The 47752-nt window shown below is 43.4% G+C and carries 36 protein-coding genes, 1 pseudogene and 3 CRISPR repeat arrays; of the genes and pseudogenes, 8 read left to right on the plus strand and 29 right to left on the minus strand.

What is annotated here, in order from left to right:
• Positions 1-1359: 1359 nt before the first annotated feature.
• Positions 1360-1639: a CRISPR direct-repeat array (repeat unit 21 nt; unit sequence GTTTCAATTCCCAACGGGATG).
• 425 nt (positions 1640-2064) lie between these two features.
• Together Q0600_RS06980 and Q0600_RS06985 are read left to right on the plus strand one after the other, a co-directional pair.
• Entirely contained in the window at positions 2065-2310 is a 246-nt protein-coding gene (locus Q0600_RS06980; RefSeq protein WP_040303199.1) for a helix-turn-helix transcriptional regulator, read from the plus strand.
• Position 2311: 1 nt separating this feature from the next.
• Entirely contained in the window at positions 2312-2446 is a 135-nt protein-coding gene (locus Q0600_RS06985; protein WP_298758515.1) for a hypothetical protein, read from the plus strand.
• A gap of 636 nt (positions 2447-3082) precedes the next feature.
• Positions 3083-7692: a CRISPR direct-repeat array (repeat unit 30 nt; unit sequence GTTTCAATTCCCAACGGGATGGAATTCTAC).
• A gap of 389 nt (positions 7693-8081) precedes the next feature.
• Here the strand turns inward: Q0600_RS06985 and cas1 are convergent.
• The 19 genes and pseudogenes from cas1 to Q0600_RS07080 form a co-directional block, all read right to left on the minus strand.
• Positions 8082-9079, minus strand: a pseudogene (gene cas1 / locus Q0600_RS06990) (CRISPR-associated endonuclease Cas1).
• A gap of 16 nt (positions 9080-9095) precedes the next feature.
• Positions 9096-9374 (minus strand): CRISPR-associated endonuclease Cas2, encoded by a 279-nt coding sequence (gene cas2, locus Q0600_RS06995; protein ID WP_298758518.1) that lies wholly within the window; start codon positions 9372-9374, stop codon positions 9096-9098.
• Between the two features lie 8 nt (positions 9375-9382).
• The gene (locus Q0600_RS07000) at positions 9383-9880 is read right to left on the minus strand and encodes a Dna2/Cas4 domain-containing protein (protein WP_298758520.1); all 498 of its coding nucleotides are present in this window, start codon (positions 9878-9880) and stop codon (positions 9383-9385) included.
• Positions 9880-12141 (minus strand): CRISPR-associated helicase Cas3', encoded by a 2262-nt coding sequence (cas3, locus tag Q0600_RS07005; protein ID WP_298758522.1) that lies wholly within the window; start codon positions 12139-12141, stop codon positions 9880-9882. The genes Q0600_RS07000 and cas3 overlap by 1 nt, the downstream gene beginning before the upstream one ends.
• Entirely contained in the window at positions 12141-12881 is a 741-nt protein-coding gene (locus Q0600_RS07010; protein ID WP_298758525.1) for a CRISPR-associated protein Cas5, read from the minus strand. Before Q0600_RS07010 ends, cas3 begins: the two co-directional genes overlap by 1 nt.
• Positions 12881-13756 (minus strand): type I-B CRISPR-associated protein Cas7/Csh2, encoded by an 876-nt coding sequence (gene cas7b / locus Q0600_RS07015; RefSeq protein ID WP_298758527.1) that lies wholly within the window; start codon positions 13754-13756, stop codon positions 12881-12883. Before cas7b ends, Q0600_RS07010 begins: the two co-directional genes overlap by 1 nt.
• Positions 13749-14171, minus strand: coding sequence for a hypothetical protein (locus tag Q0600_RS07020; RefSeq protein ID WP_298758530.1), 423 nt, complete (start codon positions 14169-14171; stop codon positions 13749-13751). The genes cas7b and Q0600_RS07020 overlap by 8 nt, the downstream gene beginning before the upstream one ends.
• A gap of 1 nt (position 14172) precedes the next feature.
• A complete protein-coding gene (locus tag Q0600_RS07025; protein WP_298758533.1) occupies positions 14173-15567 on the minus strand; it encodes a TM1802 family CRISPR-associated protein in 1395 nt (464 codons plus the stop codon).
• A gap of 440 nt (positions 15568-16007) precedes the next feature.
• Complete coding sequence (locus Q0600_RS07030) at positions 16008-16694, minus strand: CRISPR-associated endoribonuclease Cas6 (RefSeq protein ID WP_298758536.1); 687 nt, start codon at positions 16692-16694, stop codon at positions 16008-16010.
• Positions 16695-16766: 72 nt separating this feature from the next.
• Positions 16767-18794, minus strand: a complete 2028-nt coding sequence (gene glyS, locus Q0600_RS07035) for a glycine--tRNA ligase subunit beta (RefSeq protein WP_298758539.1) — start codon at positions 18792-18794, stop codon at positions 16767-16769.
• Positions 18778-18912 (minus strand): hypothetical protein, encoded by a 135-nt coding sequence (locus Q0600_RS07040; protein ID WP_298758542.1) that lies wholly within the window; start codon positions 18910-18912, stop codon positions 18778-18780. The genes glyS and Q0600_RS07040 overlap by 17 nt, the downstream gene beginning before the upstream one ends.
• Positions 18909-20270 (minus strand): endonuclease/exonuclease/phosphatase family protein, encoded by a 1362-nt coding sequence (locus Q0600_RS07045; RefSeq protein ID WP_298758543.1) that lies wholly within the window; start codon positions 20268-20270, stop codon positions 18909-18911. The genes Q0600_RS07040 and Q0600_RS07045 overlap by 4 nt, the downstream gene beginning before the upstream one ends.
• Positions 20258-20746 carry a tRNA (cytidine(34)-2'-O)-methyltransferase gene (locus Q0600_RS07050; RefSeq protein WP_298758600.1) on the minus strand — a complete coding sequence of 163 codons (489 nt, stop codon included), beginning with the start codon at positions 20744-20746 and terminating at the stop codon, positions 20258-20260. Before Q0600_RS07050 ends, Q0600_RS07045 begins: the two co-directional genes overlap by 13 nt.
• On the minus strand, positions 20739-21497 hold the full coding sequence (locus Q0600_RS07055; RefSeq protein ID WP_298758546.1) for a hypothetical protein: 759 nt from the start codon (positions 21495-21497) through the stop codon (positions 20739-20741). Before Q0600_RS07055 ends, Q0600_RS07050 begins: the two co-directional genes overlap by 8 nt.
• Before the next feature lie 49 nt (positions 21498-21546).
• Positions 21547-22668 carry a CCA tRNA nucleotidyltransferase gene (locus tag Q0600_RS07060; RefSeq protein ID WP_298758549.1) on the minus strand — a complete coding sequence of 374 codons (1122 nt, stop codon included), beginning with the start codon at positions 22666-22668 and terminating at the stop codon, positions 21547-21549.
• Entirely contained in the window at positions 22628-23983 is a 1356-nt protein-coding gene (locus tag Q0600_RS07065; protein WP_298758552.1) for a hypothetical protein, read from the minus strand. Before Q0600_RS07065 ends, Q0600_RS07060 begins: the two co-directional genes overlap by 41 nt.
• On the minus strand, positions 23976-24218 hold the full coding sequence (locus tag Q0600_RS07070; RefSeq protein ID WP_298758555.1) for a hypothetical protein: 243 nt from the start codon (positions 24216-24218) through the stop codon (positions 23976-23978). The genes Q0600_RS07065 and Q0600_RS07070 overlap by 8 nt, the downstream gene beginning before the upstream one ends.
• A 9-nt stretch (positions 24219-24227) precedes the next feature.
• Positions 24228-25298, minus strand: a complete 1071-nt coding sequence (gene leuB, locus Q0600_RS07075; protein ID WP_298099870.1) for a 3-isopropylmalate dehydrogenase — start codon at positions 25296-25298, stop codon at positions 24228-24230.
• A gap of 9 nt (positions 25299-25307) precedes the next feature.
• Positions 25308-25790 (minus strand): 3-isopropylmalate dehydratase small subunit, encoded by a 483-nt coding sequence (locus tag Q0600_RS07080; RefSeq protein WP_298758559.1) that lies wholly within the window; start codon positions 25788-25790, stop codon positions 25308-25310.
• Positions 25791-26194: 404 nt separating this feature from the next.
• Here Q0600_RS07080 and rpoD point away from each other — a divergent pair, with 404 nt between their 5' ends.
• Positions 26195-28075 (plus strand): RNA polymerase sigma factor RpoD, encoded by a 1881-nt coding sequence (gene rpoD, locus Q0600_RS07085; protein ID WP_298758561.1) that lies wholly within the window; start codon positions 26195-26197, stop codon positions 28073-28075.
• Positions 28076-28333: 258 nt separating this feature from the next.
• A CRISPR array of direct repeats spans positions 28334-29143; the repeat unit is 30 nt; unit sequence GTTTCAATTCCCAACGGGATGGAATTCTAC.
• Positions 29144-29595: 452 nt separating this feature from the next.
• On the opposite strand, the gene Q0600_RS07090 is transcribed toward rpoD, so the two are convergent.
• The 7 genes from Q0600_RS07090 to Q0600_RS07120 all read right to left on the minus strand — a co-directional run bounded on the left by Q0600_RS07090 (position 29596) and on the right by Q0600_RS07120 (position 37586).
• On the minus strand, positions 29596-31044 hold the full coding sequence (locus Q0600_RS07090; RefSeq protein ID WP_298758564.1) for a DKNYY domain-containing protein: 1449 nt from the start codon (positions 31042-31044) through the stop codon (positions 29596-29598).
• A gap of 181 nt (positions 31045-31225) precedes the next feature.
• Positions 31226-32467, minus strand: a complete 1242-nt coding sequence (locus Q0600_RS07095; RefSeq protein ID WP_298758569.1) for a uracil-xanthine permease family protein — start codon at positions 32465-32467, stop codon at positions 31226-31228.
• A gap of 818 nt (positions 32468-33285) precedes the next feature.
• Positions 33286-34179 carry an NAD(P)H-dependent glycerol-3-phosphate dehydrogenase gene (locus tag Q0600_RS07100; protein WP_298758603.1) on the minus strand — a complete coding sequence of 298 codons (894 nt, stop codon included), beginning with the start codon at positions 34177-34179 and terminating at the stop codon, positions 33286-33288.
• Between the two features lie 709 nt (positions 34180-34888).
• Positions 34889-35128: a hypothetical protein gene (locus tag Q0600_RS07105; RefSeq protein ID WP_298758572.1), complete on the minus strand. Its 240-nt coding sequence runs from the start codon at positions 35126-35128 to the stop codon at positions 34889-34891.
• Positions 35129-35156: 28 nt separating this feature from the next.
• Positions 35157-36578: an Asp-tRNA(Asn)/Glu-tRNA(Gln) amidotransferase subunit GatB gene (gene gatB, locus Q0600_RS07110; RefSeq protein ID WP_298758574.1), complete on the minus strand. Its 1422-nt coding sequence runs from the start codon at positions 36576-36578 to the stop codon at positions 35157-35159.
• Between the two features lie 113 nt (positions 36579-36691).
• A complete protein-coding gene (locus Q0600_RS07115) occupies positions 36692-36916 on the minus strand; it encodes a hypothetical protein (RefSeq protein ID WP_297896069.1) in 225 nt (74 codons plus the stop codon).
• Complete coding sequence (locus Q0600_RS07120) at positions 36906-37586, minus strand: F0F1 ATP synthase subunit A (protein WP_291937725.1); 681 nt, start codon at positions 37584-37586, stop codon at positions 36906-36908. Before Q0600_RS07120 ends, Q0600_RS07115 begins: the two co-directional genes overlap by 11 nt.
• Positions 37587-38125: 539 nt before the next feature.
• Between Q0600_RS07120 and Q0600_RS07125 the strand changes: the two genes are divergently transcribed.
• Genes Q0600_RS07125 through dnaK form a run of 3 tightly spaced genes read left to right on the plus strand, consistent with a single transcriptional unit; the run spans position 38126 to position 41417 of the window.
• Positions 38126-38914 (plus strand): HrcA family transcriptional regulator, encoded by a 789-nt coding sequence (locus Q0600_RS07125; protein WP_298758577.1) that lies wholly within the window; start codon positions 38126-38128, stop codon positions 38912-38914.
• Positions 38911-39486: a nucleotide exchange factor GrpE gene (grpE, locus tag Q0600_RS07130; RefSeq protein WP_298758580.1), complete on the plus strand. Its 576-nt coding sequence runs from the start codon at positions 38911-38913 to the stop codon at positions 39484-39486. Before Q0600_RS07125 ends, grpE begins: the two co-directional genes overlap by 4 nt.
• A 44-nt stretch (positions 39487-39530) precedes the next feature.
• Positions 39531-41417, plus strand: a complete 1887-nt coding sequence (gene dnaK / locus Q0600_RS07135; protein ID WP_298758583.1) for a molecular chaperone DnaK — start codon at positions 39531-39533, stop codon at positions 41415-41417.
• Between the two features lie 526 nt (positions 41418-41943).
• Here the strand turns inward: dnaK and tupA are convergent.
• Positions 41944-42762: a tungstate ABC transporter substrate-binding protein TupA gene (tupA, locus tag Q0600_RS07140; RefSeq protein ID WP_298758585.1), complete on the minus strand. Its 819-nt coding sequence runs from the start codon at positions 42760-42762 to the stop codon at positions 41944-41946.
• Positions 42763-42832: 70 nt separating this feature from the next.
• Here tupA and tupB point away from each other — a divergent pair, with 70 nt between their 5' ends.
• Together tupB and tupC are read left to right on the plus strand one after the other, a co-directional pair.
• Positions 42833-43525, plus strand: coding sequence for a tungstate ABC transporter permease TupB (gene tupB, locus Q0600_RS07145; RefSeq protein WP_298758588.1), 693 nt, complete (start codon positions 42833-42835; stop codon positions 43523-43525).
• Positions 43522-44802, plus strand: a complete 1281-nt coding sequence (gene tupC / locus Q0600_RS07150) for a tungstate ABC transporter ATP-binding protein TupC (protein ID WP_298758591.1) — start codon at positions 43522-43524, stop codon at positions 44800-44802. Before tupB ends, tupC begins: the two co-directional genes overlap by 4 nt.
• 479 nt (positions 44803-45281) lie before the next feature.
• Here the strand turns inward: tupC and Q0600_RS07155 are convergent, their stop codons facing one another.
• Together Q0600_RS07155 and Q0600_RS07160 are read right to left on the minus strand one after the other, a co-directional pair.
• Positions 45282-46607 carry an aminotransferase class V-fold PLP-dependent enzyme gene (locus tag Q0600_RS07155; RefSeq protein ID WP_298758594.1) on the minus strand — a complete coding sequence of 442 codons (1326 nt, stop codon included), beginning with the start codon at positions 46605-46607 and terminating at the stop codon, positions 45282-45284.
• 156 nt (positions 46608-46763) lie between these two features.
• Positions 46764-47752: hypothetical protein (locus Q0600_RS07160; protein WP_298758597.1), on the minus strand; the 989-nt coding region annotated here is incomplete at its 5' end.

Raw genomic sequence — 47752 nt, forward strand, 5'->3', positions numbered from 1 at the left:
ATATTTCGATAGACGAGCTTTATAAAATTTTAAATGAAGCCTTGTCTGAGTATGGTAGTGGCGGCATTGAAAATAGGGAATATGTTCCAAAAGAACACGAAGTCGTAACTTTTCTGCACGATTAAATATAAAGGATAAAAAATGACGCGAGAACAATAAGCAAGGTGAAAATTATAAAGTCACGTTGATAGATGCAAGAAAAGGATAAATAGTTTTTTATCCGATCAGAATTCAGCTCGGTAAATTTTAAAATTTAGCGCAGCGAAAGGCTAAAATTTGATGAGAAATTACGATAAAATGTCTTTAAAAGCGCCGAAATGAAACGCGATATAAAAGCCAAATTGATCTTAAAAGCTATATGAATTGGGGGGCAGGGTGATAATAGAGTTCATTAAAAAATGTTTTGAGCTAAAAGGGGTGAGGATTTTATTCTGGATCGCCTTGCTCATTTTTACTATAGATTGCTTGGGCGTTATATTTGCCAGCATAGATGCGGTTTTTTTGGCGGAGTATAGCGGTTACGATATCGCGAATCCGCTTTCTATCGTTATGAAAGCTTTTAAACTAACGTAGCACGAAGAAGCGAGCGATAGCGAAAGCGATATTTTCGGCGCTATGATATTGTATCTATTTTGCGCGACGGTGATTTTGCCTCTAATCATCTGCTGCTTTGTATTTTCTAAAATAAAGACTTTTATTCTGCTGGATAAAATATCCGGCGCATCTACATTTTTTATAAGTCTATTTTATACCTATTCGCTAGCTGTGATAATCCTAACAAGAGCCGATTTGACCTTGTTGGGTCATCTGTTTGATCGCTCAAATTTTAATTTTAGCATAATGATGATAAGCGCTTTATCATCGCTAATAATTGCGTCCGTGGCGGTTTTCATTCTAAAAAGAAGAGATAAAATTTAATGCGGATAAGTTTATGAGATCATCTTTTTTGACCAAATTTTGCGTAAATTAATACGTAAAATTTTATGAATAGAGCTTGAGATATGTAAATTTAAAAGGGGTAAATTTTGAAATTATTTTAAAATTTGATTCCGCTTCGGATTTAAAATTTTAGGTTTCGAAGTCTGAAATTTCGGTTATCGACTTCGAATTTTAAAATTCTAATCCTACCTGCCTTCTTAAATTTTATAATCTAAATCCTCGCTTTTTGAACCACGCAGCTTGAAGTCACTGTTTCTTAAATTTGAAATTCTAAGCTCTGAGATGCGGAGCCTTGCTCGATAAATTTTAAAATCTAAGCCGGAATTTAATTTGGTAAAAATTTTATCAGGCAGAATTCGGCTCGGTAAATTCTACAGAATGCTACTATGTAAGAGGAACAAATGAAGCTTTAAATAGAGCATTTTAATTCCCAAGAGGATGAAATTCTACCCCGCAAGGAACGAAAGTCGTAGGCTCTTATTCCAGGTTTCAATTCCCAACGGGATGGAATTCTATCGTTCGCTTAGCGCAGCAAAAGAGGCGCTCAATAAGTTTCAATTCCCAACGGGATGGAATTCTACCGAGAGTGCAAAACGCGTGCTCGTTTTTGGAAAAGTTTCAATTCCCAACGGGATGGAATTCTACGCAAAATCGACAACAGCCGCTTAAATGCCATCTAGTTTCAATTCCCAACGGGAATTGAAATGCGAAACTCACATATCCCGCATTCATCGCCTTTCCGTAGAATTCTATTCCACTAGGAATTGAAACGCTCTTTGTACCGGCAGATATGGCTCGGCATAGGGTAAAATTCCATCTTGTTCGTAATTGCTACCAGAACCGATCAAAAAAATCAAATCCCAAAAGCTTCGATATTAAAATTTCATCTATCCCGGTTAAAATTTAATGTGCCGATCGATAAGACACCTATTTGCGCAAGTCGGTTCGTCTTTACGGCATAATATGCAAAATTTTATAAAATTTTATGTTTATTTTATGCAGTATTCTGTATAATTCACACGGATAAACGAAGTGTTTTGATATTTTTACTTATGAATAACACGATTTTTATTCATTTTATACGATTTTATGTATAATTAACGAATAAATTTGTATAATTTTCATATGTTAGAAACGAGCGATATATTCAACATTTTGCACAATGCCGTCGAAGCCAAAAACAACGGCAAAAAAATCTCGCACGCCGCGATGGCGCAGAGGTTAGGCGTGTCGATGCGGACGTATCAGGACTGGCGCTTGGGCACGACCAAGCCGCAAGCCGCGACCGCGATATGTCAGATGTTGTGCGAGCTCGATAGCGACGACGCTGCGTTTGTGCTGCATAAGATAAAAAAACTTATAGGAGAGTAGAGTGCAAAACATTACTTTGCAAGAAAAGCTGGATCTACAGGGCATCTTTCGCGTGATTTATGAGAAAAAAGAGTCGAAATTAGCGATCTTTTACAAGGCACTTTTGAAGAAATTTTTTAAAAATTTTAAAAAATAACTGGCGGAGGCATTTATTTATTATACTTTATGTGGCAAAGGCGGTAACATCCATTAAATTTAGATGATTTTTCCTTTTTATGACGACCACGCCGATATTCTTTGTTTTGCAGTTTCAGAGGATGCTACCAAATTCTGCTTTATAAAATTTTTTCCATCTTTCTGCCTCTTTGACATCATCTAATTTAATTTTAAATTCTAACTTTGACACATGATCTTAAATTTGTAGCGTATTTAATTAAAATTAATGCAGAATTCCTTCTTTAACCTAGCTTTTAAGATCCCTGGCGTGCATTTTTACAAATATTTTGAATTGCTATTAAATGAGTTGCATTTAAATCTATTTATATTGCGGCAAATATATAGTTCGTTAAAATTTTAATTTGTGAGTAACTCCAAAATTTCATTCGTAACCCATAAATTTAACATATTTAGTAGGTGAATTAAAACCGAATGAATTTCATATAAGTACCCCATGTTGTATCCTATCCCAGCCATAACTAATCTTTTTAAATTTTATAGCGAGATGAGAATTCTATCCATTCCCGCCGCAAAAGGCGTATCGCGTAAATCCGATTTGATTTCAACAAGATAAATTCTACCTCCTACGCGAATCGTGCAATAAGCCCATTTAGGCGTTTCAATTCCCAAAGGATAGAATTATTCCACATCCCTGCGGGACGCTATAAAATGCAGTGGCAGAAGTTTCAATTCCCAACGAGATGGAATTCTACAATGCGGATGAAACTCGCCCGTATCGGCATTACGCGGTTTCAATTCCCAACGGGATGGAATTCTACTCTAAAATAGGCAATATGTAAATTTTAGTTATACAATGTTTCAATTCCCAACGGGATGGAATTCTACGCTGAATAGTTTTTATAAGGCAGTAGAGGATGGATAGTTTCAATTCCCAACGGGATGGAATTCTACCTTGTTCTTTTATGATTTTGATCGCTATTTCGTCGTGTTTCAATTCCCAACGGGATGGAATTCTACTATATTCGTCTAGTTTGTCCTTTACGGCTTCATCGCCGTTTCAATTCCCAACGGGATGGAATTCTACTATAGATCGCCGTATTTGGCATTTAGGCTGATGAGCTGTTTCAATTCCCAACGGGATGGAATTCTACCTACTCTCATTTGATGCACCGTGAGCCCCGCCGCAGTTTCAATTCCCAACGGGATGGAATTCTACGCCTTTTCGACCTTTTCGGTTTGCCCTTTCTCGTGAGTTTCAATTCCCAACGGGATGGAATTCTACCTGGAGGCGGACGGCATTTTAATCAGCGGAAATTTGTTTCAATTCCCAACGGGATGGAATTCTACGCGACACCTCACGGGCACGCCCGAAATCTCCGCAAAGGTTTCAATTCCCAACGGGATGGAATTCTACGCTGCCTTAACTACGTTTTGGCTTAGCGTTTTTGCAGTTTCAATTCCCAACGGGATGGAATTCTACAAAAGCAAGAAAAGCAAGAAAAAACGCAACTTGAGTTTCAATTCCCAACGGGATGGAATTCTACGTTTTAGGGGCTTTACGATGCTACTCAATGAGCTTTTGTTTCAATTCCCAACGGGATGGAATTCTACTCGATCTCGGTTCCGATATTGATGAGCTTATTGCGTTTCAATTCCCAACGGGATGGAATTCTACCGAAATTCCCGTCGAGGATAGATGTTATATTACTACGTTTCAATTCCCAACGGGATGGAATTCTACAAAACGTCGTGCAGATGTTTTACCCGAGCGAGGCGTTTCAATTCCCAACGGGATGGAATTCTACGAGATGCGAATAAACTCGCATTGGCGAATCACACTACGTTTCAATTCCCAACGGGATGGAATTCTACTGAAAGGATTCTTAAAATTAATAAATTAATGCATAGTTTCAATTCCCAACGGGATGGAATTCTACCCACAAAAGCAGGGGGAGTACCGCGAGCATTCGCGTTTCAATTCCCAACGGGATGGAATTCTACTTTGCATTCAAATTTATTTAAATGCAACGTCTTGAGTTTCAATTCCCAACGGGATGGAATTCTACAATTCGGATTTGCATATCGAAACTGAATTCTCGCTGTTTCAATTCCCAATGGGATGGAATTCTACTCTGCAAGGCATAGGTGATGATTTTAAAATTGTAGGTTTCAATTCCCAACGGGATGGAATTCTACTCTGCAAGGCATAGGTGATGATTTTAAAATTATAGGTTTCAATTCCCAACGGGATGGAATTCTACATGACCGCAGACCTTGCTTTCGCCATCGGCGGGAGTTTCAATTCCCAACGGGATGGAATTCTACGTTGAATTTTCATAATTTAATGTTAGTTCCATATTCAGTTTCAATTCCCAACGGGATGGAATTCTACTCTACTGCTTTTTTAGTATTTTCATTAGAAGTTAGTTTCAATTCCCAACGGGATGGAATTCTACTGGGGTCGGTATCGTGAATTTTATAACTCACATTAGTTTCAATTCCCAACGGGATGGAATTCTACTTTATCCGCTCTTACGATCGGCGAATAGATTACCGGTTTCAATTCCCAACGGGATGGAATTCTACGCGATAAGCTTTGCAGTCTGCGTAGCTTTTATAGCTGGTTTCAATTCCCAACGGGATGGAATTCTACGCGAACATATTAGCGCATAGTGCTGCCGAGACAAGTTTCAATTCCCAACGGGATGGAATTCTACGCGATGTTTTGGATGGGAAATTACCAGGAGGAGCCGCGTTTCAATTCCCAACGGGATGGAATTCTACGCTTACTCAAAACTAAAAAAATGAATAGACCGAGGTTTCAATTCCCAACGGGATGGAATTCTACCTAGATATGAAAGCTTTTTAAATGAAATCGAAAAGTTTCAATTCCCAACGGGATGGAATTCTACTGAGTTTTCCAAAGTCTTATTTGATGTATATACTTTTGTTTCAATTCCCAACGGGATGGAATTCTACTTACTTGTATTTCTTTAGCCGGGTTGAAAATTTTCATGTTTCAATTCCCAACGGGATGGAATTCTACATGGTGACGGCACTGAATTCGGTGTTAGTTATGACAGTTTCAATTCCCAACGGGATGGAATTCTACGCGTCCAAATCAATCTGAGTGAAATCATCAAGATTGTTTCAATTCCCAACGGGATGGAATTCTACACTTCTTTATCAGTTGTGAGACTGAATTATATCAGTTTCAATTCCCAACGGGATGGAATTCTACATGCGGCTAGTGCCTTGATCTACGCGTTCGTTTAGGTTTCAATTCCCAACGGGATGGAATTCTACACAATACTCGACAACACCATCAACTATACCATCGGTTTCAATTCCCAACGGGATGGAATTCTACTTGGTTTATTTTGCTTTGAGCCAAGTAAATTCACTTTGTTTCAATTCCCAACGGGATGGAATTCTACTTAGACACTCAAAACACCCTCACTCCGCGCACGAGGTTTCAATTCCCAACGGGATGGAATTCTACCTTATTACTATGCCTTATAGTGCTGAAACGAATGTCGGTTTCAATTCCCAACGGGATGGAATTCTACGATATACCCAAAGCGGAATTGGGTTTTGCGAGGAGTTTCAATTCCCAACGGGATGGAATTCTACTCAAGCCCCGAAATATACGTTTATGTTTCTTACGCGTTTCAATTCCCAACGGGATGGAATTCTACAATATGTTAAAAATATCAATCCAGTTCAAAGCATCGGGTTTCAATTCCCAACGGGATGGAATTCTACGGGGGCGGTAGGAGATTTTGATTTAAGAGATCTGCGGTTTCAATTCCCAACGGGATGGAATTCTACTCAAGGCGAGAGTGAGCCGCAGCCCGGAGCGAAGAGTTTCAATTCCCAACGGGATGGAATTCTACGGATTATTATCGTAGGCGCTAATGCGGAAAAATAGTTTCAATTCCCAACGGGATGGAATTCTACACAGAGAGGGATTTGAACCCTGATTTTAGGGTTATTAGGTTTCAATTCCCAACGGGATGGAATTCTACTGAATTGCCCCATTACGTCTAAGACTATTGATTTGTTTCAATTCCCAACGGGATGGAATTCTACAAAACGGCACCGCCACCCAAAACAGCTACGAATAGTTTCAATTCCCAACGGGATGGAATTCTACTTTAGCTTTATCTCTTCACTAAAAGCGCTACTTAGAAGTTTCAATTCCCAACGGGATGGAATTCTACATATTTACCTGCTATAAAAATGTAAATGTTACATAGTTTCAATTCCCAACGGGATGGAATTCTACTCAAGGTTGCAGATCGTATCGTCGTCTATCTCGATGTTTCAATTCCCAACGGGATGGAATTCTACCACGAGCTGGTGCCCGTGTTTCTTACTATTACGCTGTTTCAATTCCCAACGGGATGGAATTCTACGTTGAGATTTTTTTATATTTTTTTAATCTTTTTTCGTTTCAATTCCCAACGGGATGGAATTCTACTTAACCGGTTTGAGCTTAGAGCGATACAGCTCTTGTTTCAATTCCCAACGGGATGGAATTCTACGCTATGCCTCAAATCAATACTTCGCGGAGAAATTGTTTCAATTCCCAACGGGATGGAATTCTACGGAAAACGGCTGCCATACATTCCTTTTACGTTTTTGTTTCAATTCCCAACGGGATGGAATTCTACTATACGGCAAAAACCCGCTACCGCGTGCTTGATCGTTTCAATTCCCAACGGGATGGAATTCTACCTTGCCGTCTATGCGGCAGTTGAGGCATTTTTAGCATGTTTCAATTCCCAACGGGATGGAATTCTACCCAAATGGCGAGCTTTTGAATGTTGCTTTCGCAGTTTGTTTCAATTCCCAACGGGATGGAATTCTACAAAGTTAGTTCGATTTCTACTTCCCCTGTTGTTGTGTTTCAATTCCCAACGGGATGGAATTCTACCTTGCCGTTGTCGTCGTTTTATTTTAGCTCTTGGCGTTTCAATTCCCAACGGGATGGAATTCTACAGAGGTATTAAAATTGCTGCCCTCAGGACAAGATTGTTTCAATTCCCAACGGGATGGAATTCTACACTATAAGAAAATTACCCCTTTGACCCGCAGAAAGTTTCAATTCCCAACGGGATGGAATTCTACCAAAAGTTTCCTCTAGAAATAGTGAGAAATTTTTTGGTTTCAATTCCCAACGGGATGGAATTCTACCTACGCTTCGCGACACACGCTTTGGAGGCGTGAGATGTTTCAATTCCCAACGGGATGGAATTCTACAGCACGAATTTTGCCATTTTTCTAGGTAGAAAGTGTTAGAAGTATATATTTTTATGCCTTAAAATGGACTAAATTTAAAAAAGCTCCCGATTGCTCAATGCCCAAAATTAGGCATTTCAGAATCTTAAAAGCAACTTTATCACTATCTATATGTATCGTGAGTGCAAATGTTAAAATCTAAATATAAGATATTCAAAAATCGAAGTGTGAATAATAAAAAGCTGAAATTTTAAAAACATATGTGTTTTTAAAGCCAATTCGTTCGCCGTTCCGTGCTTCAGATCAAATTTATTTCAAAAGCACATGCATTTTAAGAGGGCGTAATCTATAGGCGTAAGTGATTCTAGTTAAGATTAAAAAAGCATAAATTAAGCTCGAAGCCCTGAGACCTACCGCCATACCAGCCCCTCGTAAGGCACGCTTTCACAGACGTATTTTTTAATCTGATTGGCCTCGCGACGGATAATTTGACGCCAGGTTAAGCTCTGTCCCGCTACGTTCGCGCAAGATGATAGTTTCTCAATCATTTTTAGCTCGATTTTTTGCACCGCTTCTTTACCGAATCGAATACGCCCCGCATCCGTTTCAAAATCTTTTGCCACAATCTCGCGTTTATTTAACATTCCAAAAATTAATCTATCGCCTAAAATAGGCTTAAAAATCTCTGCAAGATCTAGATGCAGACTTAGCGCACGGTAGTTTGGCTCGTGTAAAAAGCCGATGCGCGGATCAAGCTCGGTTTTGTAAATTTCGCTGAGGCAGACGTTATAAATACGCGTATTTACATAGCTAATGAGGGCATTAATTTTATCTGCCGGCGGGCGTTTGGAGCGCGTCGTAAATTTAAAACTGCGTTGATCCTCGATGATTTCGTTCCAGGCCGCGAAATACTGCTTGGCAAAGCCGCCTTCCACTGCATTGCCGCTGCTATGTCGCAGACGCGCGCTAGGGCATCCAGATGCGGCGTAGTATCGAGCGAGACGCCATAAGCCTTGCAATTAATGGCTGCATTTAAGATGCGAACGCGAGTAATCTCGCGAGCGATAAAAAGGCGCTTAGAAAGATCGTCAAAGGCCCGCAGCTGCGCCAAAAGTACAAAGCCGCTTTTGTTTACAGAATTTGAAGTATTCGGGAAAAAACTGCCGCGAAAGCTCTGATAGGCGCTAAAAATATGCAGCAAAATGTTATTATCAGCCAAAAACGCCATAGCATAAGTGTCAAGCTCTACCCGCGCCAAAATATAAATTTCATCAATTGCGTTAATCGGCAAAATTTTACTAGTTAAAATTCCGCCCTCGTCGTTAAATTTATCGAAATATAGATTATTATCTTTGCGGCGCAATCGGCCTGGGCTCAAAATAAAATGCGTGCGATCCGATTTTTGCATACTTTATCCTTAAATTTTAGCTGAAAATCGCTTCGTTTTTATCGCGTCCGATGACTAGGCGCTGTGAATATTTGAGCGAATTAAAAGTATAAATTACTACCGAATCAAGCTTGCTGGCGCATTCTTTTTGCAAAATCGCCAGTAATTTTTTAAGATCGCTCGATCTGATTTCACCCTCGAAAACGCTGAATTGCACGCGAGGCAGAAACTTCTCAACCGCCTTTCGGATGCGCGCGGCGTTATTTTTCTCCTTTTCGTCGCTGCTTGAAATATCGTAAAATAAAATGGCGTACATTCTATCTCCTAAATGCAATAATCACGATAAGCGCAACTCTCGCAAATCTTTTGCGGGCTAAATTTAGGCGGCTTTGGCTCGTTTACAAGGGCGGCGATGCTGTTTAGAATTGTTTCGATTTTAGTAAAATTTTCGGCGTTATCCTCAATGGCTATGACGGTTTTGCCGCTAATTAGCTTGCCTTTCACCTCTTTTAAATTTAAGCCTGTTTTTAAAAGATAGATATAAAAAAGTAGCTGCATCTTGCCTGCTTCTGGATTTTTTAGGCTCTTTTTATATTCGGTGATGAGATAATGTCCGCGCTGCTTGGAAAGCTTATCAAATTTCAAATTTGAAAATGCGAATTCCTGCAAACCGTTCTCTTTAATATCCGCTAGCGCCTTGCCCATCAGCATGTTTTCATCTTCCTGATTGGCGTGAATATTGTGTCCGTAAAGCCACGCCTCACGCTTACAGGTGATGTAATAATTCACAAGCGTGCCGGTGATTTGGTCCTTGCAAAACATTAGTCGAATACCTCTTCGGCAATCGTAAGTTTAGGAAGAAAACCATCAAATTTATTATAGAAATTGCCTGGCGGTAAGATATATCTGCCAAAATAATCTTTTAAAGTGGTTTTATAATCTTTTTTAAGTTCTTCTAGTAAATTTTTACCAACGGATATAGTATATAATCCCAAATCTTTTTCCGAATCTTTAATTTCTGCAATAATTTTAAATTTATCGTCATTTGATTGTAACAATTTATCCCGATTATCTAAAAACTTGTCGAAATGCCCACTATACTGCTCTACAAAAAGCGAAACCTTCCACTCCTGCTTTGGCATAAAATTTTCATTAAATTTTTTAAATAATGTTTGAAATTCCAGGTTTTTAGCGTATTGCAATAAATCTACGCTAGTCGTTTCATTTTTTGTACTTTCAAAATAGCTCTCTAGGACATTATAAATTTCGCTCTCTTTTATATTTTGCGATAGAATTTCCTTTATCTTATCCTCTTGCAGATCCGTATCGTGATATGGGAATGATTTACCTTCTAAATAATCAAAAACTATAACTTTTGCAGGCCTATCTGACAAGCCTTCACGATTTACTCTACCCGCAGCTTGAATAATAGAGCCAAAGGGAGCGAACTCTCGAAAACCTATATCAAAGCTAAGATCGACCCCCGCCTCGATCAGCTGCGTTGCAATCAAAATAATCTTTTTACCACTACTTAATTTAACTTTTATCTCGTCAATAATCTCAACTCTGTGAAGTGGAATTTGGTGCGTAGTCAAAAGATAGACGCTATCTTTATTCTCGCTTTTGTTTTTTATAACTTCATATAGCTTTTTAGCTTTTGAGATGGTATTTACGACACAAAGCACACTTTTATCTTTATGGGATAAAATTTCATCTTTTAGGATGTCAAAATCGTTTAAATTTGGCTTATAAACGAGCTCATATCTATCCCTATCTCGCTCGTATAAAACAGGGCTTGAAAGCTCGGTAAAATTTTCAAGCTCTGCTGCAATATGAGGCATAGTCGCAGACATAAGTATAAAGTGGATATTGTATCTTTTTGTAAATTCATTAAAAGCGGCAGAAATCGGCTTCAATAAAACTCTTGGGATATTTTGTATCTCGTCTATTATGATAACACTATCTCGCAAAGTTTCTAGTTTTAAATTATCTCTATTGTGATTTGAAAAAAATACGTAAAATAGCTGATTGAAAGTCGTAACGATAAAATTCTCATGCCAAATATCAGCCAAAAATACTTTTTGCATAAACTGCTCTTGCTCATCTTCATTATCTTTTTCTTTATCTCTTTTACTACTTTTATAGCTTGTTAGGTGATGATATTTTAGTACGTTTTGATACGATATTATCTTTTGATATTCGTTATGTGTTTGATCTATGATAGAGGTAAATGGTATAGCTGTTATAACACGTCTTTTATCGCCTTTTATTTTAGCTATTTGCAATGCCAAATTTAGAGCCAAAAACGTTTTTCCTATACCGGTGGGCGCTTTAATCAAAAACTTATCTTTTTGCGTATTATGATTAAAATTTTGAAAAATAAGTTCCTTCGCTTTTGTTCTGTATTTGTTTTTACTGCCAGTTTGCTTTGAGGTTATAATATCTTCTATCTTATTAAGATAAAGATCTATTTTTTCTTCACTTAAAATTTCTACATTTTTATAGGATTTAGAAAAAATAGCTTCAAATTTATCTGCCAAAATAAGCCTCGAATAGCGCTTCTTAAAAATAAAGTAGTTATCTAAAATTTGGTATTTTTCCAGCTCGGCCTCTAAATCCAAAAAACAGTCAATAAAATCATTAACATCGGGCTTTATCTCTAAATTCGATCTACAAATCACTTCATCTATCTTTTTAAATTTATCTTTTATTTTTGCTTTTATATTGCCTAGCTCGCTAAAGAAAGATTTAAGATCGGGCAAATCGGAATGATGTTTTAGAATAGTAAAAAAATTAGCTAAAAAATTTATATCTTTATCGACTCTAATAAAAAAATATATAAAAGCACTCTCTAGAGTATGCGTTGTTTTTAGCTTTTGTTGGGCTTTTTCAAAGTCCTCTTTTGAGGCAAAATTTTCTACTTCTAAATTTATATAATCTTGAAATCTCTGTGCAATCTTAGCAATATCGTGAAAGGATGCCGTCTCTTTATGATCACTTTCATCAAAACTATCGCTTATATTTTTTACATGAAAATTGTATGATTTTTTAGGATGCGAGTTAAAAGAGTTTGAAATTTGCATTATACAAATCTACAATGATAAATTTCATCGACGCAAACTATCTCGTAAATCTTAATATCTCTAGCTTTTATTTGCTTGTTAGATAATATTAAATTTACGCCCGAAGCAGGAGACCTCTCTGGCGTTAAAGTACTCGCAAAACTAATTGGAGAATATAAAATACCTTCTTCAAAATCTATATTTTTTACGTCATCTTGAAGCACGAACGAATCTATATTAATTTCATCAAATTTTTTCTCTTCATATTTTGTTATTTCTATGAATTCAAAATTGCCTGCAAATTCGCTATTGCCAAGATAAAATGAAAATTTACAAATTCTATTTTTTATATTATGAATCGCTTCGTCTTCAAGCTTAAATTTATCAATAAAAATTATATACTTCGGATAAATCAAGAGTTCTCTATTTATCGGTTTTTGAGGAGCTTTATTGTCACGCAAACCAAGCGAGATTTTTTGCATATCAAATTTAAGCAAACTATTTAGATGAGACTTTGTAAATTTCGTATAGTCGTTTATATAATTTTGCGAAAAACTCTTTTTCAAAATAGGAGCACATGAGATTACGCTATATTTAAAGTCGTCAAATCTATCATCATTTAAATAGTTATCTATGCCAAGTACAGCTGCCAACATACCACAAACCGTAGTTTTTGGAGGGATGGGTAAAGTGATATTTTGACTAATCCCCAAAGGATCTCTAAAACAAGCAAATTTACCCCAAATTTTAAATGCAAACATTACAGTTCTTTGGCCTCTAAATTTATATTTAAATTTTTAAAATTGTCCAGATACTTTTTAGCCGAATCATCATAAAAAACTACTACTTTTTCTATTTTTTGACTCATATTTTTTAACGACCTTACAAGAGCCGAGAAATTTAATTCACATTCGCTAAAAGTACGAAGCTGTTGAGAGTTCTCATTATCTATACTTACAAGCTCGTCAAGTAGCCCTATCATATAAGTATCTTTGTAGATAATCCTTATAAGCATTCTTGGTTTTTGTCCGACTTTACTCCTAGTGTTGAGCAACTTGGTGCCTTGCCACATAGAATCAAGCATATCGGCAACATCTTCTTCGCTCGCGTTTGTTTTATCGGCACTTAGAGAATTTATAGTACCGTACATTGCAAACAGCCCATAAGGTATATAATTATCGGTTCTAAATGTCTTATTTAAGCTATTGTCTTTACCGAAAGCGCCGGTTCCTTGTGATAAAATGGTCTCTGTTTCATTTAGTGATTTAGCCCAAGAAAATTGCACTGTACCTATAATTTGAAGATTGCTTTTTGGTGCTACTCCGCCAAAAAGTCTATTGTCAATGCAGCTTAAAAAAACTTTCTTATCATCTTTTTCATTTAAAGTACTCTTCAACTCAGTAAATCTGGTTTCTGCCGATTGTACCTGCTCTGCGTTATTTACAAATACGGTTTTACCTTTTCTATATTGCAGATCATCTCTGATCGTCCTTTTTACTCTAACATCGCTAACGACGGCTTTTCTATCGCTTTCATCGTATCTTGGTGCATTATCGTTTAGCATGTCGCCGTTAGGATTAGTCATTTTTGCATCCCATAAAAATAAAATTTCACTATGTTTTGCCAACTCACTCATTGTCTTCTCCTTGTTTTTGATTTTCTTTTTTAAATTTTGCATAATCATTAAACCCTTTAATGAAAGCGAAAGAAATCTCCTGTTGGGCTACTCTTATATTTTTTGGGTATATAAAATAAGTGGTAACTAATTGTGATAAATCATTGTTCTTGGGAGTATTTAGACTAAATAGCTTCTCAAAATAGGTTGCTTTATTAAAAATAGCTTTTAAATTTGATTCCGTTATTCTTTTGGTCGATAACCATTTTTTAAACGTCTCGTTCTTTTTTACAACTTTCCCGTTAGGATTATACGAACTATCGATAATACCTTTTGAATAAGCGCCTATTAAATAAGCTCCTTTTATTAAGCCATTCTCAAAATAATCGGGTTGCTCAAGCAATATTTTTTCAAAATATTCAGAAAAAAGTTCCATTCTACATCCTTATTGCATTTATATCTTTTAAAAATTTTAAAACCTTGTTTTCGCTTTCTACAAAAACATTCGGATACATTATCCACTCTTTTATGCCATCTTTCAATTTACTTTTATTTTCACCGTCAAACTCTCTAAAGTGCTCAAAACGCTTTAAAACTTCTAGATAACTTATTTTTAAATATCCTAAAAGCAATTTTGCTAAATATATTTTTTCTTGTAAAATTTTATTTTTCAAATTTGCAATGCTATTTGTAGATATAGCAAACTGTTCCGTAATCCTAAAATAATCCTTTAAATATACAAATCTGATATCATCATCCTCGTCTTGAACTCGTTTCATAGCATCCGTAATATGATCTTCTTGCATCAAATTCACTACCTCTCTTATCCTGCTTGGCAAAACATCTTCAAGAGTAGCAAATATTTTAACAGATAAATTGGTAACATTCACCTCCGTAAAGAATATATCGAGCGTAAAACTATTAATATATTTGAAATTTTCTATTTGCTTATTCAATTTTCCAATAAAGCTCTCTTCCCTAGCAGCTTCATCACTTAAAGTATTTGATTTTTCAAGAAAATTTATCATTTTCTTAAAAATATCTTCGTTAAAATTTACCATAGATGGAATTATTATATATTCTAATCCTTTGTAATAAAATTTAAGATTGTTTATCGCATACATCCAGCCTTTTTTGACTGATTGTGCTGTATTTTTTGACATAGGAAGACGGATTATGAATTGCTCTTTAAATTTATCATCATAGTTATCCATAGTAAAAAACTTGACATTCGGATCATACCCGCAAGGTTCTTTTTCTTGGGTAACAATATCTATCTGCTCCTTTAAAAAAGCGTTCCCTTTTTTGTCCTCTATATGAGGCTTTACAAATTCATTAAGATAATTTTGCAAAACTTCCGGCATGAGCTCATAAAAACTTTTGCCATTTATAAGTAAAATCAGAAAATAATCGCCTTGCTTAAAGTCTTTCAATCCAAGTTCATCATTTTTGTAGTTATCTATATAATCAAAAACAATCTTTGCTAAACTATGATTTTGTGGATTTGAATAGATTAAAATGGAATTTTGTAAGGTATGCGAAATAGCTTGGAATTTTTTATATAAATCTTTCTCGTTTTGATACTCGTAGTTTGGGTATAAATAATATGAATTACTAGTTCCACCTATCTTTTTTGTAAAAAATGTTTTTATGGTGTCTAATGAAGTTCGTGATAGTTTTGGAGTACTAAGAAGCCTCCCGTTCTCAATTTTAAAATCAATAGCCAAAGTTATATGGTCACTATCCTTAAAATTGGAATTTTTAATCATAGCCTTAACATCGTCGTCATTTAGCAGGCTGCCAATTTTATAGAGTTTATGAGCTAATCCCATATTTTATTTTTACCTTAAGTATTTTAGTTAATTTTACGACCATTTTACTTAAATATTTCTAAAATTATTCTAGATTTGAAATCAGAATAAGATTAAGGCATTAAGAGGCATATTTTATTGTGATTCAAAAACTAATTGCAATAAATACTGAACTCTATCTGCCCAAAATTTATGTCAAATATTTTAACATCTACGATAGGGCTAAAAAATATACACAAAATGCACAATATGTATTTTCCCATGCGATTAAGAACTTTTTTAGTTTTCAAATGTAACTCCTTATTGTTTTACCTTATTATAGCACAAAACCAAATAGATTTCAAGTTATATTGATTTAAAGGTTAACTTCCTTTTATTTTGGTAAAAATTGTACTATAATGCAGATCAAAGAATAAGGTTTCCCGCTGGGATTTAAAATTATTGTTTTAAAGGTTGTGACCTTATTCTTTTTGCTTTACAACCCCCAAAACCCCTACTCCGTAGTTCATGCACCCACTTCCAGTACCCGTGCCAAGGATCAAATTTATTAGTTCTGCATTAGCTACAATTTTCCATCTTGCCTGCCACGCATATACCGGCTCGCGATTGTTGCCGTAATAGAATTTCACAGACTCACCCAGCTTTTGCCACAATAAATTTAATTCCATTTCGCCATCATATTTTTGCCCCATAATCGTCTCAAATCGCTGTAAAATATTCGTCTTCATCATCTCTAAATGCCTGCTATCTTGCGGCTGCAAATAGACTTTATGCCCCAAAAGCCCGCTTACTGCGCATGCCACGTAGCCTTGCACAATAGCTTCGTTCTCGCAAATTTTATGATTTTTTGCTTCGACGGTAGTTTGCGTAAATAGAATTTCACCCAAGCTTAGCCCGTCTTTTAGCACTGCTAGCGCGATTTTACGTTCAAACTCCGGCTCGCATGAAGCAAATCGCACGCGCAAGTCCTCTCCTCGCAAGATAAAATCAAACACCGTGCGTTTAAAAATTTTACCGCTTGATTCGTGCCTATATCCTACGTGCTCTGAAGCCGGCAAGTAGCGATAAAGAAAGCCCTGAATCAGCTGCGAGAGAGATTTTGTAATTTTTAGATTTTTAGTTGGTAATTTTGCGTTGATGATTAGCATTTGCGCTCCTTTACGCGGTAAAATTCTACCCAAGGTTCGTGCAAACCTTGGGCAAATGAGCTCTAAGTGAAATTAAAATCCTATCTCTTTGATATCGGCAAACTGCAAAAACGCGCGATAAATTTGTCCGATATTTGCGATACGATTTGCACGTATCGCGGTATCCTGGACGTTTATCATTACGTTACCAAAAAAATCATCAATCACGCCTTTAAGCCCAAATAGTGAGCGCAGATACCCACTCACATCGTTTTCGTTGAGCTTAATAGTCCTGAACGCCGCATTTAGCGCGCGCTCAGCGTCGTGTTCGAATAGGTTTTCGTCCACCGCGCCTATTTTTTCGTCCTTGATGATATTGGCTAGGCGCTTAAAAGTCGCGAAATTTTCCCCGAAATCCGCTGCTGCTGCGATCTCGCCCAGCGCCTTTATGGCCTTGCTTAGTCGTAATAGATCGTTTTCGCCGCTTGCGATGCACGCCTTGATCACGGACGGATTTATCTCATCAAAAATTCCGTATAATCTATCTTTCATAAAATCCAGCAGCTTAGAAATGTCAAATTTCTTATAATTTGGCGCCAGCTTTTGCGCCAGCGCATTCGCATCAAAGCTCAATCCTTGATTTAGTAAAATTTTAATTAGCCCCGTAGCTGCGCGGCGAAGCGCATACGGATCTTTGTTGCCGCTTGGAACTTTATTGATGCTAAAAAGCCCCAGGAGCGTTTCAAATTTCATCGCCACAGCGATTACGCTACTAAATGCGCCGCTTGGCAGCTCACTATCTTCGCCACTAGGCAGATATTGCTCGCGTATCGCGCGGCATACATGATCTGCCAGTCCAGCGTGTGCGGCATAGTAGCTGCCCATAATACCTTGAAGCTCGCTAAATTCGCCCACCATCGTGCTGCTAAGGTCTGCTTTACTAAACATTACGGCATTTTCCACATCCAGCGCGAAATCCTTTTTGCCGATCTCCGCTTCAATCTGCGTAGCATAATCCGCGCTCAGTGCCCTTGCTACAGCTAGCTCGCGCACCTGCTTATCATAAACCGAGCCAAGAGCTTGCATATAGGAAATTTGCTTAAGTTTTTCAGGACTAAATTCCGCTTGCAAATCGCTTTTCCAAAAAAACATAGCATCGCTTAGGCGCGCGCGTAAAACTTTTTCATTACCGCGTATCACCAGCTCGTCATCATCGGTGATCGCATTACTAACGACAACGAAATGATTGCTTAAGTTTTTACCCTCGAAAACGGGAAAATAGCGCTGATTCTCCTTCATCGAAGTGATGATTACCTCTTTTGGCACGCTTAAAAAATCTCGCTCAAAGCTGCCTAGCAGCGCCGTCGGATACTCAGTGATAGCCGTTACTTCATCCAGCAACGCAGGATCGACCTCAATTTTAAAGCCATGCTTTTTCTCGAGCTTTGCAAACTCGCTTAGAATTTTATCTTTTCTTTTTTGCTCGCTTAAAATTACGCCGTTACGCTCCAGTAGTGCGAAATAATCTGCGGCGTCTTTAAATTTAATCGCTTCGTAGCCAAATTTTCGGTGCGGAAAAAATGCAGCTGCGCTTCGCACGCCATAAATTTCAAAATCTACGTTCTCTCCGCCCAAAACGCAGGCTATACTTCTTATCGGACGGATAAACTCAAACTCGCCGCTACCCCAGCGCATTGCACGTCCAAAATTTAGCGATCGTAAAAACTCTTTTATCATTTCGCCCAAAATTTCACGACTATCGCGCCCCTTTTGCACCGCAGCGTGGTAGAGTACCTCTTTGCCACCTATCTGCCGAAATTTCAGCTCGCTTTCGCTTATGCCGCATTTTTTAGCAAAACTTAGTGCTGCAGGGCTCCACGCGCCGTCTTTTAGGGCGACGGACTTAGGTGCGCCCGTGCTTACGATCTGCGCATCATTGCCACGTTGCGGAAAATCCTCGTGAAATAGCACGAATCTACGCGGGCTAAATTCGAAGCGAAAGTCGCTATTTATGCGGTTAGCCTCAAGCACCGCGCGCCATTTTGGCGCGATATTCGCACGCTCTTTTAAAAACGGGATCGCAGGCAGCTCCTCGACCCCAATCTCAATAAGTAGTTCCATCTTTATCCTTTTTTCGTTGATTTCGTTTTTCGTTTTTCTCCATCATTTCGCGGTTAAATCCTACGATCATAAATATCATAAAAAGCACGAAAAGTGCGGTTATAACGGCGTGTATCATTCTACTATAAATTCCTTTTGCCCTTTATAAATCGTAAAATAGGCATTTTTAAATTCTAAATTTTTGCCGTTTTGTACAGGAGCGCTTTTGCGAAAAATTCTAAACTCTCCCGCGCTTTTGAGATTAATTATGCCGTCTTCAACGTCGCCTTTGATAGTGCTTATCACATCTCCTGCGCGCAGCTGCCGCACCGATGCGCTAGGCAAAACGTATGGCGCGATAGAGCCTACGTTGCCGTTTCTAGCTACGATCTCAAAATCGTCGATTTCAAAGCTTTGCTTATAAAATTTCGTCTTTTTTACTAGCAGATCGAGTTTATCGCCTAGCTGTAGCCCGCTGCCGCCATAGACAAAAACTCCACTTCCATCTTGAGAAATCGCAAAGCCGTGGCGGTTTGTAAAACTCACGACTACGCCTTTTATCAGCACAGGCTCGCTTATAATGCGCCCGTAAAGCTTTTCTATCGTGACGACCTTTGCGGAGCTAGCGGTATTTTTAGCTAAAAATTCTTGCTTTTTCGGCATAGATTTTAAAGCGCCTTCGTCCGTCAGAATGAAGCTAATCGGGAAATGATCGGAAGCGGTAAAGGATTTAGCAACAGCGAAGCTGTCCTTTTTATATCCCGGCTCGCTACTAAAAAAATCGTCGCTAAGTAAGATATGATCGAGCACCGCGCCACTTTCATGAGACTCACAAGAGCTAAAATGCTTTAACTGCGAGCAGGGATGTAGCGCCCATAAATCACTAAATCCGTCGCGCTCGATAAGCTCGTTTAGCAAAGAATTTCGCCCGAAATTCGTATTAAAATCTCCTGCTACGATAGCGCGTTGGTGTCCTTGCAAAACCTCGCGTAAAAAGGCGAAATTTCGCCTGCGCTCGCTAAGCGGATTGCGTGCAGAGAGCATATGTACGACATAAAAGCTAAAATCAGTGCCGCCAAGCGCAAAATCAACGCGCAAAATATCTCGTGTTTTAAGCTCTGTCGGGCGGTAAGTTTTTTGAAATTTTATCGGTATGCGCGACATCACTGCCACACCCGCAGGTGCAGTCTGTGCGCGCGAAAAAGCGTAGAATTTATAGCCCGCCTTCTGCGCAAGTGCTTTTAGCACAGCTTCGTTTTCGATCTCTTGCAGCCCCAAAATATCGGCATTAAGCGCGCTTATCTCATCCGCTACCGCTTGCAGTTTGCGCTCGTATTTTTGCTCGCTCCAGCCTCCGCGCCCGATCTCAAAGTCCGCGTACTCCGTGCCGTCGTTTACGCCGTCGAATAAATTTTGCACGTTAAACGATGCGATTTTCAGCTCCGCCGCACTCGCGCCGCAGAAAAACATCGCAAAAAGTAGCGCTAAAACTCGCAAACCGCGCTCCTAAAGTCAAATTTATCGATGTTTTGGCGGATCGCTTCATAGGTTACGATACCCACGCTGGTGGCTAAATTTAAACTGCGCCCCGCCCCGCTCATCGGGATCGTGATGCAGTTTTCGCGGTTTGTGCGCATGATCTCAAGCGGCAGCCCGTGACCCTCCGAGCCGAAAATCAAAAAATCGCCCGGCTGAAATTTCGCTTCGTAGTAGAGCTTGTTCGTCTTCGTCGTCGCAAAAAAGAAGCGCTGCTTAAATTTCTCGTTCGCCGCCATAAACTCGTCCCAATTTTCCCAAATTTTAAGATCTAAATTTGCCCAGTAATCGAGCCCAGCTCGGCGCAGATGCTTATCGTCGATGACAAATCCCAGAGGCTTGATCAGATGCAAGCGGCACCCCGCATTGACGCACATACGCCCGATGGAGCCCGTGTTTGTGTGGATCTGCGGATATACTAACACGATATTAAACATCAAAAATCACCGATTTTGCATGAGCAGAATTTTGCGATTTAAAATTCCGCGAGGCAAAGTTTTGAGATTTAGAATTTCGAAAAGCTAAATTACGCGGCTTGGGATTTCGCGCAGTAAAGCCTTGCAAATTTAAATGGGCAAAATTCCATAATTTGAAATTCTGTGAAATAAAATTTAGGTTCATGATTTTGCGACGCTGCAGTACGTCAGATTTTTTCTCACAGCAATACGGCTCTTGCATTTTTTTGTGGCGCGGCGAGGCAACTACTCCCATAGAACAGGACGCGCGATACGGCTCGCTAAATTTTGCTTTAATGCGTTTAATATAACGCAGGCTGTGAGATTTTGTACCAAGATGTCCTAATCTGCAAAATTTCATCTCGCTGTAATGCGAGCCGTAAAATTCCGCCTCACTGCTACACAGTTCGTATAATTTCTCGCCACAGCGATGCGATCTGCGAAATTCGCGCGATCCATAAAGCTTCGCCTCGTGGGCTTTTTTGGTATGGCGGCACGACGGATGAAATTTTAATAGGCCAAATTCCGCGTCGTGAAATCCTACCGAGCTAAGCTTTGCACTATGAAATCTTACGCCGCAAAAATTTAAATTTCGCTCGCCATAAAAGATAAAATTTCGCGCAGCAAAAATCACGGGATTTCGCCTGCGATCAAAGCAAAAAGCGCATTTTTGCAAAGACGCAGCATTCTTGCAAAACGCGTAAATTTCGTCGCGACGATAGAATTTTTTCATAAAACTAGCTCCTAAATAAAACGGCGATTTTACAGAAATCTCTCTAAATTTACGCTTTTAAAGCCGCTACAAACGCCCTAATCTCCGCTTCTTGCAGCCTCTCAATCTCCTTGCCAATCGCAGCGCCGCGCAGATTGCGAGCGACATCCGCGGCGCAAACCAAGCTTTTAAATTTCTTATCCCAAATCCCAAGCCGCTTCGCCGCTTTCACCCTACCTTTACAATACAGCCCGAGCCACTGCTTAAGCGGCATTTTTAGAGCGATTTTACATAGTCGCTCGTCGCTTACCCGCTTAAAAAACGGCTCGCTAAGTAGCCTTTTATAAAGAGAATTTAGCCCTAAATTCTTTAAAATTTTATCTTTATCTAATCCTAAAAAATTCAAAAACGCGTATAAAAAAAACATTTCATTTCTCACGAAAGATTCGCCGTGCTCTATGAATTGCATCAGCCGCTCGTGCGTACGCGTATCAATCCGCAATCCAAAAACCCGCTCGTAAAGCCCTAGCTCTTGCATTAGCATCATCCCATATCGGTGCATGGGTGCACGGAAAAATTTAATCAGCTCTGCTTTAACGCGCTCGCAACTAAGATCGCTAACGTCGATACTACGCATGAGCTCTAAGGTGTGATGCTCGGTGCGAAGCTCAAATCTTGCGGCAAACTGTACCGCGCGATACACGCGCAAGCTATCCTCCACGAAAGTGCGTGGATCAACCACTCGCAAAATACGCGCGCGCAGATCCGCAAGCCCGCCGTAAAAATCGAGAACTTTACCGCTTATAGCGTTTATCATCATCGCATTGATTGTAAAATCACGCCGCCTACTAGCCTCATGTTCGTCCGTAGCCAAAGCGACACTGAAGCCCTTGTGTCCGATGCCTGTCTTACTCTCGGTGCGCGGCAGCGAAACATCGAAATTTTTATATTTATAGACAAAGTAACTCTTGCCGACGCCCTGTGCGCCGAAGTCTTGCATAATTTGCTCAAAGCGGTGCGGACTCACATCGTAAAGCTCCACATCCACATCAGCGCTCGCCCGCCCCAAAAAATGATCGCGCACGCAGCCGCCTACTAGATATATGCGTGAGCTAAATTTTTTAAGATAATCTAAAAGCGCGATGAAATCGTCATTTTGATAGATTTTCAAGTCGGTTTTCGATACTTGCAAGCAAAAATTCCATAAATTTTAAATTTAGCTCCACACGCGCGTTCAAATCGCCCTTCTCAAAAGCGTTCAGCCCCTCAAAAAGCACTAAAATTCGCTCTTTTATCGCGCTCAAAAACTCCGCTTCGCTTGAAATTTTAAAATCTGCATTTGCGAGATATTTTGATTTGTCACCCGCTTGAGGTTGTCTCGCGGCCCCAAGGTGTCGCGCTTCCTCGGGCTGGTGCAGGGCGGAATTTTGAGCACCATAAGAGGCAAAACTTTCCGCTTGCATATCCTGTGCGGCAGAATTGCGAAGCTGCGGCGTGGCGAGCTCATCGTCTCGCACCCCAGGGATCGTAAAATTCTGCGGCTGCGAAACGAAATTTTGCTGGCGCGTGGCAGCATTTCGGATCTCTAGCGCGGCGGAATTTTGAGCTTGAAGCGACGCTAAATCCTGCTTTTTAGAATGCGCCGTACCGAAATAATCGTCAGCTTCGTTTTCTTTGAAATCAGAGCCAGGCCCAAAATCGTCATTGCGAAGTTCCTTAAAATGCGCGCCTAAAATACGAGGTTTCAAATCTTGCTCACTTTGGGAGTCGTCATCCGTAGAATTTAGCACTAATTCAAAATCTTTACTTTCGGCAGAGTTTTGCACCATGTTTGCGTCCCTGCTTTGCGGCGAAACAAACCCATTCATATCGCTGCCTAAACTATCGTAAATTTCGCCTGCGATGCCCGATAAATCACGAAAGCTTTCGTCAAATTTTGCGGTGGAGCTTTTTAAAATTTCATCGCTTGCAAAGGTTGAATTTGCGGAATCTTTGCCGCTTGCAGAAGCGGAATTTATAAAATTTTCTCCATTTAAAGAGACGGAAACCACGGAATTTTCACTGCTTGCAAGATCAGAGTTTTTAAAATTCTCCTCGCTGGAAAAAGTAAAATTTCCATCTTTTGCGGCAGATTTTTTTAAAGTAGCGTTCGCTGCAAATTCCACGCTGCTAGGCGCAGAGCTCTTACTCGCCATGGGATTTGAATGATCGAAGGCGGAATTTAAAGCGTCCGATGAAACAAAGCGCGAAGTGGAATTTTTGGTATCCAAGGAAGTGAAATTTTGCGCGTTTGATGAAGCGATATCCGGTGCAGATGTGGAATTTAAGGCGCTAGATGCAATAGGATCTGGCGTAAAAGAAGCGGGGCTTAAAGCATCCTGCGCTTCTACTTCAGCGCCGTTTGCATTCACAGCCCCCTCTTGCTGCACCGCCAAATCTTGCGCGCGCTTTTGTGCTTTCATCTCATTTACTGCTTCGATGATATCTTCCAGTTCATTTTCATACATCAATTAGCCACCTCTTAAATTCCGCTTGTTTGTGCGCATCGACGCTAAAAAAGCGCTCCAGCATCGCCATATTGACGCCAGAGCTTACTCGATGATTCAAATTTAGCCGCGCAAAAAGCACCGCCGCATCGCCATCTTGCGGATTATCACGTAAAATACCGCGACAAATCCGCATTGCGCCGTAGATATCGCCTTTTTTCTCAAGCTCCATAGCGTATGCTAGCGCGCCATTCAAAGCTAGCTCCTAAGCCTTAGCCGCGTAATCTGCGATGATCGAGCCGATCTCTGCGGTCGAGCAAATTTCTTTGGCGTCGTACTGCGCGATATCCTTGGTGCGGTATCCGTCGCGAAGCACGGCGCGCACGGCGCTTTCGATCGCGGCTGCGGCCTCATTTTCGCCAAATGCGTATTTTAGCATCATCGCAGCGCTTAAAATCGTAGCGATCGGGTTTGCGATACCCTGCCCCGCGATATCGGGCGCGCTGCCGTGGATCGGCTCGTAAATTCCTACCTTACCGCCGATACTCGCACTCGGAAGCAATCCGATCGAGCCGCAGATCATGCTCGCCTCATCGCTTAAAATATCGCCGAACAAATTCTCCGTCAAAATCACGTCGAACTGCGCAGGCGCCCGCACGAGCTGCATCGCGGCGTTATCTACGTACATAAACTCCAAATTTATCCCCGCATAATTTTTCGCTAGCTCGCTTACGACCTCGCGCCACAGCTGGCTTGTTTCAAGCACGTTGGCCTTATCCACGAGCGTTATCTTTTTATTTCGCAAAAGCGCAGCCTCAAAGGCAACTTTTGCGACGCGCTCGATCTCAGAGACGTTGTAGCACATCGTATTTAGCGCGTCCTTTTCGTTTTTAACGCGCGGCTGCCCGAAATAAATCCCGCCCGTAAGCTCGCGCACCACCATTATATCGACGCCTTTGATGATCTCCGGCTTTAGCGTCGAAGCATTTATCAGCTCATCAAAAATCATCGCAGGACGCAAATTTGCAAACGCTCCAAGCTCCTTGCGAATCTTTAACAGTCCGCTTTCTGGGCGCAGTTCGCGCGGCAAGCCATCCCATTTAGCGCCGCCGATCGCGCCGAAAAGCACCGCATCGCTTGATTTAGCGGTATTTAGCGTCTCATCTGGAAGCGGAACGCCCATAATGTCGATTGCCGCGCCGCCCATCAAGCGGTAGTCAAAATTTAGTTCAAAATTAAATTTATGGCTTACGGCATCGAGCACTTTGATCGCTTCTTCGATGATCTCAGGGCCGATTCCGTCGCCTTTTATCACGCATACGTCGTATTTTTTCATCCAAATTCCTTACAAATTTATCTTTGTTTTTGCATAATTTATCGCTCCGCCCGCGTCGAGGAGCTTTTGCATAAACTCCGGTATCACGCCGAATTTATACTGCGTTTTTTGAGTTAAATTTTTAATTACGCCGCCCTTTAGATCGATGCTAAGCTCGTCGCCCTGCGCGATCTTGTCCGTCTCATCGCATTCGAGGATCAAAAAGCCGGTGTTGAAGCTGTTTCGGTAAAAAATCCTAGCGAAATTCTTTGCGATCACGCATGAAATTCCGGCGGCCTTAAGCGCCATTGGTGCGTGCTCGCGCGAGCTGCCGCAGCCGAAATTTTTCCCCGCTACGATGATGTCGCCGCGAGCTATTTTGGACGAAAAATCCTTGTCCGCATCCTCCATGATATGCGTCGCAAGCACCGCCGCGTCGGATGTATTTAGGTAGCGTGCCGCGATAATAATATCGGTGTCGATATCATCGCCGAATTTCCATACTTTTGCCATATTTCCGCCTTAAATTTTAAAATAGATGCGCGATTTTACCGACAAATTTATTAAAATCCGCTCAATCGCTCCGATACGAGGGCGGAATTCCTCGTTTGAAATTTAGGGCTAAATTTAAACGCGAGAGCGCAGAGATAGAAAGTACGTAGGCGTTAAATTTTAAATCGGCGGCGTAAAGGGCGGAATTTCGGCGCGCTAATTTTCGTCTTGCAAACGCGGAATTTTAGAGAGTAATCTTAAATTTAGCTAAAAATATAACCTAAATTTTAAAATTTAGCCTAATTTTTATGATTTAGAAAATTATTAAATTTAGATGATTCGCGCCGTATATAAGCAAAAATAAAGAGCGTTTCGGTATAATCCGATTTTCCAAAACCAAATACACAACGACACAAGGAGATTTTATGGCGAGCCCAAAAGACGCCTTAAGCCCCATCGAGCAATTTTTCGACGACAATCAAAAAAGCTACATCACCTACGAAAGACTGATAAAATTTTTCGACAAAGCTCCCACCGCGACGGCCGTTAAGAAAGTCGAAGCGCTTACGAGAAAATTTGACGTCGAGCTGATCTCCGCCGCAGAAATCTCCAAAATCAAAAATTTAGAGGACGCGAAACTCAAAGAAGCCACGCAAAAAAAGCTGCTAGACGAGGGCTGGGACGAGGAATTTGATCTATCCAGCGACGTCGAGCTTTTGGAGTGGAGCCGTTCGGACAGCCCGGTGCGGATGTATCTGCGCGAAATGGGACAGATCCCGCTGTTAACGAAAGAAGAAGAGATCGAGATCAGCAAAAAAATCGAGCTCGGCGAGGACATCATCATCGACGCGTTTTGCTCGGTGCCATATCTGATAGATTTCATTTTAGATTATAAAGAGCCGCTAATCAACCGCGAGCGCCGCGTCAAGGAGCTTTTCAAGAGCTTTGACGACAGCGACGAAGAGGGTGAAGAGGAAGACGAAGAGGAACTATCGGAGGAGGATTATGACGACGAGGAGGATGAGGAAAGTGCGGACGAGGCGAAGCAAAGGCGATCCAAAAAGAACGATAAGCGCGCTCTAAAGGTCATCGAAAGCTTCAAGGCTCTCGAAAAAGCCAAAAAGGACTGGATGAAATTTGCCGAGAAAAACGCCGAGGCGATTAAGCAGAGCAAAGGAATTTTATCGAAGCTGAACTTGGCGTTTAAAAAGAAAATTTTAAAAGAAAAACTCATGGATCTGGGCCCAACTAGCAAGCTCATCACCGAGATCGTAAAATCGATGGAGACCGCGCTAAAAAGCGACGAGGGCTTCGAAAAGGAGCTCAAACGCCTGGAATACAAGCTGCCGATGTTTAGCGCCGAACTACGCGAAAATCACAAAAAAATCCTAAAAGATATCACGAAGCTCAGCAAGGACGACATCATCGCGCGCGTGCCGGAAGCTACGATGGTCTCGACCTATGTCGATATAAAAAAGCTCTTTTTGACAAAAGAGGCGAGCAAAAAAAGCTTTAATCTTGAGCCCGAGCGGCTGAAAGAAATTTTAGAGCAGATCAAACGCGGCAAGCGCATCAGCGACAACGCAAAGGCGCGCATGGCGAAGTCCAACCTGCGCCTGGTCGTCTCCATCGCCAAACGCTACACCAACCGCGGGCTGCCGTTTTTAGACCTCATCCAGGAGGGTAATATCGGGCTTATGAAGGCTGTGGATAAATTTGAATACAAGCGCGGTTATAAATTTTCGACCTATGCGACGTGGTGGATCCGCCAGGCGATATCGCGCGCCATCGCTGATCAGGCTCGCACGATCCGTATCCCGATCCATATGATCGAGACGATAAATCGTATCAATAAAATCACGCGCAAATATATGCAAGAAGGCGGCAAGGAGCCCGATATCAACGTAATCGCGCAAGAAGTAGGCCTTAGCGTCGATAAGGTAAAGCAGGTCATCAAAATCACAAAGGAGCCGATCAGCCTAGAAGCGCCGATCGGAAACGAGGACGACGGTAAATTCGGCGATTTCGTCGAGGACAAAAGCTCGGTTTCGCCGATCGAGCAAATTTTAAAATCCGATCTAAAAGAGCAGATCGACGATATTTTAGAACAGCTCAACGACCGCGAGCGCACGGTGATCCGCATGCGATTCGGACTGCTTGACGACGAGAGCGACCGCACGCTTGAAGAGATCGGCAAGGAGCTCAATATCACTCGCGAGCGCGTCCGCCAGATCGAAAGCTCGGCGATCAAAAAGCTAAAACACCCAAAAATCGGCCGCAAACTCAAAACCTATATCGAGAGCTAAAACAAAACGCAGATATAATTTACTCTTTTTACTCTTTGAACGCCCGGCAAATTTAAAACTATAGATAGTCGGGCTTTGGCTTCGGTATTATTGATCTTAAACGCACGACAAACTGAAATCCGCCCAGATCCAAGTCGGGGTGTCAATAATATATTTTTCAATCTAAATTTTATCAGGCGGAGCACAAATCAAGGCATAGTAAAATGTAGCAGTGCTTTGAATACCGATTTTGAGATGCTTAAGGTTTAAAGTCCGTAAGTTTCAAACTCCAACGGGATGGAATTCTACCGAAGCGGAAAGGACGCAAAGCCCGCCGCCAAAAGGAGTTTCAATTCCCAACGGGATGGAATTCTACTAAGTATCACGAAAATAGCGGGATAGTAGAGTTTTGTTTCAATTCCCAACGGGATGGAATTCTACACGCAGTTGCGCTTTCGCGCAGTTACCGCAGTGTGTTTCAATTCCCAACGGGATGGAATTCTACCTTTTTTGTGGTAGCAAAGAGTTTGCAGATGAGCGTTTCAATTCCCAACGGGATGGAATTCTACAAGCAGAAAAGGTCGAAAAGGCAAAGCAAACCAGTTTCAATTCCCAACGGGATGGAATTCTACCAAAATGCTCGGCTATGCGTTTATACTCATTACTTAGTTTCAATTCCCAACGGGATGGAATTCTACTTACGCGCAGCATAAAGCCGAGATAGCGAAAAAAAGTTTCAATTCCCAACGGGATGGAATTCTACCGTTTTTTGGTGTTTTTATCGCATTTGTTGCGATCGTGTTTCAATTCCCAACGGAGAGAATTTATACAACTTCAAACGTTACGAATACCGAGCACAGTTGGCGTTTCAAACTCCATCGGAGTAAATTTACACGTCGCAAAGCGGTCGCACCCGCTCGCCGCTTAGAGTTTCAAACTCCAGCGGAGGAAATATATATTGTATTATTTTATGAATATATTGCTAAAAGCTGTATGTTTCAAACTCCAGCGGAGGAAATTTACACAAAAAGGAGCAGTAATGGCAGAGGAAAACATCGTGTTTCAAACTCCAGCGGAGGAAATTTACACAGAGCCAGAAATTCTATTTTTCTAGGCTATGAATACTTGAAGTTTATATTCCTGCTTCTTAAATTTAGATAAACGGCAAAGGCGGTTTAAAATAAAAACACCGTATTTGCGGTGTTTTGCAAATCTTAGCCAAAGCTTTATCCGCACAATTTTCAAAATTCCAACTACAACCAGGTAGCACGATTTAACGACACAAAAGCCGCCGTCGTTTTGCCGCGCTGTCATTCCATCCCGCACTATCTAGCTAGCTTACTGCACGCCGACGAACCGGCACTCGGTACCGGCAAACTTTGACACACACTCAATCGCATCCCGCCGCCATACTGCCGTACTCGCAATCGCAGCGCCCATAATTTGCCGCATTGCCGCGCTACAACCGCAATACTATCTTAAATTTACTGCTCCGCCGCGCCGTATTGCTCTTAAATTTACCTTCTGCCGCACCGCTAAATTTAGCTGCGCCGCAAGCTGCGTTTTCTAAAGTAACTATAAATCCAAGCTCCGAGCACCAAAACCCCCGCGAGACAATACATATAAAAGGCCGCGCCGTTTTCATACTCCACGTCCTGCGCGGTAAAGATGGACTGCGACATTTCGGGGTTTCGCGCCGCCTCGTCCGAGATCTGCACCATCACCTCATCATCATGCACGTCTAGCATGATCTTTCGCAGATCGATGAAATTCGTCCGCTTCTGTAGATGCCTGCCGCTGCGACCCGTGACGTAAACGCTATGCGAGTAAAAATTTAGATAGTAAAATCCCGCGTCGTCCTTAAAAAGCCTTTCCGAGATCTGCCGCACGGCACCTTTAAACGGATTATCGCCCGCCCTTTTTAGCGCGCTTAGCCTGCTGGCGTCTGCGCCAAATTTATAATAAACGTACCAAAATGCGTCTTTGAGCCAGCCCTCGGCGCCGCTACCGCGCGGGCGATTTAAAATTTTATCCTTGCTTAGATAAAATATGCCGTTTTTGCTCGCAAACAGCATGTATTCCTGATGCCCGCTCTGAAAATTTAGCGGCGTATAGGGCTCGTTTGCAGTATCAAATCTCTCGCCGTTCATCAGCACCGCGCCCATAGCGGGATCATAAAGAAACTCTATGCCGGCGTTTGGCTCCACGAGATACATCTGCTCACTAGGCGTGAAATTTAGCCTCTCGCCGTCCGCATAGACGCTGCGTCCGTCGCTCAGCCACCGATCGACCGGGCGAAAGTGCACGGGCGAGCCGGAGCCGTCTTCGTATACGGTTTTTAGCCTTATCTGTTTTAGATTTTTTGCGTCGGCACCCGCTAAAATTTTACCCTCGTAAAATACCCGCTCGCCGTCCGTGGCGACGTAAGGGCTCTCGGTCAGCGGCGAGATGGGCGCGCTAGTATCAAGTCTAGCGTATGGGTAGTTGTACTCCTGCGGCCATTTGGAGAGCCCAAAGGCGTGGAAAAATACCTTGTAAATGTAGCTTATCGCGCTGCCCGTGCGCTGCGTGACGTCCGAGCAGAAGTAGCTCACGCGCCCGTCGCTGTAGTAGCGAGAGCCGATCTTTTGCGTGCGAGCGGGATCGAGTCCCGACATCTTGCGAGCGCCGCAAAATACGCGGCTAGCATCCATACCGACGTTTGTGTAGGAGTATCTGCCGGTATCAAGCGCGCGAAAGCTCGCCGCGTCCGCGCCGCCCTCTAGCTCGTAAGGAGCGAGATTCCAAGAGCGTAGATAAATTTTGCCACCGATATTATAATAATCACTGCTGCCGATCTTTTGCGCGCCTGCGGGCAACTCGCGCGAGTTATCATACACCGATAACTCATAGATAAAAACGAGCGAGACGAAGAGCGGCACGAAAAGTACCGCAAATAGCAGCCTTAGCGCCTTTTTATCAAATTTGCTTAAATTATTCGTCTTTTTCATAAGGCAATTATATATCTTGCTAGTTTAAAACGTTTGAAATTTGAAAGCGTTTGCGGGGAAATTTTAAAATTTAGGCGCGGTAAATTTGGCGGCGAAAGCCGCGGGTAAATTTGGCGGCGAAATTTGAGCTCAAATTTACCCGCAACCGCGCGAAACTACTCAAGCTCCGCGCGAATTTAACTTAGTACCCGTCAAAATGCTTGGTCTTTGGCAGCACCAAATTTAGCGTGATGCCGATAATCGCGCCAAGCCCCACTCCGCTAAAGCTCATCGCGCCAAAATCCAGCACCATGCCGCCGATCGCGCACACAAAGATAAGCGCGACGATGATCATATTGCGCGGCTCGGCTAGATCCACGCTGTTTTTTATGAGCGTTTCCATGCCCACGCTAGCGATGATACCAAAAAGTAGCAGCATAATGCCGCCGATGACGGGAGCGGGGATCGTGGAGAGCGCGGCGCCGAGCTTGCCCACGAAGGCTAGCAAGATCGCAGCAAGCGCGGCAAAGGTCATGATGGCTGGATTGTAGGCCTTCGTGATGCTAACCGCGCCCGTGACCTCAGAGTAGGTGGTGTTCGGTGGGCCGCCGAAGCAGCCTGCTAGCGACGTCGCGAGCCCGTCGCCTAAAAGCGTGCTTTTAAGTCCCGGGTTTTTGAGAAAATTTTCCTTCGTGACGTTGCTGATCGCGAGCATATCGCCGATGTGCTCGATCGCGGGCGCGATAGCGATAGGCACCATGTAGATCACGGCTTCGAGCTTAAAAACCGGTGCGGTGAAATTTGGCAGCGCAAACCACGGCGCGTTTAAAATCGGCGTAAAATCCACGATGCCGACAAACAGCGACGCGCAGTATCCGGCTGCGATGCCGCAAAGTATCGGCACGAGGCGCAGCATGCCGCGGCCAAACATCATAACGACGATAACCGCCGAAAGCGAGATGAGCGCGATGGTAAGCGACTGCCCTTGCGTATAGAGCACCTCTTTGCCCTTGCCCATGACCATATTTACGGCCGCGGGCGAGAGGATGAGGCCGATCGTCATGATGACGGGACCGACGACCACAGGCGGTAAAATTTTATGCAAAAACCCCTCGCCTTTGAGCCTAATAAGCAGGCTTAGAACCACGTAAAAAAGTCCCGCCGCGATCACCCCGCTCATAGTCGCGGCGATTCCCCACTCCTTCACGCCAAAGCTTAGCGGCGCGATAAACGCGAAACTGGATGCGAGAAAGATCGGCGGGACGTGTTTGCGCGTGATGAGCTGAAACAGCAGCGTGCCGATGCCCGCCGTAAACAGCGCCACGGACGTATCAAGCCCCGTTAAGATCGGCACCAGCACGAGCGCGCCAAACGCCACGAATAAAAACTGTACGCCGACGAGAGCGTCGCGTAGCCTGAGATTGTAGCCTTCGTATTTTTCCATCTTCTCCTCTTTTATCTTTGCGGCTTGCCTCGCGAGCGTCTTTAACGGAGCTAGCAAAAATTTAGCTTGATAGGCTATATGCCTTATCTTCGCTAAATTTTTACGTCGCAACCCTTAAATCCATCTCGCGATCCTTCGCCTTGGCTCCTGTATTAAAATTTATAATACACCGACATTCTGTAAAATTTAACTTGCTGCAGTCGCGGACGAATAACCCGCTCCTTTGCAAGCACTAAAAATTTATCGAAACTACACATCATCTGTTTTGAATATTTTCAAAATTTACGCCTTTCCGACTCATTTTGCCGCAAATTCTATCCAAAGCGCACGATTGCGCTCCTTTATTCGGCTCATTTCCGCCTCGACTAAAGAAAAAATACTACGCCTTAATTTTTAAATCTGACACATCAAAAATTTAGACCTACCCGGTCGCAGACAAGCAATATGCTCCACTCTCAGCCGTCAACTACCTGCGATCCATCTTAAATATTTTAAAATTTTAGCCTCTTTTTAAAATTTTAAGACCTCGCTTTGAAATTTTGCGCTCAAGCTTAAAACTAAATTTTAAATCAAAACCGTTACGCCACATCATATACAAGCGCCATTTTGCTGTGATTTTGCGTCGTATCAGATGCGCGAAGCCGCAAAGCGAAAATCAAGCCCATAAAATTATCAGGCAAAGCCGCGTAAACAGATCCAAACAAACAACGACCAGAATCCGCAAACCAGCAACTAAATTTCACAAACATAGCGGATAAATCAAAACTATACAGACCGAATTTACCGCTAAAATTTAGCGAGTAAATTCCATCGTACGGCTATTTTTTGCGTAGCAGGTCCTTTAGGCTTGCCCTTACATCCTTGCCACGCAGAATTTGCGCGACCTCGGTAGCGATCGGAGCGTAGATCTTGTGCTTTGCCGCGATATTTACGACCGCTTCGGTCGTAGCTACACCCTCGGCGACCTCGCCCAACTCGCGCAGAATTTCCTCAAGCCCTTTGCCACGCGCAAGCCCTAATCCCACGCGGTAGTTTCGCGATAGCACGCTTGAGGCGGTCAAAAACAGATCGCCCACGCCGCTTAAGCCCAAAAAGGTCTCGTCTCGCGCGCCGAAAAACTTGCCGAAGCGCGCGATCTCTACGATGCCGCGAGCGATCAAGCTCGCTCTAGCGTTATTGCCAAGCTCAAGCCCATCGCAAACGCCGCTAGCGATGGCGATCACATTTTTATACGCGCCGCACACTTCTGCGCCGATGATATCGCCACTCGTGTAGGTTTTGATGTAGGCAGGGAAGACGCTTGCGAAAAGTTCAGCTAGATTTTCATTGCACGAGCTTACGACGAGCGCGCAAGGCAGCTTCTGCATGACTTCGGTGGCAAACGACGGACCTGATAAATAAGCAAGATTGCCGCGCGCGACGTGAGATTCAAAAATTTCGTTCAAAAACTTACCACTTGCCGCGTCGATGCCCTTGGAAGCGACTAGAATTTTTTGATTTTTGTAGGTGAAATTTTGATCCAGCCACTGCGCGGTTTGCTGCGCTGCGAGCGCAAACACCAGTGCTTCGCACTCCAGAGCCTCGCTCACGCTTACAAAATGCGGAATTTGCCTTGGCGTGCGCGAAGTGATGACGCATTCGTTTTTTGCGCTAAGCGCGTCAAAAAGCGCGCTACCCCATTTGCCCGCGCCGATAACCGCGATTTTCATTATGTTCCTTTTTAAAAATTTATTCGCAAATTTGCGGTTTTTCAAATTTCATTCTCTTGAAATTCCCGCTCTTTGAAAATTTAGCCCAAAAGCGCCAACATGAGCCTGCGCAAACGCTAGCCGAAGCCACGCTTTAAAATTCGCTTTTTGAAATTTCATCTCGTTAAAATTTCGTCTCATTAAAATTTCACGCTTTTGAAATTTACTCAGCAAAAACTTCGCTTTTTTAAAATTTACCTCGCTAAAATTTAATACTTTTAAGGTTTTGCTCTTCCGTCAAAAAACACTTTCACAAAAGGCGCGGCAGTGAACGAATGAGGATTTTGAAACTCCATTATACGTTTTAAATTTCACTCGTGCATCGCCAAGGCAAATCAAATTTTTAAAAATTTTACTCAGACGCTTAAGTGCAAATCGCGCTTTTAAATCCGCTTAAATCTATCAAGGCGTGCTTTGGGCCTAGATGATCTGCGGTCGCTCGCCATGTTATCGTTTGGCGCAAGGTTTGGGGCACGCGCATCCGACGCAGCGATTGATTAAATTTAACCTACACATCGACTCACCGCTCAAATTCGACCCTGCGTATTCGATCTTATCCGCGCACCCGAGTTGCCGTTTTTGCTCTCTCAAGCAGAGTAATTTTACGCATTCTCTGCAAGCTTTGCCGCGCTTTGACGGTAGCCCTAAGTAAAATTCCTAACGGACGCGCTTCTTAAACCCCTACGTCGCAGACCGACACTCGCGCAAACGACCCGTACGAGAAAGAACGAGCTCGAAAGAACAAAACGTGTGCGAGGCAGAGCGGGTAGCCGCCGAGATCGCACCGAATGAAATATAACACGCAAAAGCCCTCGTCATTGGCGCCTGAAAGCTTTAGCTCGAAGCAAAACACTGCGAGCGGATTTAAAATTTTATCCCTAGGGGTTTTATCTATCGCGTCACTCCACCGCATTTAATTCGCCGCCGCGCAAGCTGCGAAATCAGCCCAGCTTCTGTTTCAGAAGCTCGTTTACCTTCGCGGGGTTAAACGCGCCCTTGCCCTCTTTCATAACTTGGCCCACGAAGAAGCCGAATAGCTTGTCCTTGCCGCCGCGGTAATCCGCGACCTTCTCCTCGTTCGCGCCCATAACGCGCGCTATGATCTCCAAAATCGCGCCGTCGTCGCTTACCTGCCTCAAGCCAAGCCTATCGATGACCGAGCTTACGGCCTCATCGTGCTCCATTAGATAATCAAGCACCTCTTTGGCGGCCTTTTGCGACACTGCGCCGCCTTCGATCGCGCTTAAAAGCTCGCTCATCTTCGCGCTACCTACGGGCGAATCCTCGATCGTAACGCCGTTTTTAAGCCTGCCCGCAAGCTCGACGGTAAGCCAGCTGACGCAGAGTTTGGGCTCATGCCCCGCCGCGATCAGATCCTCAAAAAATCGTGCGTTTTCGTAGGTAGAGATTATGATCTCGGCGTCCTTCTCTTTAACGCCCAGCTCGCGGACGTAGCGTGCTTTTTTCTGATCGGGTAGCTCGGGGATCTGCTGCGCAGCAACTAGCATCTCGTCATCCACGATCACGGTTAGCAGGTCGGGGTCTGGGAAGTAGCGATACTCGGCGCTGTCTTCCTTGCTGCGCATCGGCTTGGTGATAAACTTAGCGGTGTCAAAAAGGCGCGTTTCTTGCACGACCTCTTGCTCATATTTGCCGTCCTGCCACGCTTCGATCTGACGCTCGATCTCGAACTCGATCGCTTTTTGAATAAATTTAAAAGAGTTTAAATTTTTAATCTCCACGCGCGTGTAAAGTTTTTGCTCGCCTTGCGGACGGATGCTGACGTTTACGTCGCAGCGAAACGAGCCTTCTTGCATGTTCGCGTCGCTGATATTTAAAAAGCGCAAAATGCTGTGGAGTTTTTTTAGATACGCGACCGCCTCGTCCGCAGAGCGCATATCAGGCTCGCTTACGATCTCCAAAAGCGGCGTGCCTGCGCGATTTAGATCGACTAGGCTGCGCGAGCTTTCGTGATTATTTTTGCCCGCGTCCTCCTCCAGGTGCGCGCGCGTGATGCCGATGCGCTTGCTCTGTCCGTCCGCAGCTATAAAAAGCTCGCCGTGCTCGACGATCGGGATCGTCCACTGCGAAATTTGATATGCCTTGGGAAGGTCGGGATAGAAGTAGTTTTTGCGGTCGAATACCGACTTGCGATTGATCGTCGCATTGACGGCGGTGCCGAAGCTGATAGCTTTTTTAACCGCTTCCTCGTTTAGCACGGGAAGAGCGCCCGGAAGCGCTAGGCAGGTCGGGCAGACGTGCGAATTCGCCTCATCGCCGAAGCTCGTGGGGCAGGAGCAGAAAATTTTGGTTTTGGTATTTAGCTGGCAGTGTACCTCCAGGCCGATCACGGTTTCAAACATAAACTTAACCTTTTAGAATAAAAATTTCGCGTAATTTTACAATTTTTTGCTTTAATACTCGCTTGTAGCGGCGCACGGCGCGGCTAAATTTTAAAATTTAATCGAATAGATTTCTATTCGCCGCCGCTAAGGAGCTTTTCTTTCAAATCGAAAACATCGACCATCAAGCAGGTGATGATGACGCAAATCACGCCGGGAGCAGTGCAGATGAAGAGGAATTTTAACCCCAAAAAATAAAATGACGGATAGGCAAAAAAGACGAATGCGCCGACGAAGATCAACCCGAACGACGCACCCACGAGGAAGTATAAGAAATTTCGTTTAAAATTAATGCTCATCGACGATCACGGCGCCCGCTAGATAAACGTAGCTTAAAACCATGAAAATAAAAGTCTGCAAAATCGCCATAAAAGTAAGCAGCGCAAACGGTACCATCGGTATTAACGCAGGAGCGAGAGTAAGCATAACAAGAAGGAAGGTATCGTCGCCTTTGATGTTTCCAAAAAGTCGGAACGAAAGCGATACGACGCGCGAAAAATGCGAGACGATCTCTATGACGAACATAAACGGAGCTAGGATTTTCACCGGCCCCATAAAGTGCTTTAGATAGTTGATCACGCCGTGCTCGCGAACGCCCTCAAAATGGTAGTACAACCAAACGCAAAGCGTAAGCGAAAGGGTTAAATTTAAACTCGCGCTAGGCGACTCAAAGCCCGGCACCAAGCCGATAACGTTACTAAAAAATATCACAAATCCCAATGTTGCGATTAGCGGAAGATATTTTTTAGCTTGTTCCTCGCTACCCATCGCGTCCTTACCGATCGTTAGCACGCCGCTTAGGTAGGCTTCGGCGATATTTTGCATGCCATGTGGCACAAGCTGAAGCGAGCGAGTGGAGCAAAGCGCGACGGCTACGATGATAGCGACGACCAAAAAGAAGTAAAAAAGGTAGATAAAGGTGTGGTCGTAAGAAATTAAACCGCCGAAAAGGAAGATGTCTTTTAGCATAAAAACCCTTGATCGTTGAAATTTGTGGCGTATTTTACACTTCTATTCGTTAAAGTATATTTAAATTTACGCTAGCGAGTGAAATTTTGAGCTTTGCGAATTCTTGCACCGCTTACTTGCCTAGCACTTTCGTCTAGCTTGCGCGCCATTTCGGCGGGAATTTTGCGTTTTTTTGGCATTTAGCTCCACATTTTCAGCAAATGACAAAATTTTTGCTAGTAAGCACGAAATTTGCGGCTACACTGTCAATTCGCCATTATTGCAAATATAGAATTAATCTGGCACATACGGCGAAGCTCTAAGCCGGCTGGCGGTAAAATTTGTGTTTACAGATACAAAAAATACGATAAAATTTACCGCGACGGCACCGCGATAAATTCTAAGAATTCCAAGAATTCCACTCACCTCAAAAATCATAGTTAAAATTTAGCAAACTCAGAACTTGATTGCTAAAATTTTATAAAATTTATATAAAAACCTTGACATATTGCCACTCAATGTTGTATAATACTGGCAATCTTACCGAAAGAGTGCTAAAAGTGAAAACGAATAAACGTGATATGATCCTGGAATCCATCATTTCCGCCTATCTCGATAGCAACACCCCGATCGGATCTTCAGAGTTGGGTGAGCGTATGGGCGTAGCGATGTCAGCGTCTAGCATCCGAATTTATTTTAAGCGCTTAAGCGACGAGGGGGCTTTGACGCAGCTTCATGTAAGCGGTGGTAGAATTCCGACGGTTGCGACGATGCAGGATTACTGGCGCGCTAGGCTTAGCTTCAACGATGAGTTAAAAATAGACGATGCTCGCGAGCTAGAAGCGGTGCTTGAGGATTTTGAAATTTACTGTATGATTTTCAACGCCGAAAACGAAGCCCTAAGCGAAGTTATCAATCACGATAATCGCTTCATAATCCTTACATTTAGAACGGACGAGATTATCTTAAAATACGATTTTAGAGTTTTTAAATTCTTATCAAATTTAATAGGAATTTCACTCGGAGATTTGGAATTAGCTTCGATGCAGATCGGTCTGCGCGAGCTTAGCACCAAGATCAGGGAGCTAAAAAATTCTAAAATCGAATTTCTTTGTAACGAGGTTGTGGCGTATAAAATTTTCAAAGACGAGCGGTTTAAAATTTTACTCAATCCCTCGATCGCCGTAAATTTTACGAAAAATTTGATCTTCGCGCCCTACTTCGAGCACGGATTTATGGGGATCAAACGCCCCGTAAAATTCGAAGGCGAGGACGCTACGATGATCTGCGCAGGCAGCGTTTACGAGAATTACGAGAAATTTTTTAACTACGCTAAAGGAGTAGCATGAGCCATAAATTTAAAGAGCACGGCGATAAAAACAGGGCGTGTGAGAGCGAAGAAAAAGAGGTTTGCGAGCAGTGCGCATCAGAGGCGAGCGAGCCACAAGAGGCGCAGACATGCGACGATACTGACGCGCAGATACAAAAGCTTCAAAACGAGCTGAGTGAGATCACTGATAAATTTTACCGCGCCAATGCGGATTTTGAAAATCTCAAAAAACGTTTGGAAAAAGAAAAAGATAGCGCTGTTGCTTACGCTAGCGAGAGCTTTGCGAAGGATCTGCTGCCGATAATCGACGCGCTTGAGGAAGCCGCCAAAATTGATGTGGAAGGTAATGAGCTTGCAGATAAAATTGAAGTTGGCGTAAAACAATGTCTAAGCCTTTTTACAAAGACTTTTGAAAAATATGGTATCGTTCCGATAGCGACGGATGCGGGATTTGATCCTAGCGTGCATAACGCCATCTCGATGATTGAAGCCGAAGGCGCTAAAAAAGGCGATATAGTTCAGGTCTATCAAAAAGGCTATATGTATAAGCAGCGCGTTTTGCGCGCCGCTATGGTAGTAGTGGCGAAATAATCGTCCAAATTTTAAAATTTTAAATTCAATACAAAGGATAACAAATGGCAAAAGTCATAGGCATCGACCTAGGAACAACAAACTCGTGCGTAAGCATATTCGAGCGCGGCGAGAGCAAGATCATACCGAACAAAGAGGGTAAAAACACCACTCCGTCAGTAGTAGCTTTCACCGACAAAGGCGAGGTTTTAGTAGGCGACAGCGCCAAGCGCCAAGCAGTCACCAACCCGGAAAAGACGATCTACTCGATCAAGCGCATCATGGGTCTTATGATGAATGAGAAAAACGCGCAGGAAGCTAAAAAGCGCCTACCGTATAAGATTATCGACCGAAATGGCGCGTGCGCGGTAGAGATCGCGGGCAAGGTTTATACGCCGCAAGAAATTTCAGCCAAGGTGCTAATCAAGCTAAAAGAGGATGCTGAGGCGTTTTTGGGCGAGCCGGTTGTCGATGCGGTCATCACCGTGCCTGCGTATTTCAACGACAGCCAAAGAAAGGCGACGAAAGAAGCAGGAACAATCGCGGGCCTAAACGTGCTTCGTATCATCAATGAGCCTACCGCAGCGGCGCTTGCGTATGGACTGGATAAAAAAGAGTCTGAAAAGATCGTCGTTTACGATCTGGGCGGCGGTACATTCGACGTAACCGTGCTAGAAACCGGCGATAGCGTTGTAGAAGTTTTAGCTACCGGCGGTAATGCATTTTTGGGCGGCGATGATTTCGATAACAAGCTGATCGACTTTTTAACCTCAGAATTTCAATCTGAAACAGGCATCGACTTGCGCGGCGATGTCATGGCTATGCAACGCCTAAAAGAGGCTGCGGAAAACGCCAAAAAAGAGCTAAGCAGCGCGATGGAAACGACGGTAAATTTACCTTTCATCACTGCTGATGCCACAGGTCCTAAACACCTGATGAAAACCATCACTAGAGCTAAATTTGAAAGCATGATCGATTCTTTGGTAGATGAGACCATAAGCACTCTCAAAAAGGTCGTAAGCGATGCAGGGCTAAGCATGAACGACATAAAAGAAGTCGTCATGGTAGGCGGCTCGACGCGCGTGCCTTTAGTGCAAGAGGAAGTCAAAAAGGCTTTCGGCAAGGAGTTAAATAAGAGCGTAAACCCTGACGAAGTCGTAGCGATCGGCGCTGCAATCCAAGGCGCAGTCATCAAAGGCGACGTAAAAGACGTGCTACTGCTCGACGTCACTCCGCTAAGCCTCGGCATCGAAACCCTGGGTGGCGTTATGACCAAGATCATAGAGAAGGGAACTACAATACCTACGAAAAAGTCTCAAACCTTCTCGACAGCAGAGGATAACCAAAGCGCCGTTACGATCAACGTCTTACAGGGCGAGCGCGAGTTTGCGAAAGACAACAAATCGCTAGGAAATTTCAATTTAGAGGGCATCATGCCTGCTCCTCGCGGAGTGCCGCAGATCGAGGTGGAATTTAACATCGACGCGAACGGAATTTTAACCGTTTCGGCAAAAGACAAGGCTACCGGCAAGGCAACCGACATCCGCATCACCGGCTCAAGCGGTTTAAGCGATGCCGAGATCGATAAGATGGTGAAGGATGCCGAGCTTCACAAAGAGGAAGACAACAAGCGCAAAGAGACCGTCGAAGCGCGCAACCAAGCCGACAGCATCGCACATCAAACCGAAAAGAGCCTAAGCGAGATGGGCGAAAAGGTGCCGGGCGATCTACGCGCTAAGATCGAGGGCGCGCTAAATGATCTAAAAGCCGTGCTAAAGGATGAAAACGCGAGCAAGGAAGCGATAAACTCTAAAGTAGAAGCCCTAAGCAAGGCCGCCGAGGATCTATACAAGGCCGCCGGCGCAAATCAGGGCGCGCAAGGCGGATCGCAAAGCTCCGGCTCAAACGGCGATAAAAAAGACGACGACGTCATCGACGCCGAAGTCGAATAGCTCGCTCACGCAAAGTGAAATTTATAGCCGCACGCTCGGTAATTTTGCTAGAGCTTGAAAGGCAATTTTACCGGCGCGCGGCAGAAGCGACTCCATAAACCGCACATAAAATTTCATAGCTTCACAGACTCGGGCGTTTTTCATACGCCCGAGCTTAACTGCTACTTCAAATTAAATTCCCAACAAACTAAAAATTTTGAGTCACACATAAATACTACTAAATTTTGCGCTGTATAAATCTCGCTAGACATTAGAGCATATCCGAACGCGATCGAAATTTCTCCGCACTGATCCCAAATATAGCTGAAATTTTAAGCCTATCGCCTACAAACGAAGCTGCGATAAATTTAAACGCATGGCTAGAAAGTAAAAAATGTATCGTAAAAAGACGCAGTAAAAAACGCCGGCTAAATTTTAGAAGCAAAATAGCTAAATTTAAAGGCGCGCGGATTGATTTATTAAAAAGCAAAAGCCCAAAGGCGACGCTTTGCCTTTGGGCTTTAAATTTAGCTTTATTTAGCTAGAGCTAATTCTTGCGAGTATTCGCATCAGGGGTGAAAAGCGGCTTATTTAGCAGCTTGAAATCGCCTACGAACTTCTGCCCCTTCTCGCTAGTGATCCATTTGATGAAGCGCTGCGCGTTTTCATAGTCGGCTTTTGGGCAGTGCTTCGGATTGACCGCGATTACGGAGTAAAAATTCTTCAGATCGTTATCGCCTTCGTTGATGATGACCATATCGGGGTTGCCCTTTTTATTGTCCTCGTATTTGATGTAGGTGCCGCGATCGGTGAAGGTCACGCCCTTTTGCTCGGCAGCTGCGTTGATCGTAGCGATCATGCCTTGACCGGTTTGGTTATACCATGCCTCATTTTCAGGCACGGCGCCATCGACCTTTTTCCAAATACCTTTCTCTTTGTTATCAGTACCGGATTTATCGCCGCGAGAGAAAAATTTAATCTTCTCCGCCTTGATTAGCTCAAACGAGCCTTTAAGGTCCTTGCCTTTAAATTTAGGTGCGATCGATTTATCGGCGATGAGGATAAAATCGTTATACATAACGGGCGTGCGGTCAACGCCGAAGCCTTTTTCTACGAATTCTTTCTCGACCTTCGGCGAATGCACGAAAAGTATGTCCGCATCGCAGTTCTCGCCAAGCTTTAGAGCAGCGCCCGTGCCTACCGCCGTCCATTTGATATCGACGCCGGTTTCCGCCTTATACGCAGGATAGATAGCGTCTAGCAAGCCCGTATTATCGGTGCTCGTTGTAGTTGCCATCACCAAATCGTTATCGGCGGCAAAAAGGCTCGCACTAAGAGCGAGCGAAACAAAAAATATTTTTTTCATGTTATCTCCTTTAAAAAATATGCTATTATAGCATATAAATTTGCCAGAATAGAACATTTAGGACACAATCTTGGACTTTATTTTAGAAGGAATTTTAAGCGCATTCGGGCTGCTTCTTAGCGGCGATGCGGAGACATTTTCGGCGATCAAAGCGACGCTTTATACTTCGAGCATCTCGATACTTTTTGCGATTTTAATCGGCTTTCCGATAGGATTTATCCTCGGATTTTACGAATTTCGCGCTCGCAGAACGCTTAGACTTTTAAGCGACGTAGCGCTTGCGATGCCCACGGTGGCGATAGGACTGATCCTTTACGCTTTCATCTCCAGAAACGGCCCTCTGGGCGAGCTGGGACTGCTTTTTACGCTCAAAGCCGTGATGCTCGGACAGTTTGCGCTGGCGCTTCCCATCATCGTCTCGCTAAGCGCCAGCGTCATCGAAAATATGGACAAAAAGCACTATCTAAACATCATGAACTATCGCCTAAGCCCGCTAAATTTAATCCTTTGCGTGCTTTACGAGCTACGCTACGGCTTGCTGGTCGTCATCGCCACCGCTTACGGGCGGATCGTCGCCGAGGTGGGCGTAGCGATGATGATCGGCGGCAATATCAAATATTTCACCCGCACGATCACCACGGCGATCTCGCTTGAGACCAACAAGGGCGAGTTTGCGATGGGTATAGCGCTCGCGCTGGTGCTGATTTTAATAGCGTTTGCGGTAAATTTAGCCATCCACGCGCTAAAAAGGCTGGATCGATGAGTGCAGATAAGCTAAAGCGTCCAAGTAAAAATTTCACGGACAAAAACCGGGCGGAGGCGGAGAGGGAGAGCGAAAATTTTATGAGCGCAAATTTAACGGACGCAAATTCCGCCCCCGAGAATACTACGCGCGTAAATTTCGCCGCCGAGAATTCTGCGAATAAAAATTCCACTGCGGCAAATTATAAGAGTAAAAATTCTGCGACCGAGAATTCCATTAGCACAAATTCTACGAATGAAAATTTCGTAAATGAGAATTCTGCGACCGAGAATTTCGCGAGTGAGAATTCTACCGCCGCGCGATCTGTACCCGATAGCGAGCTGATCTCGGTGCGGGATCTAGTGCTGCGCTACGGACGGAGCGAAATTCTAAATATCCCTAGCCTCGATCTAAATACGAGCGGCATCACAGCGCTTTTGGGTTCCAACGGCAGCGGCAAATCCACGCTACTGCGAATTTTGTCCTTTTTGCAACATCCAAGCAGCGGCAGCGTGGAACTTTGGGGGCAGCGTGCGCCATCTTTGCAGACGCTGCGGCAGACCTGCTTGCTGCTGCCCGAACCCGTGCTTTTAAAACGCGGCGTGGAGCAAAATTTTAAATTTGCGCTCAAAAGTCGCGGCGCGCTTGCGGAATTTGACGAGCGAGTGGATGAGGCGCTCAGCCTAACGGGACTTGATAGAAGTTTTTTATCAAAGAAGCATTTCGAGCTTAGCTCGGGGCAGACGCAGCGCATCGCGTTTGCGCTCGCTCTGGCGCAGCGCGCGAAGCTCTATCTGCTCGACGAGCCGACCAACAGCCTCGATCTTGCCGCCTCCAAGCTCTTTGCGCGCGCGATTTTATTTATGCGAAGCCGCTACGGCTGCGGCTTTATCATCGCCAGCCACGATGAGAAATGGCTCAGCGCGATCGCGCAAAGAAGCGTATTTCTGCATCGCGGCAAGATATGCGAGTTTGAATACAAAAATATATTTGACGTGCAAAACGGGATTTTAAAATTTTCGGATGAAATTTCGCTGCGCCTTGAAGAGGGGCTCGCACGCGCTCGCAAAATCGCGATAAATCCGAGTAAAATTTTATTATCCAAAAGCCCGTTTGAGCGCTGCTTCGCGGGGATTTTGCACTCGGTTTCGCTTCAGTACGGCTCCTCGCTACTCATCAAGATCAAAGCAGGCGATGTGTTGCTAAAATGCGTCACGGCGCAGGATGAACGGCGCTGGAGCGCGGGCGAGAGGGTCTATTTTGGATTTGAAAGCGGCGCGTTTTTAGGGCTGGAGTAGTTCTGCGCGAAGTGCGGATAGGCTCTATTTTGCTTTAGAATTTTTATTCGCGCGGCATTCTGTCTCAAATTTTCACTGCGAACCATCTAACGCGGCGTACTCGGCGAAACAGAGCGCAAAAATTTGCATCTTGAAATTTTGAAATTTACAGGCATGCCTTTACCTAGCGGTACGGCGTGAAATTTTAAAATTCCATGGCTAAGAAATTTTAAAGCTTAGCCGCGAATACAGCTAACGGGATTTTGAAATTCCACAATTTCTAGGCGCGGAATTTCAAATTCTAAATTTTAATTCCGCAGAGCGTGTCGTTTATTTTGCCTGCAGTGCAAAGGCGGAACGATGGTAAGAATTCTGCGGCGCAAAACTCGCGTAAAATTCCAAGCAGACTGCACGGAATTCCGATAATTTTTAAAAACAGCGCGGAATTTTATAAAATTTCAAGAGCTCAAAAAAGTGGCAGAGCTTTAGCCTTACACTGCTTAAATTTTCCCACCGAACATCTCATACATCGCCTTTTCCTCGCCCCAAAGCTCGCAGTGTTTTTTGATGCAGGATTTTATCGCGCCCACCAAATAGAGCACGTCTTGCTCGGTGTGCGTGTAGTGCAGGCTCACGCGCACGAAGCCGGGCTTGCTCTCGGGCATGCGCCCCTCCTTGATACCCAGCAGATCGTGAGCGTACGGCCCCGCGCACATCACGCCCGCGCGCGTCTGGATACCGAAATCGTTGCTAAGGCTCGCGGCAAAATCATACGCCGAGACACCGCGCACGTTAAAGGAAAATATCGGCAGCCGCGGCGCGCCCTTTGGAGCGTAATTTATGATCTCGTCAATGCCTGCTAGCTCGCTCTCAAAAAGACGTGCGAGCTCGTCCTCGGCGCTTTTTATCCTCTTAAAACCCACCTCGTTTCGCAGCGCGTAGGCCAAATTTGCCCGCATGAGCCCGATGATAGGCGGCGTGCCGCCCTCCTCTAGCTGCTCGGGATTTTTCAAAAACACGTGCCCCTCGCGGTTAGCGTAGGCGACCGTTCCGCCCGCGGCAAATGTCGGCATGTCACCGCTAAGCAGCTCCTTTTTGATCGCCAAAAGCCCGCAGCTAGCAGGCCCTCCTAATAGCTTATGCGGCGAGAGGAAAATAGCGTCGAAGTAATCGCAGTCTAAATTTGCGTGCGAGCTCAGCGCCGCGCAGTCAAAGGCGACGATGCCGCCCGCGGCTCTGATTAGCTCGCTGATCTTTTTATAGTCGCTAACGACGCCTGTGACGTTTGAGGCGGCGCTAAACGAGCCGATGATGCGGCGTCCCGCATTTAGCTTCAAGATGCGCTCGAGTGCTAGCAGATCGATCTCGCCCGATTCGCTAAGCGGCACGCGCAGGTAGTCGCAAAGCCCCTCGCGAAAGCTAAGCTCGTTTGAGTGGTGTTCGTATGGCGAAACGAGCACGAGCGGAAGCTGCACAGCGTGTAAATTCGCCTCGCCGATCACATTTCTGGTCGCAGGCGGTAGGTAGATGCCAAGTAGCTCCTGAAATTTCTTGATCGAGGCCGTCGCGCCCTGCCCGCAGGCGATGAGATAAAACCGCTCGTCAAGCCCTAGTAGCTTTTTTAGACTCTCTCGCGCGCCCTCGTAGCGCCGCTGCGTGATGATGGCGCTAGAGCTACTATCGGAGTGTGTGTTGGCGTAGGTTTTTAAAATTTCGCCTATCTCGCGCTCTACGGGCTCGTAAGCAAGTCCCGAAGCCGCGAAATCAAAATAGTGCACGCCCTGTTTTAGGATGATATTTTTTCGAATTTCGTCTAAGCTTAGCATTTGCGACCTTTAAAATTTAAGTGATTAATTATAGTGAAATTTGGATTAATTTAAGGCTTTACGTCCTAGCGGGGAGGAATTTTAATGAGAATTTAGAAAAGCTTTGCCCACTATATTACTTAATTTCTGATGCTATATAGTTTTACTCTTTCAAATTTATTGATTACTATCTAGTTTTTTAGCTGCTTCTTGTCTTAGAATTTCGGCATAATCTTTTATATCTATTTTCTCGCCGTTATGTAGAATTTTCACTTTCGCTTCCTCTAGCATTTCCTCAAAATTTAAATATTTAAAAAATGTCTCAATATCGAATGTCTCAGTACTATTTTTATCTTTAAGGCTGCTTTTTTGCAAAATCTCTTCATCACTTAGCCCATTGCCGCAAAGAGCTTTATATCTATCTATTTTCATATTATAGAAATTTAATATTTTAATATCCGGTTCTAGCTTAGTACATTTTTTATCATTTGGCATATAGCCGAAAAATTTTATAAAATCTTTTTCTTTCCAGTATCTATCGGTTCCTTTTTCCCTCTCTTCGTTATGTTTTACCGACCATCTCCCCCGAAGAGCCCAATCATATGATTCTAAAATCTTCTCTCCATAGCAGTAATCATTCATATGATTTATGTAAGACTCTTTCTTTTTTATAGATCCAGCTAAACTATCCAAACAATTTCTATAAGCCGTAACAATATCATCTTGACTCGGTAGACCATCTATATTATATTTTATTAATAATTTTAATTTATCTTTATACATCATATCCCGCGGAAGAAAAGTATAAATAGATCTTTTAAATATTTCTTTTCGCTGAAATGGAATGCTGCTATTACTTAAATAATACAAAGGACCTTCATATGCTTTCGGTTTCATACCTTTTTGTAGCATCATATCGGCAATTTCTATAAGGTTACTATATATTGCATAGTTTAATGGATAAACAGGATCTTTTGAGTGATCGTGATTGATTAAACACTCGGTACGTAATTTTATATCTATATTGTTGCCAACTATGATTTCGGTATCGTCAGAATATCTAGGGCAAACTATATAGCCCTGCACCATTTTGACTTCTTCAAATTTAACGCCGTTGTCTAAAAGCAGTCTTACCGTTTTAGTAGCATTATTTTCTATCGCATAAG

This window comes from uncultured Campylobacter sp. (assembly GCF_938041645.1).
GTDB lineage: Bacteria > Campylobacterota > Campylobacteria > Campylobacterales > Campylobacteraceae > Campylobacter_B.

What these genes read in the sequence shown, in the direction of transcription:
- Q0600_RS07040 (WP_298758542.1), bottom strand. Translation starts at nt 18,912, where the DNA reads ATGATACACGCCGTTATAACCGCACTTTTCGTGCTTTTTATGATATTT.
- rpoD (WP_298758561.1), top strand. Translation starts at nt 26,195, where the DNA reads ATGGCGAGCCCAAAAGACGCCTTAAGCCCCATCGAGCAATTTTTCGAC.
- Q0600_RS07105 (WP_298758572.1), bottom strand. Translation starts at nt 35,128, where the DNA reads ATGCGGTGGAGTGACGCGATAGATAAAACCCCTAGGGATAAAATTTTA.
- Q0600_RS07095 (WP_298758569.1), bottom strand. Translation starts at nt 32,467, where the DNA reads ATGGAAAAATACGAAGGCTACAATCTCAGGCTACGCGACGCTCTCGTC.
- gatB (WP_298758574.1), bottom strand. Translation starts at nt 36,578, where the DNA reads ATGTTTGAAACCGTGATCGGCCTGGAGGTACACTGCCAGCTAAATACC.
- Q0600_RS07055 (WP_298758546.1), bottom strand. Translation starts at nt 21,497, where the DNA reads ATGAAAAAATTCTATCGTCGCGACGAAATTTACGCGTTTTGCAAGAAT.
- tupC (WP_298758591.1), top strand. Translation starts at nt 43,522, where the DNA reads ATGAGTGCAGATAAGCTAAAGCGTCCAAGTAAAAATTTCACGGACAAA.
- glyS (WP_298758539.1), bottom strand. Translation starts at nt 18,794, where the DNA reads ATGGAACTACTTATTGAGATTGGGGTCGAGGAGCTGCCTGCGATCCCG.
- dnaK (WP_298758583.1), top strand. Translation starts at nt 39,531, where the DNA reads ATGGCAAAAGTCATAGGCATCGACCTAGGAACAACAAACTCGTGCGTA.
- cas7b (WP_298758527.1), bottom strand. Translation starts at nt 13,756, where the DNA reads ATGAGTGAGTTGGCAAAACATAGTGAAATTTTATTTTTATGGGATGCA.
- Q0600_RS07080 (WP_298758559.1), bottom strand. Translation starts at nt 25,790, where the DNA reads ATGGCAAAAGTATGGAAATTCGGCGATGATATCGACACCGATATTATT.
- Q0600_RS07155 (WP_298758594.1), bottom strand. Translation starts at nt 46,607, where the DNA reads ATGCTAAGCTTAGACGAAATTCGAAAAAATATCATCCTAAAACAGGGC.
- leuB (WP_298099870.1), bottom strand. Translation starts at nt 25,298, where the DNA reads ATGAAAAAATACGACGTATGCGTGATAAAAGGCGACGGAATCGGCCCT.
- cas2 (WP_298758518.1), bottom strand. Translation starts at nt 9,374, where the DNA reads ATGTACGCCATTTTATTTTACGATATTTCAAGCAGCGACGAAAAGGAG.
- Q0600_RS07025 (WP_298758533.1), bottom strand. Translation starts at nt 15,567, where the DNA reads ATGGGATTAGCTCATAAACTCTATAAAATTGGCAGCCTGCTAAATGAC.
- Q0600_RS07065 (WP_298758552.1), bottom strand. Translation starts at nt 23,983, where the DNA reads ATGTATGAAAATGAACTGGAAGATATCATCGAAGCAGTAAATGAGATG.
- Q0600_RS07050 (WP_298758600.1), bottom strand. Translation starts at nt 20,746, where the DNA reads ATGTTTAATATCGTGTTAGTATATCCGCAGATCCACACAAACACGGGC.
- Q0600_RS07020 (WP_298758530.1), bottom strand. Translation starts at nt 14,171, where the DNA reads ATGGAACTTTTTTCTGAATATTTTGAAAAAATATTGCTTGAGCAACCC.
- cas3 (WP_298758522.1), bottom strand. Translation starts at nt 12,141, where the DNA reads ATGCAAATTTCAAACTCTTTTAACTCGCATCCTAAAAAATCATACAAT.
- Q0600_RS07115 (WP_297896069.1), bottom strand. Translation starts at nt 36,916, where the DNA reads ATGAGCATTAATTTTAAACGAAATTTCTTATACTTCCTCGTGGGTGCG.
- grpE (WP_298758580.1), top strand. Translation starts at nt 38,911, where the DNA reads ATGAGCCATAAATTTAAAGAGCACGGCGATAAAAACAGGGCGTGTGAG.
- Q0600_RS07030 (WP_298758536.1), bottom strand. Translation starts at nt 16,694, where the DNA reads ATGCTAATCATCAACGCAAAATTACCAACTAAAAATCTAAAAATTACA.
- tupA (WP_298758585.1), bottom strand. Translation starts at nt 42,762, where the DNA reads ATGAAAAAAATATTTTTTGTTTCGCTCGCTCTTAGTGCGAGCCTTTTT.
- Q0600_RS07120 (WP_291937725.1), bottom strand. Translation starts at nt 37,586, where the DNA reads ATGCTAAAAGACATCTTCCTTTTCGGCGGTTTAATTTCTTACGACCAC.
- Q0600_RS07010 (WP_298758525.1), bottom strand. Translation starts at nt 12,881, where the DNA reads ATGTTTGCATTTAAAATTTGGGGTAAATTTGCTTGTTTTAGAGATCCT.
- Q0600_RS06980 (WP_040303199.1), top strand. Translation starts at nt 2,065, where the DNA reads ATGTTAGAAACGAGCGATATATTCAACATTTTGCACAATGCCGTCGAA.
- Q0600_RS07090 (WP_298758564.1), bottom strand. Translation starts at nt 31,044, where the DNA reads ATGAAAAAGACGAATAATTTAAGCAAATTTGATAAAAAGGCGCTAAGG.
- Q0600_RS07000 (WP_298758520.1), bottom strand. Translation starts at nt 9,880, where the DNA reads ATGTTTTGCAAGGACCAAATCACCGGCACGCTTGTGAATTATTACATC.